Annotated in this window: 55 protein-coding genes, 3 tRNA genes and 2 rRNA genes (2 of these 60 cut by a window edge); 5 read left to right on the top strand and 55 right to left on the bottom strand. The window is 38.9% G+C overall.

The features are described from left to right. The 20 genes from MKY80_RS00555 to MKY80_RS00460 all read right to left on the bottom strand — a co-directional run. Positions 1 to 2,352, bottom strand: a 23S ribosomal RNA gene (locus MKY80_RS00555) (it extends 576 nt beyond the left edge of the window). Between the two features lie 306 nt (positions 2,353 to 2,658). Then, positions 2,659 to 4,210 (bottom strand): 16S ribosomal RNA (locus MKY80_RS00550). Together the 16S and 23S rRNA genes form the textbook arrangement of a ribosomal RNA operon. A 615-nt stretch (positions 4,211 to 4,825) precedes the next feature. Beyond that, entirely contained in the window at positions 4,826 to 5,107 is a 282-nt protein-coding gene (locus MKY80_RS00545) for a hypothetical protein (protein ID WP_008180315.1), read from the bottom strand. Positions 5,108 to 5,303: 196 nt separating this feature from the next. Continuing rightward, the gene (lysS, locus tag MKY80_RS00540) at positions 5,304 to 6,806 is read right to left on the bottom strand and encodes a lysine--tRNA ligase (protein WP_008180313.1); all 1,503 of its coding nucleotides are present in this window, start codon (positions 6,804 to 6,806) and stop codon (positions 5,304 to 5,306) included. Between the two features lie 176 nt (positions 6,807 to 6,982). Further along, the gene (gene dusB, locus MKY80_RS00535) at positions 6,983 to 8,023 is read right to left on the bottom strand and encodes a tRNA dihydrouridine synthase DusB (protein WP_089987423.1); all 1,041 of its coding nucleotides are present in this window, start codon (positions 8,021 to 8,023) and stop codon (positions 6,983 to 6,985) included. A 67-nt stretch (positions 8,024 to 8,090) separates the two neighbouring features. Then, the gene (gene folK, locus MKY80_RS00530) at positions 8,091 to 8,603 is read right to left on the bottom strand and encodes a 2-amino-4-hydroxy-6-hydroxymethyldihydropteridine diphosphokinase (RefSeq protein ID WP_008180310.1); all 513 of its coding nucleotides are present in this window, start codon (positions 8,601 to 8,603) and stop codon (positions 8,091 to 8,093) included. Next, positions 8,603 to 8,968 carry a dihydroneopterin aldolase gene (gene folB / locus MKY80_RS00525; RefSeq protein ID WP_008180308.1) on the bottom strand — a complete coding sequence of 122 codons (366 nt, stop codon included), beginning with the start codon at positions 8,966 to 8,968 and terminating at the stop codon, positions 8,603 to 8,605. Before folB ends, folK begins: the two co-directional genes overlap by 1 nt. Beyond that, positions 8,968 to 9,822 carry a dihydropteroate synthase gene (gene folP, locus MKY80_RS00520; protein ID WP_008180306.1) on the bottom strand — a complete coding sequence of 285 codons (855 nt, stop codon included), beginning with the start codon at positions 9,820 to 9,822 and terminating at the stop codon, positions 8,968 to 8,970. The genes folB and folP overlap by 1 nt, the downstream gene beginning before the upstream one ends. 13 nt (positions 9,823 to 9,835) lie before the next feature. Next, positions 9,836 to 10,675, bottom strand: coding sequence for an aminodeoxychorismate lyase (gene pabC / locus MKY80_RS00515; protein WP_008180304.1), 840 nt, complete (start codon positions 10,673 to 10,675; stop codon positions 9,836 to 9,838). Beyond that, positions 10,676 to 11,257, bottom strand: coding sequence for an aminodeoxychorismate/anthranilate synthase component II (gene pabA / locus MKY80_RS00510; protein WP_008180302.1), 582 nt, complete (start codon positions 11,255 to 11,257; stop codon positions 10,676 to 10,678). It abuts the gene before it with no gap. Further along, positions 11,254 to 12,633 (bottom strand): anthranilate synthase component I family protein, encoded by a 1,380-nt coding sequence (locus MKY80_RS00505; RefSeq protein ID WP_342532982.1) that lies wholly within the window; start codon positions 12,631 to 12,633, stop codon positions 11,254 to 11,256. Before MKY80_RS00505 ends, pabA begins: the two co-directional genes overlap by 4 nt. A gap of 180 nt (positions 12,634 to 12,813) precedes the next feature. Next, positions 12,814 to 13,743 carry a cysteine synthase A gene (gene cysK, locus MKY80_RS00500; RefSeq protein ID WP_008180299.1) on the bottom strand — a complete coding sequence of 310 codons (930 nt, stop codon included), beginning with the start codon at positions 13,741 to 13,743 and terminating at the stop codon, positions 12,814 to 12,816. 274 nt (positions 13,744 to 14,017) lie between these two features. Next, positions 14,018 to 14,989 (bottom strand): peptidyl-prolyl cis-trans isomerase, encoded by a 972-nt coding sequence (locus MKY80_RS00495; protein WP_008180297.1) that lies wholly within the window; start codon positions 14,987 to 14,989, stop codon positions 14,018 to 14,020. Then, the gene (hslO, locus tag MKY80_RS00490) at positions 14,973 to 15,854 is read right to left on the bottom strand and encodes an Hsp33 family molecular chaperone HslO (protein WP_008180295.1); all 882 of its coding nucleotides are present in this window, start codon (positions 15,852 to 15,854) and stop codon (positions 14,973 to 14,975) included. Before hslO ends, MKY80_RS00495 begins: the two co-directional genes overlap by 17 nt. Before the next feature lie 21 nt (positions 15,855 to 15,875). Next, positions 15,876 to 16,643: a type III pantothenate kinase gene (locus MKY80_RS00485; protein WP_025116969.1), complete on the bottom strand. Its 768-nt coding sequence runs from the start codon at positions 16,641 to 16,643 to the stop codon at positions 15,876 to 15,878. Positions 16,644 to 16,821: 178 nt separating this feature from the next. Continuing rightward, positions 16,822 to 17,655: an aldo/keto reductase gene (locus tag MKY80_RS00480; protein ID WP_008180292.1), complete on the bottom strand. Its 834-nt coding sequence runs from the start codon at positions 17,653 to 17,655 to the stop codon at positions 16,822 to 16,824. Positions 17,656 to 17,817: 162 nt separating this feature from the next. Further along, on the bottom strand, positions 17,818 to 19,848 hold the full coding sequence (ftsH, locus tag MKY80_RS00475; protein ID WP_239355393.1) for an ATP-dependent zinc metalloprotease FtsH: 2,031 nt from the start codon (positions 19,846 to 19,848) through the stop codon (positions 17,818 to 17,820). 281 nt (positions 19,849 to 20,129) lie between these two features. Further along, positions 20,130 to 20,672 carry a hypoxanthine phosphoribosyltransferase gene (gene hpt / locus MKY80_RS00470; protein ID WP_008180288.1) on the bottom strand — a complete coding sequence of 181 codons (543 nt, stop codon included), beginning with the start codon at positions 20,670 to 20,672 and terminating at the stop codon, positions 20,130 to 20,132. 67 nt (positions 20,673 to 20,739) lie between these two features. Next, positions 20,740 to 22,146, bottom strand: coding sequence for a tRNA lysidine(34) synthetase TilS (tilS, locus tag MKY80_RS00465; RefSeq protein ID WP_090003276.1), 1,407 nt, complete (start codon positions 22,144 to 22,146; stop codon positions 20,740 to 20,742). Positions 22,147 to 22,182: 36 nt separating this feature from the next. Then, positions 22,183 to 24,567: a SpoIIE family protein phosphatase gene (locus tag MKY80_RS00460; RefSeq protein ID WP_089987302.1), complete on the bottom strand. Its 2,385-nt coding sequence runs from the start codon at positions 24,565 to 24,567 to the stop codon at positions 22,183 to 22,185. 448 nt (positions 24,568 to 25,015) lie between these two features. Here MKY80_RS00460 and MKY80_RS00455 point away from each other — a divergent pair. The 4 genes from MKY80_RS00455 (at position 25,016) to MKY80_RS00440 (ending at position 25,648) form a co-directional block, all read left to right on the top strand. After that, a tRNA-Gly gene (locus MKY80_RS00455) sits at positions 25,016 to 25,090 on the top strand. A 9-nt stretch (positions 25,091 to 25,099) separates the two neighbouring features. Beyond that, a tRNA-Met gene (locus tag MKY80_RS00450) sits at positions 25,100 to 25,176 on the top strand. A 5-nt stretch (positions 25,177 to 25,181) separates the two neighbouring features. Continuing rightward, a tRNA-Glu gene (locus MKY80_RS00445) sits at positions 25,182 to 25,253 on the top strand. 143 nt (positions 25,254 to 25,396) lie between these two features. Further along, a complete protein-coding gene (locus MKY80_RS00440; RefSeq protein WP_043990716.1) occupies positions 25,397 to 25,648 on the top strand; it encodes a hypothetical protein in 252 nt (83 codons plus the stop codon). An 89-nt stretch (positions 25,649 to 25,737) separates the two neighbouring features. On the opposite strand, the gene MKY80_RS00435 is transcribed toward MKY80_RS00440, so the two are convergent. The 25 genes from MKY80_RS00435 to metG all read right to left on the bottom strand — a co-directional run bounded on the left by MKY80_RS00435 (position 25,738) and on the right by metG (position 49,841). Then, positions 25,738 to 26,175: a S1 domain-containing RNA-binding protein gene (locus MKY80_RS00435; RefSeq protein WP_008180281.1), complete on the bottom strand. Its 438-nt coding sequence runs from the start codon at positions 26,173 to 26,175 to the stop codon at positions 25,738 to 25,740. 133 nt (positions 26,176 to 26,308) lie between these two features. Beyond that, positions 26,309 to 26,713, bottom strand: a complete 405-nt coding sequence (locus MKY80_RS00430) for a septum formation initiator family protein (RefSeq protein WP_008180279.1) — start codon at positions 26,711 to 26,713, stop codon at positions 26,309 to 26,311. A gap of 17 nt (positions 26,714 to 26,730) precedes the next feature. Further along, positions 26,731 to 27,222, bottom strand: coding sequence for a spore cortex biosynthesis protein YabQ (yabQ, locus tag MKY80_RS00425; RefSeq protein WP_342531450.1), 492 nt, complete (start codon positions 27,220 to 27,222; stop codon positions 26,731 to 26,733). Next, on the bottom strand, positions 27,219 to 27,518 hold the full coding sequence (gene yabP / locus MKY80_RS00420) for a sporulation protein YabP (RefSeq protein WP_004229167.1): 300 nt from the start codon (positions 27,516 to 27,518) through the stop codon (positions 27,219 to 27,221). The genes yabQ and yabP overlap by 4 nt, the downstream gene beginning before the upstream one ends. A 139-nt stretch (positions 27,519 to 27,657) precedes the next feature. Next, positions 27,658 to 27,948: an RNA-binding S4 domain-containing protein gene (locus MKY80_RS00415; RefSeq protein ID WP_008180273.1), complete on the bottom strand. Its 291-nt coding sequence runs from the start codon at positions 27,946 to 27,948 to the stop codon at positions 27,658 to 27,660. Next, positions 27,945 to 29,414: a nucleoside triphosphate pyrophosphohydrolase gene (gene mazG, locus MKY80_RS00410; protein ID WP_342531447.1), complete on the bottom strand. Its 1,470-nt coding sequence runs from the start codon at positions 29,412 to 29,414 to the stop codon at positions 27,945 to 27,947. The genes MKY80_RS00415 and mazG overlap by 4 nt, the downstream gene beginning before the upstream one ends. A gap of 9 nt (positions 29,415 to 29,423) precedes the next feature. Further along, on the bottom strand, positions 29,424 to 31,046 hold the full coding sequence (locus MKY80_RS00405; protein WP_008180269.1) for a polysaccharide biosynthesis protein: 1,623 nt from the start codon (positions 31,044 to 31,046) through the stop codon (positions 29,424 to 29,426). Between the two features lie 159 nt (positions 31,047 to 31,205). Next, positions 31,206 to 31,742, bottom strand: coding sequence for a stage V sporulation protein T (gene spoVT / locus MKY80_RS00400; RefSeq protein ID WP_008180268.1), 537 nt, complete (start codon positions 31,740 to 31,742; stop codon positions 31,206 to 31,208). 248 nt (positions 31,743 to 31,990) lie between these two features. Then, positions 31,991 to 35,500 (bottom strand): transcription-repair coupling factor, encoded by a 3,510-nt coding sequence (gene mfd, locus MKY80_RS00395; protein WP_342531444.1) that lies wholly within the window; start codon positions 35,498 to 35,500, stop codon positions 31,991 to 31,993. A 138-nt stretch (positions 35,501 to 35,638) separates the two neighbouring features. Then, a complete protein-coding gene (locus MKY80_RS00390; protein WP_008180264.1) occupies positions 35,639 to 35,866 on the bottom strand; it encodes an anti-sigma-F factor Fin in 228 nt (75 codons plus the stop codon). Positions 35,867 to 36,068: 202 nt separating this feature from the next. Further along, a complete protein-coding gene (gene pth, locus MKY80_RS00385; RefSeq protein WP_008180262.1) occupies positions 36,069 to 36,629 on the bottom strand; it encodes an aminoacyl-tRNA hydrolase in 561 nt (186 codons plus the stop codon). A gap of 155 nt (positions 36,630 to 36,784) precedes the next feature. Continuing rightward, on the bottom strand, positions 36,785 to 37,381 hold the full coding sequence (locus tag MKY80_RS00380) for a 50S ribosomal protein L25/general stress protein Ctc (protein ID WP_090003279.1): 597 nt from the start codon (positions 37,379 to 37,381) through the stop codon (positions 36,785 to 36,787). A gap of 265 nt (positions 37,382 to 37,646) precedes the next feature. Next, positions 37,647 to 38,606 carry a ribose-phosphate diphosphokinase gene (locus MKY80_RS00375; protein WP_008180258.1) on the bottom strand — a complete coding sequence of 320 codons (960 nt, stop codon included), beginning with the start codon at positions 38,604 to 38,606 and terminating at the stop codon, positions 37,647 to 37,649. 24 nt (positions 38,607 to 38,630) lie between these two features. Continuing rightward, positions 38,631 to 40,001: a bifunctional UDP-N-acetylglucosamine diphosphorylase/glucosamine-1-phosphate N-acetyltransferase GlmU gene (glmU, locus tag MKY80_RS00370; protein ID WP_043990714.1), complete on the bottom strand. Its 1,371-nt coding sequence runs from the start codon at positions 39,999 to 40,001 to the stop codon at positions 38,631 to 38,633. 271 nt (positions 40,002 to 40,272) lie between these two features. After that, positions 40,273 to 40,575, bottom strand: a complete 303-nt coding sequence (gene spoVG / locus MKY80_RS00365) for a septation regulator SpoVG (RefSeq protein WP_025116955.1) — start codon at positions 40,573 to 40,575, stop codon at positions 40,273 to 40,275. Between the two features lie 223 nt (positions 40,576 to 40,798). Beyond that, the gene (locus tag MKY80_RS00360; protein ID WP_008181603.1) at positions 40,799 to 41,173 is read right to left on the bottom strand and encodes a RidA family protein; all 375 of its coding nucleotides are present in this window, start codon (positions 41,171 to 41,173) and stop codon (positions 40,799 to 40,801) included. After that, positions 41,170 to 42,003: a pur operon repressor gene (purR, locus tag MKY80_RS00355; protein WP_008181605.1), complete on the bottom strand. Its 834-nt coding sequence runs from the start codon at positions 42,001 to 42,003 to the stop codon at positions 41,170 to 41,172. The genes MKY80_RS00360 and purR overlap by 4 nt, the downstream gene beginning before the upstream one ends. Positions 42,004 to 42,059: 56 nt before the next feature. Beyond that, entirely contained in the window at positions 42,060 to 42,926 is an 867-nt protein-coding gene (gene ispE / locus MKY80_RS00350; protein ID WP_089987305.1) for a 4-(cytidine 5'-diphospho)-2-C-methyl-D-erythritol kinase, read from the bottom strand. A gap of 220 nt (positions 42,927 to 43,146) precedes the next feature. After that, positions 43,147 to 43,326 carry a small, acid-soluble spore protein, alpha/beta type gene (locus MKY80_RS00345; RefSeq protein WP_025116349.1) on the bottom strand — a complete coding sequence of 60 codons (180 nt, stop codon included), beginning with the start codon at positions 43,324 to 43,326 and terminating at the stop codon, positions 43,147 to 43,149. A gap of 115 nt (positions 43,327 to 43,441) precedes the next feature. Continuing rightward, positions 43,442 to 43,702 carry a Veg family protein gene (locus tag MKY80_RS00340; RefSeq protein WP_004229199.1) on the bottom strand — a complete coding sequence of 87 codons (261 nt, stop codon included), beginning with the start codon at positions 43,700 to 43,702 and terminating at the stop codon, positions 43,442 to 43,444. Between the two features lie 156 nt (positions 43,703 to 43,858). Continuing rightward, complete coding sequence (rsmA, locus tag MKY80_RS00335) at positions 43,859 to 44,740, bottom strand: 16S rRNA (adenine(1518)-N(6)/adenine(1519)-N(6))-dimethyltransferase RsmA (protein ID WP_107922839.1); 882 nt, start codon at positions 44,738 to 44,740, stop codon at positions 43,859 to 43,861. Next, the gene (gene rnmV / locus MKY80_RS00330) at positions 44,733 to 45,299 is read right to left on the bottom strand and encodes a ribonuclease M5 (protein ID WP_090003281.1); all 567 of its coding nucleotides are present in this window, start codon (positions 45,297 to 45,299) and stop codon (positions 44,733 to 44,735) included. The genes rsmA and rnmV overlap by 8 nt, the downstream gene beginning before the upstream one ends. A 194-nt stretch (positions 45,300 to 45,493) precedes the next feature. Then, entirely contained in the window at positions 45,494 to 46,705 is a 1,212-nt protein-coding gene (locus tag MKY80_RS00325; RefSeq protein WP_008181616.1) for a G5 and 3D domain-containing protein, read from the bottom strand. A gap of 135 nt (positions 46,706 to 46,840) precedes the next feature. After that, complete coding sequence (locus MKY80_RS00320; protein ID WP_008181618.1) at positions 46,841 to 47,611, bottom strand: TatD family hydrolase; 771 nt, start codon at positions 47,609 to 47,611, stop codon at positions 46,841 to 46,843. 253 nt (positions 47,612 to 47,864) lie between these two features. Continuing rightward, entirely contained in the window at positions 47,865 to 49,841 is a 1,977-nt protein-coding gene (gene metG / locus MKY80_RS00315; RefSeq protein WP_089987309.1) for a methionine--tRNA ligase, read from the bottom strand. Positions 49,842 to 50,190: 349 nt separating this feature from the next. Between metG and MKY80_RS00310 the strand changes: the two genes are divergently transcribed. Then, complete coding sequence (locus MKY80_RS00310; protein ID WP_004229214.1) at positions 50,191 to 50,469, top strand: AbrB/MazE/SpoVT family DNA-binding domain-containing protein; 279 nt, start codon at positions 50,191 to 50,193, stop codon at positions 50,467 to 50,469. Positions 50,470 to 50,653: 184 nt separating this feature from the next. On the opposite strand, the gene rsmI is transcribed toward MKY80_RS00310, so the two are convergent. From rsmI to MKY80_RS00260, 10 genes are all read right to left on the bottom strand, one after another. Further along, complete coding sequence (gene rsmI / locus MKY80_RS00305; protein WP_089987310.1) at positions 50,654 to 51,529, bottom strand: 16S rRNA (cytidine(1402)-2'-O)-methyltransferase; 876 nt, start codon at positions 51,527 to 51,529, stop codon at positions 50,654 to 50,656. After that, positions 51,526 to 51,789 (bottom strand): GIY-YIG nuclease family protein, encoded by a 264-nt coding sequence (locus tag MKY80_RS00300; RefSeq protein ID WP_008179720.1) that lies wholly within the window; start codon positions 51,787 to 51,789, stop codon positions 51,526 to 51,528. The genes rsmI and MKY80_RS00300 overlap by 4 nt, the downstream gene beginning before the upstream one ends. Then, complete coding sequence (locus tag MKY80_RS00295) at positions 51,773 to 52,522, bottom strand: tRNA1(Val) (adenine(37)-N6)-methyltransferase (protein WP_239355390.1); 750 nt, start codon at positions 52,520 to 52,522, stop codon at positions 51,773 to 51,775. Before MKY80_RS00295 ends, MKY80_RS00300 begins: the two co-directional genes overlap by 17 nt. A 63-nt stretch (positions 52,523 to 52,585) precedes the next feature. After that, positions 52,586 to 52,942: a DNA replication initiation control protein YabA gene (gene yabA / locus MKY80_RS00290; protein ID WP_043990641.1), complete on the bottom strand. Its 357-nt coding sequence runs from the start codon at positions 52,940 to 52,942 to the stop codon at positions 52,586 to 52,588. A 27-nt stretch (positions 52,943 to 52,969) separates the two neighbouring features. After that, positions 52,970 to 53,785, bottom strand: a complete 816-nt coding sequence (locus MKY80_RS00285; RefSeq protein WP_008179715.1) for a stage 0 sporulation family protein — start codon at positions 53,783 to 53,785, stop codon at positions 52,970 to 52,972. Next, positions 53,778 to 54,782, bottom strand: a complete 1,005-nt coding sequence (holB, locus tag MKY80_RS00280) for a DNA polymerase III subunit delta' (protein ID WP_008179713.1) — start codon at positions 54,780 to 54,782, stop codon at positions 53,778 to 53,780. Before holB ends, MKY80_RS00285 begins: the two co-directional genes overlap by 8 nt. A gap of 297 nt (positions 54,783 to 55,079) precedes the next feature. Next, complete coding sequence (locus MKY80_RS00275; RefSeq protein ID WP_008179711.1) at positions 55,080 to 55,520, bottom strand: YaaR family protein; 441 nt, start codon at positions 55,518 to 55,520, stop codon at positions 55,080 to 55,082. 131 nt (positions 55,521 to 55,651) lie between these two features. Then, positions 55,652 to 55,981, bottom strand: coding sequence for a cyclic-di-AMP receptor (locus tag MKY80_RS00270; protein WP_004229230.1), 330 nt, complete (start codon positions 55,979 to 55,981; stop codon positions 55,652 to 55,654). Positions 55,982 to 56,127: 146 nt separating this feature from the next. Then, on the bottom strand, positions 56,128 to 56,757 hold the full coding sequence (tmk, locus tag MKY80_RS00265) for a dTMP kinase (protein WP_043990640.1): 630 nt from the start codon (positions 56,755 to 56,757) through the stop codon (positions 56,128 to 56,130). An 18-nt stretch (positions 56,758 to 56,775) separates the two neighbouring features. Then, on the bottom strand, positions 56,776 to 57,671 hold the 3' portion of the coding sequence (locus MKY80_RS00260; RefSeq protein ID WP_008179703.1) for an aminotransferase class I/II-fold pyridoxal phosphate-dependent enzyme. 538 nt of this gene lie beyond the right edge of the window; 896 of the gene's 1,434 nt are visible here — the last part of the coding sequence; its start codon lies beyond the right edge, outside the window; it ends in the stop codon at positions 56,776 to 56,778.

Below are 57,671 nucleotides of genomic sequence, written 5' to 3'. Positions count from 1 at the left end.
CTCTACGAATGATTTCCAACCATTCTGAGGGAACCTTTGGGCGCCTCCGTTACCTTTTAGGAGGCGACCGCCCCAGTCAAACTGTCCGCCTGACACTGTCTCCTGCCCCGCTAAGGGGCATGGGTTAGAATTTCAATACAACCAGGGTAGTATCCCACCGACGCCTCCTTCGAAGCTGGCGCTCCGAGATCTCTGGCTCCTACCTATCCTGTACAAGTTGTACCAAAATTCAATATCAGGCTACAGTAAAGCTCCACGGGGTCTTTCCGTCCTGTCGCGGGTAACCTGCATCTTCACAGGTACTATAATTTCACCGAGTCTCTCGTTGAGACAGTGCCCAGATCGTTACGCCTTTCGTGCGGGTCGGAACTTACCCGACAAGGAATTTCGCTACCTTAGGACCGTTATAGTTACGGCCGCCGTTTACTGGGGCTTCAATTCGCAGCTTCGCTTGCGCTAACCACTCCTCTTAACCTTCCAGCACCGGGCAGGCGTCAGCCCCTATACGTCACCTTACGGTTTTGCAGAGACCTGTGTTTTTGCTAAACAGTCGCCTGGGCCTATTCACTGCGGCTCTCATGCGCTTGCACGCTCAAGAGCACCCCTTCTCCCGAAGTTACGGGGTCATTTTGCCGAGTTCCTTAACGAGAGTTCTCTCGCACACCTTAGGATTCTCTCCTCGACTACCTGTGTCGGTTTGCGGTACGGGCACCTCTCACCTCGATAGAGGCTTTTCTTGGCAGTGTGAAATCAGGAACTTCGTCCATACGGACTCGCCATCACAGCTCAACGTTACAGTGTGCGGATTTGCCTACACACACGCCTTACTGCTTGGACGCGCATAACCAACAGCGCGCTTGCCCTATCCTACTGCGTCCCCCCATTTCTCAAACGGTGAGGAGGTGGTACAGGAATATCAACCTGTTGTCCATCGCCTACGCCTATCGGCCTCGGCTTAGGTCCCGACTAACCCTGAGCGGACGAGCCTTCCTCAGGAAACCTTAGTCATACGGTGGACGGGATTCTCACCCGTCTTTCGCTACTCATACCGGCATTCTCACTTCTAAGCGCTCCACCAGTCCTTCCGGTCTGACTTCAACGCACTTAGAACGCTCTCCTACCACTGACATCGTAGATGTCAATCCACAGCTTCGGTGAATCGTTTAGCCCCGATACATTTTCGGCGCAGCGTCACTCGACCAGTGAGCTATTACGCACTCTTTAAATGATGGCTGCTTCTAAGCCAACATCCTGGTTGTCTGTGCAACGCCACATCCTTTTCCACTTAACGATTACTTTGGGACCTTAGCTGGTGGTCTGGGCTGTTTCCCTTTTGACTACGGATCTTATCACTCGCAGTCTGACTCCCGTGTATAAATATCTGGCATTCGGAGTTTGTCTGAATTCGGTAAACCGGGATGGCCCCCTAGTCCAAACAGTGCTCTACCTCCAGTATTCTCATCACGAGGCTAGCCCTAAAGCTATTTCGGAGAGAACCAGCTATCTCCAAGTTCGATTGGAATTTCTCCGCTACCCACACCTCATCCCCGCACTTTTCAACGTGCGTGGGTTCGGGCCTCCAGTAAGTGTTACCTTACCTTCACCCTGGACATGGGTAGATCACCTGGTTTCGGGTCTACGACCACGTACTATTTCGCCCTATTCAGACTCGCTTTCGCTGCGGCTCCGCCTTCTAAAGCTTAACCTCGCACGTAATCGTAACTCGCCGGTTCATTCTACAAAAGGCACGCTATCACCCATTAACGGGCTCTAACTACTTGTAGGCACACGGTTTCAGGATCTCTTTCACTCCCCTTCCGGGGTGCTTTTCACCTTTCCCTCACGGTACTGGTTCACTATCGGTCACTAGGTAGTATTTAGCCTTGGGAGATGGTCCTCCCGGATTCCGACGGAATTTCACGTGTTCCGCCGTACTCAGGATCCACTCAGGAGGGAACGAACTTTCGACTACAGGGCTTTTACCTGCTCTGGCGGACCTTTCCAAGTCGCTTCATCTAACTCGCTCTTTTGTAACTCCGTATTGAGTGTCCTACAACCCCAAGAGGCAAGCCTCTTGGTTTGGGCTCTTCCCGTTTCGCTCGCCGCTACTCAGGGAATCGATTTTTCTTTCTCTTCCTCCAGGTACTTAGATGTTTCAGTTCCCTGGGTCTGCCTTCAAGACGCTATGTATTCACGTCAAGATACTACGCGATTAAACGTAGTGGGTTCCCCCATTCGGAAATCTCCGGATCAAAGCTCACTTACAGCTCCCCGAAGCATATCGGTGTTAGTGCCGTCCTTCTTCGGCTCCTAGTGCCAAGGCATTCGCCGTGCGCCCTTAATAACTTAACCTATCAGCTTTCAATACACATCGCATTTCGTTGTCAGCTTCACTCGTTCAATCAGTCACGTACTGAAGTACGCTCCTTCATTCACTCGATTGCTTCCTAGAACTGCTCGTGTCTTGAAACCTTTTAATGTTATTAAGCCTATAAAAAAACTTAAAAAATAAATGTGTTTGTTACTATTTCAATGTCGTTTTATCCAGTTTTCAAAGAACAAGTTTTGAAGTATTTCATTCAGAAGAATGAACCTTCAAAACTGAACGCAAAACGTAATCTTACAAACCCAAGGTTTGTATTCCGAAAATATCCTTAGAAAGGAGGTGATCCAGCCGCACCTTCCGATACGGCTACCTTGTTACGACTTCACCCCAATCATCTATCCCACCTTCGGCGGCTGGCTCCAAAAGGTTACCTCACCGACTTCGGGTGTTACAAACTCTCGTGGTGTGACGGGCGGTGTGTACAAGGCCCGGGAACGTATTCACCGCGGCATGCTGATCCGCGATTACTAGCGATTCCGGCTTCATGTAGGCGAGTTGCAGCCTACAATCCGAACTGAGAACGACTTTATCGGATTAGCTCCCTCTCGCGAGTTGGCAACCGTTTGTATCGTCCATTGTAGCACGTGTGTAGCCCAGGTCATAAGGGGCATGATGATTTGACGTCATCCCCACCTTCCTCCGGTTTGTCACCGGCAGTCACCTTAGAGTGCCCAACTAAATGATGGCAACTAAGATCAAGGGTTGCGCTCGTTGCGGGACTTAACCCAACATCTCACGACACGAGCTGACGACAACCATGCACCACCTGTCACCGTTGCCCCCGAAGGGGAAACTATATCTCTACAGTGGTCAACGGGATGTCAAGACCTGGTAAGGTTCTTCGCGTTGCTTCGAATTAAACCACATGCTCCACCGCTTGTGCGGGCCCCCGTCAATTCCTTTGAGTTTCAGTCTTGCGACCGTACTCCCCAGGCGGAGTGCTTAATGCGTTAGCTGCAGCACTAAGGGGCGGAAACCCCCTAACACTTAGCACTCATCGTTTACGGCGTGGACTACCAGGGTATCTAATCCTGTTTGCTCCCCACGCTTTCGCGCCTCAGTGTCAGTTACAGACCAGATAGTCGCCTTCGCCACTGGTGTTCCTCCAAATCTCTACGCATTTCACCGCTACACTTGGAATTCCACTATCCTCTTCTGCACTCAAGTCTCCCAGTTTCCAATGACCCTCCACGGTTGAGCCGTGGGCTTTCACATCAGACTTAAGAAACCACCTGCGCGCGCTTTACGCCCAATAATTCCGGACAACGCTTGCCACCTACGTATTACCGCGGCTGCTGGCACGTAGTTAGCCGTGGCTTTCTAATAAGGTACCGTCAAGGTACAGCCAGTTACTACTGTACTTGTTCTTCCCTTACAACAGAGTTTTACGAACCGAAATCCTTCTTCACTCACGCGGCGTTGCTCCATCAGGCTTTCGCCCATTGTGGAAGATTCCCTACTGCTGCCTCCCGTAGGAGTCTGGGCCGTGTCTCAGTCCCAGTGTGGCCGATCACCCTCTCAGGTCGGCTACGCATCGTCGCCTTGGTGAGCCGTTACCTCACCAACTAGCTAATGCGCCGCGGGCCCATCCTATAGCGACAGCCGAAACCGTCTTTCAGTGTTTCACCATGAGGTGAAACAGATTATTCGGTATTAGCCCCGGTTTCCCGGAGTTATCCCAAACTATAAGGTAGGTTGCCCACGTGTTACTCACCCGTCCGCCGCTAACGTCGAAGGAGCAAGCTCCTTCTCTGTTCGCTCGACTTGCATGTATTAGGCACGCCGCCAGCGTTCGTCCTGAGCCAGGATCAAACTCTCCATAAAAGAAATTTGATTAGCTCAAATTGTTTTGCTGGCATCAATTTTGATGTCCAAAATTTTGCTTCGTTCACTAGCTAAGCTAGTTACTGAAAACTTTATTGATTACGTTTTACTTGTTCAGTTTTCAAGGTTCATTTAGTTGCTACGTTTTTGATAGCAACTCTTAAATTATAATATACTCAGTTATCATTGTCAACAACTTTTTTCAAAAAGTTTTTCGTTTACAAGAGACAACTTTTAAATCTTACCACAACCACATTTCAGTGTCAACAACTTTTTCGTTTGTTGAATTTTTATGATGGTGTTGTTCTTACGTCGTTTTAACGACAAGTAATAATTTATCATGTTCGTAATTACTTCGCAAGTATTTTTTTCATAGAAAATGATATTATTGAAAAAACATGCATTAGTAAGCTATTTTCTACACTTATGAGAATGTAGATTTTATATCATTCTCTGTTCTAACTTAAATGATTTGTTTTACTATACATTGCTTTCTTTTAAAACTCAACAAATTAAAGACTAAAACATAGAAGCAGGAGTTAAAAGCATCTGCTTCATTTTCTCCTGCTTACTCAACTAAAAAACCTCATCGTTTGTTATTCAAGCTTCGCGCTACTACTTTAAGCCATCATCTTGTGGATCAACTATATTTAAACACCACAGGAAATTATCCCACGCGGAATACCAGCCACTAAAAATTTCAGAAGAATCATCCCAGCGAACATCAAACTTCTTATGTCCGTCTATCTCTACTAAATATAAAGTAAGATTCTCGTCTTTTTTGGCAACTACTAATTTCATTCCATGCTCAAGTTCTTCTTCTGTAAATGGAACATCCGATACAGAACGTAATTGAGCCTGTTCAAATACTTGTTTGTTAATAATTTTGTAATTCATTATATGCCCCCAATAAAAATACTTCTTTTTTATCTACTGTCGTTTATAAAAACATAGAACTATAAAAGTATAACCTAAATATAATCCACGTTTAAACAACTTAATTTTTTTAATACAAAAAAGAGGAGAATTGCCTTATCCAGCAAATTCTCCTCTTCATTCTATTCTTATCTTACTGTTAGAAAAGATGCTACGACTATTTAGTAATATGACGCATTGTCGGGAATAATAATACATCACGAATGGAAGGTGAGTTTGTTAATAGCATGATTAATCGGTCAATACCAATGCCTAGTCCACCTGTTGGAGGCATACCATATTCCAAAGCTTCAATGAAATCATTGTCCATTTCATGTGCCTCATCATTACCAGCTGCTTTCTCTGCTAATTGTGCTTCAAAGCGCTGACGTTGATCGATTGGGTCATTTAATTCTGTGAAGGCATTTGCATGCTCACGACGAACAATAAATAGCTCAAAGCGATCTGTGAAACGCTCGTCCTCTGGATTTTTCTTTGCAAGAGGCGAGATTTCCACTGGGTGCCCATATACAAATGTAGGTTGTACAAGTGTTTCTTCTATTTTTTGCTCAAAGAATTCATTAATAATATGACCTACTTCATGAACATCTTTCACTTCTACTCCATGTTCTTTAGCAAGAGCCTGAGCTTGCTCTTTTGTCATCGGCTGCCAGAAGTCTACACCAGTTGCTTCTTTTACGGCATCAACCATGTGAACTCGTCTCCAGCCCACTGCAAGGTTAATTTCATCTTCTCCATATTGAACTGTAGTCGTTCCAAGAACTTCTTGAGCAACGTGTGCTATAAGGTTTTCAGTAAGAGACATGATATCTTGATAGTCAGCGTATGCTTCATAGAGCTCAATCATTGTAAATTCAGGGTTATGTCGTGTCGAGATCCCTTCGTTTCGGAATACACGTCCAATCTCATAAACCTTTTCTAAACCACCCACAATTAAGCGTTTTAAATGCAGTTCGATTGCGATTCGCATATATAATTCCATATCAAGTGCATTATGATGAGTAATAAATGGACGAGCAGCCGCACCACCAGCAATTGTATGAAGCATTGGTGTTTCTACTTCTAAATATCCAGAGTTATCAAGATAGTTGCGGATAGCACGGATAATTTTAGAACGTGCTATAAATGTTAATTTGCTTTCTTCATTCGTCATAAGATCTAAGTAGCGTTGACGATAACGTTGCTCAACATCCTGTAAACCATGGAACTTCTCTGGCATAGGACGTAGCGCCTTTGTAAGGAATGTGAATTCCTCTGCCTTTACTGAGAGCTCGCCAACCTGTGTGCGGAATACATTCCCTCGGATACCTACGATATCTCCCAAATCAGCTTGTTTAAATAATTCATACGCTTCTTCACCTACATGGTCTTGACGAACGTAGATTTGAATTTGGCCACCCAAATCTTGAATATGTGCAAAGCCAGCTTTTCCTTTACCGCGCTTCGTCATTATACGACCCGCAATAATAACCTCTTGCAGATTTTCTTCTAGTTGCTCTTTTGTTTGATCTGCAAATTGTTCCTTTACTTCTGTTGACAAATGCGTACGTTCAAAACGGCTACCAAATGGATCTTGTCCGTTCTCTAATATAGTCGTCATTTTTTGGCGTCTCACCAAAAGCTGGTCATTTAATTCTTCTATGTTTGACACTTGTTTCACTCCTTAAATAAATAGCGTTTACGTCCATAATATTTCTATTGTACACAATTTTAATGCTGTAATCATCTGTTTCAGTTTATTTTCAATACAAGATAAGATAATTAATAATTCTAAAAATTAAAGCGCGCAAAAAAAGCGTCTCTGTCAAAACTTGAGACGCTCACGGTATCTTTATCTTAAATAATTAATTCTTTTGCTTCAGGGATCATGAGATTGGACTCGGATTCTGCATACTCTTGAACAAGGCCATTTAATAACGCGCGAAGCTCTGCTGCCGTTTCTGTTTGGTTAATAGCGTTACGTGCTTTACCATTACCTCTAATTCCCTTCAAATACCAAGATGCATGCTTACGCATTTCACGAACTGCTATACCTTCTCCTTTTAATTGGAGCAGACGTTCAAAGTGAAGTAGACAGACGTCCATTTTTTCACGTACACTCGGTTCTTCCTTTAATTCACCAGTTTCTAGGTATTGAACTGTACGATAAATCATCCATGGGTTACCCAAAGCGGCACGACCAATCATCACTGCATCTACACCTGTAGTTTCTAGCATACGTTTAGCGTCCTGCGGCGTTTCTACATCACCATTACCAAGAACAGGGATTTTCACATTTTCCTTTACCTGACGAATGATATCCCAATTCGCCTTCCCTTCGTACATTTGTACACGTGTACGACCATGAACCGCTACCGCTGACGCACCAGCACGTTCAACAGCCTGGGCATTTTCAATAGCGAAGATATGCTCATCATCCCAACCAATTCGCATTTTTACGCTAATAGGCTTTTTCACTGCATCCACCACAGCGGCTACCATTTCATACACTTTATTAGGATCTAAAAGCAAGCGAGCTCCCGCTTCACATTTAATGATTTTATTAACAGGGCACCCCATATTGATATCTATAATATCAGCGGATGTATTTTGATCTACATACTTAGCGGCCTCTACTAATGTTTCTTTATCTCCACCAAAAATTTGTAGTGACAGAGGATTTTCACGTTCATCGATATAAAGCATACCTAATGTTTTTTCGTTTTTTTGAACAATGCCCTTATCACTAATCATTTCAGCATATACAAGCCCTGCTCCGAACTCCTTAACGGTTAATCGGAAAGCAGAATTACAAATCCCTGCCATTGGAGCTAATACAACACGGTTGTCCATGACAATATCGCCAATTTGAAAGGGCTTCTCTGTTGTTTGACTCAACGTTGTCTTCCTCCTATATAGGCATGTACCTATTTATCCTTAATTTAAAATTATATAAAGCGCCTACCTAACTCACTATAAGAGGTTCGTTAGTTGGCTGCCACAAGTTTATACCTTCACGCTCACAGTCCATCTGTTGCAATAAATGATGTGCTTGTTGTAGCTGATCTCCGAAAGGTGCTGGAGTAATCTCTACCAGTGGCACTAAGACGAAAGCTCGCTCATACATTCTTGGATGAGGAACAAGTAGGTTCTCTGTTTCAATATTTTCTTGATTGTAAAGTAAAATGTCAAGGTCGATGATTCGTGGACCCCAACGAAATTCTCGCACACGCCCTAACTCTTGCTCAATCGATTGGCAAATCTTCAGCATTTCAGTAGATGATGCATCGGTTTTGAGATGAACAGCAATATTCAAAAAGTCTGCCTGATCTGTATAGCCTACAGCTGCCGTTTCATAAACAGATGAAACACGAACAACCTCAATGTTCTCCTTCTCTCTTAAAAGAGCAACAGCTTGTTGAAGGTTTTCATATCTCTCACCCATATTTGTTCCTATTGATAAATAGACATCCTTCATTAAAAATCACCTCTCGTTACCTCAACAGACACTTCTTTGTAATAGCCGTGGATTGGTGGGTCTGGCTTGATCAGCTCTACACGAACGCCCTTTATTTTTTCAGGGTATGTTGTTAAAATCACGTTTGCCATTTTCACAACAAGTGCCTCAATAAGCTTAAAAGGTTCTCCTTCTACAATATCACGACACAAAGCATAGACCTCTGCATAATTTACCGTATAAGCGAGGTCATCCGTTTCTCCAGCCTTTGTCATATCTACAGCCAGCGAAACATTTGCTCGAAAACGTTGACCAAGAGTTGTTTCTGCCGCTAATACACCGTGGTAACCATAAAACTGCATATCTTTTAAATGAATATAATCCATTATGCCTCCTCCTTATACAGTCGTTTCCCTACTAGTACATCAGCCATATGCGCTGCACGTGCCATTTCCTTTACATCATGAACGCGTATCATATGACAGCCCTTTTCAATTCCATAAACTACCGTTGCTCCCGTACCTTCAAGACGTTCATTAACTGGTAGCTTCAAGACATTGCCGATCATGGATTTACGTGATGTTGCTAAAAGCACAGGATAGCCCATCTCCACTAAATCCTTTAAGTGTTGCATCATGGCTATATTCTGCTCAGTGTTTTTAGCAAAGCCGATACCAGGATCTAGGATAATATGATGATCAGGAACCCCCGCTTGATGTACGATAGCAATACTTTCATCTAAATCCGCTTTCGCCGTTGACCAAAAATCAACACCATAATCCATATTTTCACGATTGTGCATTAAAATTATTGGAACATGTAAATCAGCTGCAACCTGTGCAATTTCCGGTTCAGCTTTTGCTCCCCAAATATCATTTATCACATGCGCCCCCGCCTCAATGGCAGCTCGCGCTACGTTTGCTTTATACGTATCAACCGAAATAATGGCATCTACTTCTTTCAATAATGCTTGTATAACAGGTACAATACGTGTAATTTCATCTTCATCTGAAATACGCTCATAACCAGGACGTGTAGACTCTCCGCCTACATCAATAATTTTAGCACCATCCGCCACCATTTTTTTCGCTTGAGCTACCGCAGCTTCGACACTGTTGAACTTTCCTCCATCAGAGAAGGAGTCTGGTGTAACATTTAAAATACCCATTACAAACGTTTCTTTTGTAAAGTCTAATGTAATACCATTAATGGTTAATGGTTTTATATATTTATCTAGCATACAAACGCTCCCTCTATCGTTGCTCCACTTCTTGAGCAAATGCATCATGTAAACACGAATAAACAGGTCCTTTATTACCTAATAATTGCTGGTTCTCTATATGAATGATCGGTACAAGCTCCTGCACGGAATTGGTAATAAAGCATTCCGTACTTTGTTGTAAGTCTTCCTTCATATAAAAGCCTTCTCTTACTTCAATACCAAGAGCATCGGCTTTTTTTATAACCCAAGCTCGAACAATGCCAGGTAGTATGCCTGTTTCCAAAGAAGGCGTATATAGTATATCATTTTTTACCCAAAAAACATTTGAGGTTACACCTTCTGCAACGTAGCCGGCTTCCGTTAAAAAGAAACCTTCTTGCTGTGCCAAAGACGGCAGCTCGAAACGGCCAAGCACATTGTTGCCATAATGATGTGATTTGACGCGCACCCCTTGTTCAGGCGAATTACGTGGTGTAGTAAGCCACTGAGCTGTCTTTTCAGTTCCACGAGGTGTATCCAGTAATTCTTTACGAAAGATAATGACATTGGGTTGCATGTATTCTGTTGGCTGCAAACCAATATTATGTTCACCTGCTGAAACATTAAGACGGAAATAGCCATCCTGACCACCAGCTTGCTGATTTAATTGTTGCACAACTTCAAATAAAACACTTTCAGGATAGGTTAAATGAATGCGATATTGTGATAAAGCCTGCTGTAATCTTTTCATATGTGCATCCCATTCAAATATCTGCCCTTCATATGTTCGGAACGTTTCAAAGAAGCCCAAACCATATAAAAAACCATGGTCAAAAGGGGAAATTCGCAAATCCTCGGCTGCCATATAGCTTCCATTCATCCAGCACTGCATCTATTTAACTCCTTCTACGTACATTTCTATAAATTGACGAAGGAGTTGTTTACCTTGCTCAGTCATAATAGATTCTGGGTGATATTGTACACCCTCTATTGGATACTCCTTGTGACGAAGCCCCATAATTTCTCCCTCTTCTGTCCAAGCGGTTACTTCTAGACAAGTCGGTAGTGTCTCTTTTTCTACAATGAGAGAATGATAGCGAGTAGCTTGAAATGGGTTTGGCATAGCTCTATGTAAACCAACTTCAGCATGTAATACAGGGGATATCTTCCCATGCATAAGGCGCTCAGCCCGTATTACCTGACCACCGAACACTTGCGCAATAGCCTGATGTCCAAGACAAACACCTAAAATTGGAATATTTCCCGCGAAATATCGGATAATATTCAGACTTTCACCCGCTTCATTTGGACTACACGGCCCCGGTGAAATAACTATCATATCTGGTGCAAGTTGCTCTATGTCCTCTATTGTTAATACATCATTTCGTTTTACTATTACTTCATGACCAAACTCACCCAAATATTGTACGATGTTATAAATAAATGAATCATAGTTATCGATCATTAAAATCATTTTGCTCGCCCCTCCGCCATGGCCTTTGCCTGCCACATGGCCTTCGCCTTATTTAAAGATTCCTGATATTCTCTTTCTGGAACAGAATCAATGACAATACCTGCTCCTGCCTGAATATGCGCGATCCCATCTTTTATAAATGCTGTACGAATCACAATATTAAACTCCATGTCCCCAGTATAGCCGAGCCAGCCAATAGAACCCGTGTATAAGCCACGTCTTACAGGCTCTAATTCTTCGATAATCTCCATTGTTCGTATCTTTGGTGCACCAGTAATAGTACCGCCTGGGAACATTGCACGGATAACATCAGCGTTTGTTTTGCCTTCCGCTATTTCTCCCCGAACATTAGATACAATGTGCATAACATGCGAATAGCGTTCAATGACCATGAACTCATCTACTTCTACTGTTCCATAGGTTGATACTCGCCCTAAATCATTACGCTCTAAATCTACTAACATCACATGCTCTGCGCGTTCTTTATCATTGTCAATTAATTCTTGAGCTAATGCTAAATCTTCCTCTTCAGATTTCCCTCTTGGACGCGTTCCCGCAATGGGTCTTGTTGATAATTCTTGACCCTGGCGTTTAACTAAAAGCTCAGGTGATCCAGAAACAACCGCAAAATCAGGGGCTTCCATATAAGCCATGTAAGGTGACGGATTAAAGGCTCTTAATGCCTCATATACATCCATCGCTGTCGTATTTAAGTTTTTAGATTGACGAACTGATAAATTCACCTGAAACACATCACCTTGTGCGATATAGGTTTGAATTTTCTGCACCGCCGCCTCAAAGTCAGTCCCTGCGAATGACACAAGCAATTCACTCTCGTCATTGACTACTTCTATAGCATTGGTCTTTTCAAATTTACGCGTAGCAAGTCCATCACGGGCTGCAACTTGCCAATTAGTAGCCCATTCTTCTAAGTCAACAACATAATCTTCTAGCTTCATTAACGTGACCGTATTGTGTTTCACATCATGTACTGCCCAGCTATCAAACAAATAAAAATAAATATCTGGTATTTGTAGATCGTCATTAGCTGTATTAGGAAGCACTTCAATATTGCGCGCATAATCATATGTTACAAATCCAATAGCTCCCCCCTGAAAAACTGGAAGTTCCGCATTATGGGGAACCTGGTATTCCGCCACGAGTTCTTCCAACAATGCAAGAGATTCACCTGGTAAAACTTCGCTTCTGCCATTTCTCCAATTTACTAAAAGTCCGTCCTCTACCGATTGTGCGGTTGCTAATGGATTCCAAGCAGCTATTGTAAAATGACCACCACGTCCACTTTCTAAAAAGACATGCGAATCTTGTGTCTCAGTTTGCTTTTTATAACTATAAAAAAATGAATCTGCATCCATCTCTACTGTTTTCGTCAAAATTGTCTTCAAGTTAGCTTTCCCCTTTTAAATCATTTGATGTGATTCCATCTTAACGTGAATATTACATAGATGCGAATATTTTTATAAGGCTCTATGAAATTCTAAGCGCACTAAAAAAGACTCCTTATCAGGAAGGAGTCTTTTTTCTATTAACTTAAATTAGTCTTCAAATTGATAGAGAGGTGTTGATAGATAACGTTCACCATTCGAAGGAACAATAGCAAGGACATTTGAACCCTTACCTAAACGTTTTGCGGCTTCAATTGCAGCATAGATCGCAGCGCCTGACGATATACCACATAAAATACCTTCTTCACGAGCTACTTTACGAGCTACTTCAAAAGCTACCTCGTTTTCAACAGGGAATACAGACGAATAAATCTCTGTATCTAAAACTGTTGGCACAAACCCTGCTCCAATCCCTTGAATTTTATGAGGGCCAGGCTGACCACCAGAAAGAACAGGCGAATCTTTTGGCTCTACAGCGATAATTTCAACATTGGGATACTTTTCTTTTAATACGGCACCTGCACCTGTAATAGTACCACCAGTACCAACTCCAGCTACAAATGCATCTAGTGTTAAGCCATCGAATGCTTCAACAATTTCAGGGCCTGTAGTTAGGCGGTGAATAACAGCATTCGCTGGGTTCGTGAATTGTTGTGGTAGGAAATAGCCATGCTCTGCAGATAATTCTTCTGCTTTAGCAATAGCGCCTTTCATACCCGCTGGTCCAGGAGTCAATACAAGCTCCGCACCATAAGCACGAAGTAAGTTTCGTCGCTCTAAGCTCATTGTTTCTGGCATCACTAAAATTGCTTTATAGCCTTTAGCAGCAGCAATCATAGCAAGACCAATACCTGTATTACCAGATGTCGGCTCGATAATCGTACCACCTGGTTGTAATGTTCCATCTTTTTCTGCCGCTTCAATCATGGCTAACGCTAAACGGTCTTTCACTGAGCTTCCCGGATTAAAATATTCTAATTTTACATAAACAGTACCTTCATTTTCACTTGTTGCATGATTTAATTTAACGATTGGTGTTTTACCAACTAATTCAGCTATCGAGTTCGCTAATCTACTCATTTAATAATCCACTCCCAATCCCTACTATTTTTATAGGTTTTACTTATTTTGTATTTTATCAATTTTTCCATTCGATTGTCAATAAATAAAACTTGTATTTTCAGAATATTTATCTACTGTCAATGGATGGCGCCTTTGCTAGTCCATCAAACATCGCATAAAGACAAAAAGAATCTGCACCATTTGTCGGGTAAGTCCATTCTGATGACATCCACTGTCTGCAAGTTTTTTAGACTTATGCTACCCGCAAAGAACTTGCAGATTCTTTCATTTATTATTTTTCTTTTTTAGATTCTCCATAATACCATGTAGCATTAAATTCAGACCAAAACGCTTCAGGTGTAACAGATTGTGGCAACTGCTCTAAAGCTAATTCACGCTCGATATGTTCTTTCACATCGTCATATGTAAAGGATTGTCCCTCTAAAACCTCTTGCACCTGTACAATGCCATAATGACCATTATCTAACTTAAAGGCTTTACTTACCTCATTTGCCTTTGTAGATTTCACAGCATTAATAATGGCAGGATCCACGTTTTCCTGATTTTCCGTCAGGAAGCCAACGTCTCCCCCTAAACTCGCCGAAGCACTATCTAAGGAAATCTCACGGGCTAGCACTGAAAAATCAGAGCCATTTTTTAACTCACCCAGCGCCTCATCAGCCGCTTTCTTGGCGTCAACCTCAATAAAATTGGTACGATAGCTTGTTTTTGTATTGTATAGTCCTTGATTTTCCTCATAGTACTTTTCAATACTCTCTTCACTTATCACTACATCTTTTGTGAGTACCTTATCTAAAATAAGTTGTGAACGAATTTTTTGGCGTAGTTGCTCCGCTGAGAGATTTTGCATTGCTGTATCAAATTTATCTTGAGCAGAACGCATTAAGGCTAATTCGAGATCAATTTCTTGATCAGTAACTTTAATTTTATATGTCTTTGCTGCCTTTTCCATTACAGATTCATTGACTAAATTTTGTAGTGTTTCTTTGCCATATCGCTCTTCCATAGCAATCATCCACTCTTGGCGCGTGATAACATCCCCGTCAATGGCAGCGACTTGTTCATCGCTACCAATTTCCTGACTTTTATTTGGGATAGCCCATGCAATGAACCATAAAATATTACCTAATAACAATACCGCAATGACAGACAGAGCTGGTTTTGTTTTTAAACGGCGCTGTAGTAAAGGGGTTTGGTTTGGTGTTGTAGTGGCAGAAGGTCGTCTATTACGATTTGAGCTCATCAATAAACCCTTCTAACTCTTCTTTTGAAAAATGATAGGTCTCTAAGCAGAAATGACATTGTGCATCTGCACTGTCATCCTCTTCAATCATTTCTTTAATTTCAGCTATTCCTAGACCTAAAATTGCTGCACCAAACCGCTCTTTTGAACATTGACATTTAAATTCAACAGGCATGGAATCTAAAATTTGTAGATGGCCATTTCCTAATACAGCTTCTAAAATTTGCTCAGGTGTAAAGCCTTTTTCAATCATTTTCGAAACTGGCTCTATTGTAGCAAGATGCTGTTCGATTTCATTGATTGTTTCCTCTTCACAGCCTGGCATTAATTGCAGAATAAATCCTCCTGCAGCAAGAATTGTGTTGTCCGGATTAACTAATACGCCTAAACCAACTGATGAAGGTACTTGCTCAGACGTAGCGAAATAATAAGTAAAATCTTCAGCAATTTCACCTGAAACAATTGGTGTTTGGCCTGAAAACATATCTCGCAAACCAAGATCCTTAACAATTGTTAGAGCTCCTTCAGTCCCAACCCCTGCTCGCACATCTAGCTTACCTTGCTCGTTTAAATCGAAATGAACATGAGGATTCGTGACAAATCCACGTACTTCTCCACGTGCATTACTATCGATTACCATTGGACCAATCGGACCATTACCCTCAATCTTGATTGTAATCTTCTCTTCACCTTTTAACATAGCACCCATCATTACAGCCGCTGTCATAGAGCGCCCTAGAGCAGCTGATACAACTGGCCATGTATCGTGACGACGTTGTGCTTCTCCAACTGTTGCTGTTGTACGGGCTGCAAATACACGTACCTGTCCATTAAATCCTAAACCTCTAACTAAATAATCATTCATAAATGAAATGTCCCTCATTTCTTATTGGTTACGTTTATACAGTTTATATAAACCCTTTAACGTTAAAAACGGATCCACAACATCAATAATTTGCGTTTCCCCTGCAATTAGATTTGCTAATCCACCTGTAGCAATTACTAATGGCTCCTCTTTACTTTGTCCCTTCATCCGATTAACAATGCCCTCAACTTGTCCTACGAAGCCATAAAAAATTCCGGCCTGCATGGCGGAAACGGTTGTTTTTCCTACAATATGTGTAGGTCTTAATATTTCAATACGCGGCAATCTAGCAGCCTGAGTATAAAGAGCCTCTGTCGAAATGGTTATACCTGGCGCAATCGCACCACCCATATAGTCGCCTTTTTCATTTAAATAACAATAAGTTGTTGCTGTACCAAAATCAACTATAATACAAGGTGCTTTATATAAGTCTAAAGCTGCTATAGCGTTAACAATACGGTCTGAACCAACCTCTCGAGGATTTTCGTATTTAATATTCAAACCCGTTTTAACACCAGGACCCACTACTAGAGGTTTTTTTCGAAAATACTTCTGACACATTGCCTCTAATGAATACATAATTGGTGGCACAACTGAGGATATAATAATGCCCGTAATTTGTTCAAATGAAATGCCTGCATGATTAAAAAACGAAAGAACTTGCATAGCATATTCATCTTCTGTTTTATAAAGGTCTGTCACCATACGCCAATGGAAGGCTAATTGTTCGTTGTCATCATAAACCCCTAACACAATATTAGAATTCCCTGCATCTAAAACTAAAATCATGGTTGACACCCCCATATCATCATTGTAACTTTCGCCAACCTACTGTTACAACTTACATTATCCATCTAACTTAAAGTTAAAACACTTTAGAAAATGATACCATACTTTTTATGCTAGGAAATAGTATTCCAACCTTCTAAAAAAAGAGCATCCTCAGCTAGGACGCTCCTTAAAAAAATTATTTGAAATTAAATTTTTCCGGATCTGGACCACAGCGTAGACCATCATTTAAAGCATCCAGTTGAGCCATTTCACCATCTGTTAATGTAAAGTCAAAAACATCAAGATTCTCCACCATACGAGTGGCTGTCATCGTTTTTGGGATAGTTACAACGTTGTGCTGTACATCGTAGCGTAATACGATTTGAGCAGGCGTTTTGCCATATTTAGATGCTAACTCTTGAATCAATGCTTCCTCCAATAAGGCGCCGTTCATTAAAGGAGACCAAGCCTCTACTTGGATGTCCTTGTCTGTACAATAAGCACGTACTTCCACTTGCGTTAAATGTGGATGGAATTCGATTTGATTAATAACAGGAATAACCGTAGTTTCATTCAAAAGTTTTTCTAAATGTTGTACATGGAAGTTACTAACACCAATTGAACGCACACGACCATCTTGATAAATCTTTTCCAGTGCCTTATAGACATCTACATAATTTGTATCAATGCCTGGCCAATGTACTAAATATAGATCCAAATAGTCTAATCCTATTTTCTCTAAACTACTATCATAAGCGGCAAGTGTTTCTTCATAGGAAAGTCCATCGTTCCAAACTTTAGATGTTATAAATAGTTCTTCACGCGTAACCAAACCTTCTTCTATGGCTGCTCGTATCCCTCGTCCAACACTTTCTTCATTACGATATACTTGTGCCGTATCGATGCTTCGATAACCTTTCGCAATAGCCATTTTTACGGCTTCAGCTAGGTCTTCTCCTTCTGGAACACGAAATACACCGTAACCAACCAAAGGCATTTTAAGTCCATTATTCAACGTTACAGTTCCCATGCGAAAACACTCCTATCCATTTGTCTTTACAAATACATCTTGTCTCCACCATTTGTGCGAAGTCATATGTAGCTGTCTTCCACTAATATCCTAATGCTTTTTCATAATAAAAGGCAAAGAAAAAGACTGTTTACTCATTTTGCAGTAAACAGTCTTTCCAATTTATTCACGTTTTTCGTCGATACCCTTAGGTGGTTCATTTGATTCCTTGCCTTCTTTTGCAAGGTCTAAAGTTGTTGGGTTTGGCTCTTTACTTAATAGCTCTTTTTCAACAACTGGCTCACCAATCGTATCTAATGTTGGCTTCGTTTCCACTTTCAGAGTGTTATTCCCCTCAATTTTTTCGACAGCCTCTGGTGCTGGTAAAACACCATGATCACGTAAATGCTCGATTTCCTGCGCATTTAATGTTTCTTTCTCCATTAACGTGTTAGCAATTAAATCAAGTAACTCACGATTCTCTGTTAGGATACGTTTCGTACGCTCATATTGCGTATCAATAATTTTTTGCATTTCTTTATCAATTTCATAAGCTATAGAATCAGAGTAATTTTGGTCCGAATTAAAGTCGCGGCCAAGGAATACATTTCCACCCTGACTTGAACCGAATTGCATTGCACCAAGATTTTCACTCATTCCATATTCAGTAACCATAGCTCGTGCGATACTTGTAACCTTTTGGAAGTCGTTATGTGCCCCCGTAGAGACTTCACCAAGAACGATTTCTTCAGCTACGCGACCACCAAGCAGTCCAGCAATACGGTCTAAAAGCTCTTGTCTTGTTGTAAAGAAACGTTCTTCCTTCGGTAACATAATAGCATATCCACCCGCTTGACCACGTGGAACAATTGTTACTTTGTGAACTGTATCCGCTTCATCAAGTTCTAGACCAACAACTACGTGACCAGCTTCGTGGAAGGATACAAGTTTTTTCTCTTTGGCTGAATATACTCGGCTCGCTTTAGCTGGACCAGCGATTACACGGTCAGAAGCTTCATCGATATCTGCCATATTGATGGTACGTTTACTTTTACGAGCGGCTACAAGAGCAGCTTCATTTAGTAAATTTTCTAAATCGGCACCTGAGAAACCTGGCGTACGTTGTGCAACTGCTGCTAAATCAACTGTATCTGCTAAAGGCTTGTTACGTGCATGTACCTTAAGAATCGCCTCACGTCCTTTTACATCAGGATGTCCTACTGTAATTTGACGGTCAAAACGACCTGGACGTAATAATGCTTTATCTAAAATATCTGGTCTGTTTGTTGCAGCGATGATAATAATACCCTCGTTTGCCCCGAAACCATCCATTTCAACTAGCAACTGGTTCAGTGTTTGTTCACGCTCGTCATGACCCCCGCCTAGACCAGCGCCACGTTGACGACCAACTGCATCAATCTCATCTATAAAGATAATACATGGTGCGTTTTTCTTTGCATTTTCGAATAGATCTCGGACACGTGATGCACCGACACCGACAAACATTTCTACAAAGTCAGAACCTGAAATTGAGAAGAATGGAACGCCTGCTTCGCCTGCCACAGCACGTGCAAGTAATGTTTTACCTGTACCTGGAGGACCTACAAGTAAGATACCTTTTGGAATACGTGCACCAATCTCTGTGAATTTACGATGGTCTTTTAAGAAGTCTACAACTTCTACAAGCTCTGCTTTCTCTTCATCAGCACCCGCTACATCTGTAAAACGAACCTTTTTCTTTTGGTCATCATAAAGTTTAGCTTTACTCTTACCAAAGCTCATCACTTTATTACCGCCACCTTGAGATTGGCTCATTAGGAAGAAGAACAAGAAAATGATGATAATGAAAGGGATGATTCCTGTAAAGAATTGAATCCATCCACTCGTTTCTGGCGCTGCTAAATATTTAATATTACTATTTTTTTCCTTAGCAGCCTCATCGATGCGATCCATTAATGATTGGTTATCTCGAGGGATGTTCACTGTAAAGCTTTGACCCTTTTCATAACCTTTTAATGTACCTTCTACGACATAAACTGATTTATCAGGTTGAATTGTAGCACTTGTTATTTCTTTCTTATCTAGAGCTTGTTGGAACTCATGATAAGTTAACTCTTTCGTTGGTGAATTGCCACCGTTGAAAGTACCAAAAATACCGATAATCACTAGGAAAATCAGTAGATAGAATATGGTATATCGAAATATTCGATTCATCTCCAGCCTCCTCATTACAAACAGAAAAATTATAAGTAAAATCTTAACATATCATGATTTCATCATACAACGAAAAGCCCTACTTAAAAAATGTTTCGTTCATTTTTTGCTATTATCAAAACAGTTTTTAGGCCATCTTAATACATCCCAGCGTAATTGTACCTGTTCCATGGGCTCGAAATAGCTGAACATTGTGTCAAGATTTCGAATTATGTTAACCATAATGAAAAACACTTGACTGCGCTGGAGGCCATAACTTTTAAAGCTGGTCGTTTTATATCTTAAAATGAATAAACTTCAGGTTTCAAGATACCAATATAAGGTAGGTTACGATATTTTTCAGCGTAATCTAAACCATATCCAACCACAAAGCCGTCTGGAACTTTAAAACCAACATAATCAGCCGATAGGTTCACTTTTCGACCTGATGGTTTATCAAGTAATGTAACAATTTTAATGGATTTGGCTTTACGATATTTAAATAAGTCTACTAAATAGCTTAACGTTAAACCACTATCGATGATGTCCTCGATAATTAATACGTCACGTCCTTCAACGCTCGTATTTAAATCCTTTAAAATCTTTACTTCTCCAGATGACACGGTAGCATTGCCATAGCTAGAAACATCCATAAAATCTAGCTCAATGAAAGAATCGAAACGTTTCATGAGATCTGTCATAAATGGCATTGCTCCTTTAAGAACACCAACAGCTAATGGGAATGCATCTTTGTATTCCTCTGTTAATTGTGCACCTAGATCTGCAATTCTTTCTTGCAATTGTTCTTCTGTAATCATTACTTTTTCGATGTCATTTTGTAACATATCGATTCCTCCTCGTGATGTATCAACAAATCTTCAACCAATTACGGTGAAATATTTTACAAAGACCTTAGTCTACGATGAGCACTGTATCATCGTTTGGTTGCGGAGTGGTTGAAAAAAACATTCCCATACGCACACCAATTACCGCTACCACCTCATCAGACTGAGAAATCAGTAACGGCCAGCTATTCCGCTCATTTAAAGGAATCTTTTCATCTATAAAAAGGCGAGATAAGCGTTTTGGCTGATCCATTCCTTTTAACAGCATTCTGTCTCCATCCTTGCGTGCTCGAATAGAGAGCGGAAGGTGGAGTTTGCTAGCGTTAAAATAAAAAAGTTGTGCAGTATCCGTCATCAATTCGGACGATAAATCGTGCAACTTGACTACGCATAAGCGTTTACCATTCGTCAGTGTTGTCCACCCATTAGCAGCCGAAATAATTATTTTTTCAGAAGAAGGGTAGTCCTCTGTTGAACTATTCTTCTGAATCATTAATTTTCCGTAACGGCGAACTGCAAGGAAATCTTCAGGCAAGTGAATTTCAGCATACCCTGCTGTCGTATCACAAAGCTTTAAAATTGAAGTCAATAAAGCATAACTTTGTATCGTATTTGAATCTTTGTAAAGATAGTTTAATAGTATTAAAATGAGCCTCCTTTGTAAAGCAAGTGGTACCAATTGAAAAGCCTCAATTTCCATGCTATATGTATTTTCATTACTTCTTTTAATGGTTTTGGAAAATACATCTTCGGCTAATGTCATTAAAAAGGTATTGTCTTCTTGCAATTGCGATGTAAAATGGGTCACTTGTTCGGTCACTCTCGGATTTTCAGCCTCCAGTAAAGGCACGACATGATGTCTGAAACGATTTCGTACATAAGTGTCTTTGGAGTTACTGACATCCTCCCGATAATTTAAACCTTTTCTAAGTAAATATTCCCCTATTTCAGTCTTTGTAACCGTTAAAAACGGACGAATTAATGATTTTCCTTCAAAATATCGCTGAGGGCGTATGCCTTGCATGCTATTCATCGTCGCATTTTTTGTCAGGGCCATTAATACTGACTCCAGTTGGTCATCCGCATGATGTGCAGTTACAAGCTTATTCGCATTCGTTTTGTACAAAACCTCTTTAAAATATCGATACCTTTCTCTACGACATATTAGCTGGGTATTTCCATTCTCCTGTGCCAGTATTGTTGGTATGGAGATCGCTGTGGCATGTAAATAAACGTCATTTTCATCACAATACTTTTGTACAAATGCCCTATCTTCAGCAGAAGCTTCTCCCCTAAGCATATGGTCGACATGTACTGCTTCCACCCGAATGTTCCAGTGCTCTTGTGTTTGAACAAAATAATGGAGTAAAGCCATAGAATCTACTCCACCCGAAACGGCGATGAGAAGATGGTCGTCTTGCTGTAATAATTGCTCTTTTTCAATAAATGTCTTAACCTTTAATTCAAATGACAAACGCTTCTCCTCCCCTTTCGATAATACAAAAAATGATTAGCTCATAGAATATTGTGCTGGTCTAAATACAGCCCATGTCGGAACAACATGTGTCACTTCTAACATGAGTACAGTACAATCATCTTCTATTTCAAAGTAATCTTGGAATGACTGCATTATCGTTGTTAGCTTTTCTTGGATAGTATTATTTGTACTGGCTACCTGCTGTGCATAAGCTAAAAACGTCTCCTCTTGCTCATCCCAATCGGCAACACTAGAAAACAGTCCATCTGAATGCATTAAAATGACATCCCCTGCTTTCAGCTTTCTTTTTTCAGCCTCTACCGCAGAAATCGATAGGAAACCTACAGGTGCTGCATTACTCTCAACCTTTATGACTTCCTTTCCACGCAAAATATAGGTCGACATTCCCCCAGCCTTCCATGACCATAAATCACCATGCTGTAAATCCACTAGTGCGAAATCAAGGGTTGCATACATATCATCCTGTTGTTTTAATGACATGACATAATGCAATGTATGCATTGCAGTTTCAGGATTCATATTATAATTAAGGCACTCTCGCATTAAATGTATTAATTTTCTACTTTCATGTTGCGCTTCTTTACTTTGCCCCATACCATCCGATAATAAAATGGCAAATAGACCTGGATGTAATTGGAAAAGTGCGTGTGAATCCCCAGAATACAATGTCGCATCTTTAGACATGCTATATATATCATACTCTACTTCAAAGCTAATAGCTGATCTAAAGCATATTTGTATATGACGAAACGGCATTTCACAGGCCACTACTTTTTCAATTTCAAATGGCTCATTAAAAATTTCGTAAAGAATAGGCAAAATCATCCGTTCAGCTAATGTTGTATCTTTCTCCCAGTCGACACGGGCTGGCGCCAAAGCACAAACTATCTTTCTAGCCCCTGGTTTATTGTTAAGTACATCTAGCTGAAAGCATTCAATATGAGCATCCTTTAAACGTTCAATGATATCCTTTTCAACACTTACAAAAGAAATCGTATCCTCCTTCATCTCAGCAATTAATTGGTTTAAATGATTACTCATATCGCGGAGCTGTAGTGCAATCATTTTTTTACCATGAAAGTACTGCCCGTTAATACGTTCCCTGTATAATTCCGTATCCAACTCTTCAAAAATCTTTGTCGATTTTACGCATTTATAGCGGATTTGTTCTTCTACACGATGAATAGCCGATTCTTTACCTACTCCCTTCATATGAAACCAATCTGTCATCAGCTTGTCCATCCCATTATTTTGAGCTCCCCAGCAATGATCATGACGGAAACAGCTTAAACATGTATTCATCGGGGATACTTCCTTCGCCTCTTCAACTGGCGCGGTCATAAAACGATCAAATACCAGCTCCTTCATAAATTGCACGAAATGCTGAAAATGTTCTAATTTGTATGTGACATGTTCAGTTAACCAATTTTGTCTTGCGAGTAAAATTTCCTCCCGTTGTGGGAAGAGCTTGTCCCTCACCTTATCTGAATATTTTCTAGGGATCGTTAGGAAAAGAACGCTTCCAATGGCAATAGAAGTGAAATACACACTATCTAATGGCAATGTTGCATCATAAAATAAAAAAAACACACTAGGCAAGATACTTCCGATTGCAACCCCGAATCTACCACCTTTAGCCCCCATACCTGCACATAGTCCTGTTAAGGTGGCAACAGATAGCATACCGGTAAAGGAGAGCTTAGCAACACCAATGAGCGTTCCTAATACCGCTCCGATTACCGTTGCTAACGGTACACTTCCGACTAATGCACCAAAACAAATAAAAAGCTGCAATAAAAATATAGGGAGCGAAAAATAGCTAAACACAACTGCTTGCATCCCTGTAAGCATAGCAGCAAACACTACTAACCCTGACCCAAGCTTCTCGTAAGTCCAATGACTCGTAAACCATTCATATGAATTGACGAAAAGCACTTGCATAAATAGGGTCATAATTAGAGCTAGTGCCGCTTCACAGCCTACATAAAATTGTACAAGCACTGGTGGTAAGCCTTGATACATCGCCCCTTGCCACATAATTTGCACCAATAAAACAGCTAAAGAGACGGCAATACTTTGAGGAAGTCGCCAGTAACGGAAACGCATAATACATTCATACATGATGATTTGTAATGCTAAAATCACAACTTGTCCAAAGCCTAGGAAAAAACAGCCGACCAAGCTTCCAAATAAAACGAATTTGGCGTACTCCCTATACTTTGTTCGAATAATTGCCCAAAAAGGAACTGAGAACGGTACTGCTGCTTCAAATACAACGGATTGAGCCAAAAAAAAGGATGTTAAAAAAAATAGGGTGCCTATGAAGACTTGCTTCTTTTTTATCCCTAATTTTCGGTCTTCTACATTTGCTGTATTATACCATTCAATACTTGTCATTTAATTATCCCCTTTCCCGCACTTTTGGCTATTATAAAGAATTATGCATGGAAAGATTGTCTGACGTTGGCATTAAAAAATATAAACATTTCGACGAATACGTATACATAAATACGCAAATTGGCAATAATTTCTTTTGTAATTGTTGGTCATTGTGATCCTATATGAAGTTTTCTGTTCCAGACAATATATCAGATATCGCCTACCCTTTAACATGGAATCTTCTAAATTGGCGTGCTATCAACTATCCCCCTCTCTTTTCAATGATTACAGCAAGACAATTCTACTTAAGAACAAAAAATCCGCTAAAATATCTTTATATAGCTGACTCTGTCTCATCTTGTTTAAAGAATTTTATTGTAAAATATATTTTTTGATATTTTTTTATTAATCTTCTTGACACTAAGACCAATGGCTTGTATTATTTAACTTGTTGCTTAAGCGACATGCGGAAGTAGTTCAGTGGTAGAACACCACCTTGCCAAGGTGGGGGTCGCGAGTTCGAACCTCGTCTTCCGCTCCATAAAAAATTGGCGGCCTAGCTCAGCTGGCTAGAGCGTACGGTTCATACCCGTAAGGTCGGGGGTTCGATCCCCTCGGCCGCCACCATAATAGGCCCCTTGGTCAAGTGGTTAAGACACCGCCCTTTCACGGCGGTAACACGGGTTCGAATCCCGTAGGGGTCATCTCAAATAGGCGTCTCAGAATGATATTCTGAGACGCCTATTTTTTATTCTACAATATGATATGTATAAGGTTCGACTATGTGACTACATATAAAATATGGCATACTACATATAAGATTGTATTTTTAGGAGGTTTATTTTCCTTGAGCGCATTAACTAAGGCTGCTTTAATTTGTGGAAGTGGCTCAATGATTATTCTTGTTTCAATACTTATTAATTTACCATTTGTTGTTCAAATAATGTTACTACTTTGCGGGCTTGCTGTAAGCATATATGGCGTCTTTTTACTTGTTAAAATGGTTATTCGTCCAGCAGAAAAAGCACCCATTACTCCTGCTGATGAAAAAGTAGCCACACCTATCAAAAAGAAAAAGGGACCTTCCTCAACTTTATAGGTCAGTCCACAAAAAAGGGATTAGCTTTTTTCAAAGCTAATCCCAGCACTATATCATACACTTTTTCTACGATTAAAACAGTCAGCAAACTACCCTCTTCTAGCTCCGCGACCTCCGCGTTTTGACTCTGTAGCACGTTTAAGTGTTGCTAGACGTTCATCACTATCTTTTAAGAAGCGTGCCATTTTTTGCTCAAAATTTTCTTTTGGCTGGTGGCGGTCGTTACGATCGTTAGAGCGATTATCGCGACGTGGACGCGCTGGACGCTCTGGACGCTCTGGTCTCTCAGCTTGAGGCTTTGCTTTACGGATTGAAAGACCGATCTTTCCGTCCGCTTCAACATTCATCACTTTTACTTCAACTTCATCTCCAACTTTTAGATGCTCATTGATATCTTTTACATAATTGTCAGCAACTTCACTAATGTGAACTAAGCCTGTTTTGCCATCTGGCAGCTCAACGAATGCTCCAAAATTTGTGATTCCTGTTACTTTACCTTGTACCTTGCTGCCTACTTCAATTGACATAAAAAAAATGCTCCTCCTTAAAAATTAAGCGACTCTTTTGAGCCATGTAATCATTTAATTAAACTTTTTACTGCAATAAGCTTCTCTTTTCATTATATATAACTAAAAAAGAGTGTCAACAATACATAGCTTTTCAGTCGTCTTTTTTATCTTCCTTATCTGGAATTATAAAAATAACCTCACCTTTTTCAGACAAGTAATACTCTTTTCTTAATAGTTTTGCGATATATTCATCATCCTGTAATTGTTTGATTTTCAGATTTAGAGAATCCTGTTCCTCTTTCAATTCAGAGAGATGCTGTTTCGCTTCTTCCTTGGATTTCTCTTTAATCGCTAATGTTTCCTGTTGGTTAGATAGCACATTTAAGAGAAGGGCGATAATAATGACTGGTACAATCGCAAAAAAGACGATACGGCGCAATTTACGTTTCCGTGCCTGCTGCTTGCGATTTATAGCTTTATCCGTGTTACGGACATAGTCATTATCAAGCTTTGTAAAGTTCTGTTGTTCATCATTTGATGAATGACGTCTAGTCATGCCCGCACCTCCGAAAATTATTGTTGCTTTTTATTATACTTCAAATATCGTAACTTTTTTAAAAAAGTGTAGGACAAATACGAATAAATTTTGACAAAAGGTCTTATAACAAACATTACTATATTTAATAAAAACTGCAAAATATGTCGAATAACCGAGACGATGAAGCGCACAATGAACCAGAAGGGCCTCCATGTAATATTCACCAAAACTCTAGCTATGAAACGTAAAATAGTTTGAAAAAATAATTGATACAAAAAAATTCCGGCTATTTGCGCAAGCGGGTCGTATGCCCGCCATGCGCCGTCTTTTAGCCAAAATAATAAATAATATGTCAGCCCTCCAAGTAGAATCCATGTTAGTAATTCAAAAACCATCATCCACTTTCGAAGGCTTGACCTTTTTGGAGTTGAGAAAACAATAAGCCTTACACTATCAATAATGAAACCAACTGCTATACCGCTCAAAACCATGACAATTAATTGAAAGAATTGTTCACTAACAATCATCCAAATAACTTATGAAGGAAACCCTTCGAGAAGCCACTTTCCTCCTCGTCGTACTGTAAAGTTTTCACAGTTCCTTCAAGTGTCAATAATCCTTTGTCAACATCTAAATGAACGATATGCAGTTCCTCTCCACGGATTAACAAATGCCCTTGGGACGTCTTAATGAAAAACTCTTCCTGATCAAAGCGTTCAATTGATTTTACAGAAGTCATGTCCATTCTTTTACGATTACGAATCGTTAAAATATGCTCTCCAGATGGAATTGTGTAACGATTACTTTCTTGATGTAGCGTCATTTTTTTCCTCCTTTAGTCGTCCTAGCTTCTGTTCACTTTATGCGGACAACCATCAAAGCATGACAACTTTATTTAAGTTGTCTATTACTTTCATCCATAAATGGAAGCAGGAACAACATTAGGTGGCTAAAAAAGAAATTTATTCTTCATCATCTATAAATTCAGGCTCAATTTTTTCTAGTCTCTCTTCTTTCAAAATGGTAAACATTTTGGCTGCATCTTCTTTTTTCACTGTCTCACGTATTTCTTCTACACGTGCTGTTACTATTTTTTGACCAAATCGGATGGCCAGTTCATCCCCAGCTTTTACTGAGCTACTAGCTTTCGCTACCTTCTCATTGATAGTAATACGACCCTGATCTGCCACCTCTTTAGCTAAAGTACGACGTTTGATTAAACGTGAAACTTTTAAAAATTTATCTAATCTCATAGTTCTTTCTCCCTTTCTAGTTGCTTCGCTTCATTCCAGAACCTATCTAATTGATCTAAAGTAAAGTCAGCAAATAATTTTCCACTTGCCTTTACTTGAGCTTCCACATAGCCAAATCGTCTAGCAAACTTTTCATTGGCATGCAGGATTGCCTCTTCTGGAGATAATTTATAGAAACGTGCTAAGTTCACTAATGTAAATAATACGTCTCCCAATTCATCAAGTCTGGATATACTAGAGCCATTCGTCACCTCATGGCGAAATTCCTGCCACTCCTCCGCAAACTTATCCCATGCACCTTCTACATCCGGCCAGTCAAAACCTACTTTGGCAGCTCTATTTTGATAGTTAAAGGCTGTCTGTAGCGCCGAGGATGCCCTATATTCCCCGTCTAATAGTGGTTTATCAGAATTGCCCTTTTCTTCAGCCTTTATAGCCTCCCAATTGGCTACAACACCATCAGCATCTTCCACTGCGACATCTCCAAAGACATGTGGATGGCGACGAATCATTTTCTCACTAACAGAAGCTAAAACATCTTCAAGCGTAAAGTATCCTTGATCTTCTCCTATTTGTGCATGTAAGAACACTTGTAAAAGCACATCTCCAAGTTCTTCAATCATTGCAAAATCATCTTCAGCATCTACAGCAGCTAAATATTCATGAGCTTCTTCGAGTAAATACTTTTTCAAGGACTCATGAGTTTGCTTTTGATCCCATGGACAGCCATTTGGACCTCTTAATGTTGCAATTATTGTACGGAATGTTGTCCAATCTCTTAAGGCCTCTTCCTGTGAATTTACAGGTGGCACATAGACGGTTGTTAAATTATTAACCTCCACACTTTGATCGAGTTCATAGAGTGGCACAGTAACAATTTTTTCTTGTGAAGATCCCGCAGCCGTAACTACGGTCACTGGGTACTCGTCCTCATATTTTTCCATCAATGTTAGCTTCACTTCTGAAGCACTAAATGTATCGTACACTTGGGCGATTAAGATATGCTGACGCATGTTGATGTCATGCATGGAAAAGTTAGTACCATCCAGCAATTGAAAACCTTCAATCGGATCAATTTTCAATGCACCAAATATCGGATCCAAGAAACTTTGTCCACCTTCTATGACAAGATTGAAAGTTCCCACATCCGCTGCTTTTATAAGCAATTGCACTGTTTGTTCTGCAACCAATGGATGACCTGGTACCGCGTACATACTATCCTCTATAGCGGTAGCTGCTATAAGTGATTCTGCAATTTCTGCATATACTGGCTGAAATGCGTCGTGTTTTTCATAAATTTTGTCAAAGCTTTCGAACGTTATACCTTCTGCCGCTAATTCCTCTAGTACTGGATGATCGATTGTACGAACAAATAATTTTTTAGCAGCTTTCAATTTTTTATAAACGCCCATTTGCAGCTGATTAAAATCCCCTGCGCCTAGACCAATAATAGTTAAAGTATTCATAATTTCCACCTACTTCTTTGAATTTAGCCATAGTTGGTAAACGGCCATTCTACGTCCAAACGGTAATAAATACCACTCTTTTTCTACTAACACTCGTTTCTTCGCAATCATTGTAAGCATAACAAACGCTCCCAAGCCTACTGCAGTGAATCCTGCGATCACCGCTACTGAACGTGATGACAATAAATGGCCTAAAAAGGCAGATACCATCTGTAGCCATACCAATACGACCACTGCCATACTTATTGATGCGAGCCCCACTTTTTTATAAAATTCGGTGGGTGCTAATTGAATACCTGTCATTGTTTTTAAATAAACAATAAGCAAGAATGCTGTTAATAGTAAGCCTATATCATTTGCAATAGCTGCTCCTAATACACCAAGCCAGCCTATCAAACGAACATTTAATATTATTTTTAACACAAACCCTATCATTAAGAATAATGCTGGCTTCTTTAATTTTCCATAGCCTTGTAAAATGGCTGTAAATGTAAGAATAATCGACAAAGGCACGATTTGGAATACATACACAATTAATACTTCGGATAATGTATTGGTTTTAAAAAGCATTTCATTTAAATAGGGCATCACAAGCATTAATCCGAGTGAAGCAGCCCAGCCAAACAAAATAGACGCTTTGTATGTTAATTGGATAAATGGAATGGCACTTCGCCCTTCTTGTTTTTTCGATAAATGAGCAACAAGTGGAACAATTGCAAGGGATAGCGAGGATGCGATAACAACGCCTAGTTGTACGAGCGGCTGTCCACGATCATAAATCCCCTTGGTTTCTTTAGCAACTGTAGAGTCCATACCGTGATCGATTAATAACGAATAGATCGTAAAGGAATCAACTAATTGATAGCCTAGTAACAAAAGGCCACTCATACTTACACTTAAGCTAAGCCATGTAACCTCTTTAATAATCGGTAAGCTTTTAGCCTTGTGTAGACGTAAGTGCACACGGAATAACCCAAAGCGTTTAGAAAAAATATAGGCAAGTAATAATAATGCAGTTATTTCCCCTATGACTGTACCAATAACGGCCATTTTCCCCGCAGCATATAGTGATTTTGTGGTAGTCATAATGACAAAGGTTCCTGTTAAAATAACGGTTACCCTAATCGCTTGTTCAACGACTTGAGCATAAGCAATAGGCTCCATAATCCCTCTAGATTGAAAACCGCCCTTCAAAATAGCAAGCGCTGGCATTACCAATACTACGAGGGAGCCCGTGCGTATCAACGGTGCCAGTTGAATATCACCCATCAACTGGGCTATTTTTTCAGCACCTCCAAATAGGACAGAAAAAAACAATAATGAGAGTATCGTCAAATAACGGAAAACGACACGCATGATCATGCTTCTTTTTTCATTACGTTCTATTGTATCAACTATGCAATCATTATCTGCAAGCATTTTTGAAATGGCTACAGCAAAGCCACTAGATGTCCAAACAACGAAAATTGAAATGACTGGATATACCTGTTGATAAATATAAAAACCTTCATCACCAACTAGATTTTGAAAAGGTACACGGTAAAAGGCACTAAGTACTTTTACGATAAGGGCAGCGATTGTTAATAAGGCCGCTCCCTTCATGTAGCTTTTCATACCAAAACGTTGCGACATAAATTGCCCTCTTTCCTTCTTAACAATGCCAATAGTATAGCATATCTAAAAAGTTTGACGCGCCAGGCGACAATACTGTTCCTAATTTGGCCCATATTTATGTACGCAAAAAAAGTTATTACACGGCCTAAAAGGTCATCGCAATAACTTTTACATGCATCAGCTATTCATTTGTTTCGCTAAGAAGTTTGCAGCCGTTTCCACTACTTTCACTTCTACCTCACCAACAAAATGCACTTTAGACAATACTATAATGCAGCCAATTGGGTCACCGTTCACCATAATAGGTGATGCACAATATGATTTTACTTGCTCATATTGTCCAGGAACAATTTCAATGGATGTCTCCATTTTCTCAATCTTAGTAGAGCGCTCTTCCATGAAGCCTTCTGCAAAGGACGTAATACGACGATTGATATACTCTTTTTTACCAATCCCTGCTACGGCAATTACTTCATCACGGTCTGTAACAAATGCTGGTGTTCCTAATGTTTCATATAATGTTTCAACATATTCTCTTGCAAATTCTCCTAAATCATTAATTGGAGAATATTTTTTTAATATGACTTCACCTTCACGGTCCGTATAAATTTCAAGCGGGTCGCCTTCACGAATACGTAGCGTCCTACGAATTTCTTTTGGAATAACTACACGCCCTAAATCATCAATACGACGAACAATTCCTGTTGCCTTCATTCTAATGCCTCGCTTTCGCTACAATAAAATTTTTTATTCAACTATAGTATGGTTTTTATTTAAGCAATCTATGCAAAAACTGAAGAAAAAGGATTTCACAACCATCAATTTTTTTCAAAAAAATTGCATTACATCAATCAACTCATTATTAGAGTACCCAAGGAATACGTTTCTATAATAAATTGATTAAAATTATCATGAAAAAAGGCAGTCTTATCTTTTCTTCAAAAGATAGGACTGCCTCTTTATTATAGCTTCTTTGCTTGATCAATAATTTGCATCAGCTCTTCCAAAATGTCAAAGGGTTGATGTTTTCCGCACTTCCGCTCATCAATAGTTAGTTTTAATTGCATGCCATCCATACCAAAACCAACAGCACGTTCAAATTTCATAGACTCTTCAATAATTTTACTACCATCAACATTTGCTGTTCCCTGTTCGGATAGCATAATTGTAATAAGTTTCTGCTTATCCTTTACAGAGACTACTCCCGCACCTAATCCCCATACTTTCATTCGTGCTACACGAAGTAGACGCTCTGTTTCAATTGGAAGATCACCAAATCGATCTTCTAATTCCTCCATGATTTCACCATACTCCTCCACCTGATCCATCGCTTTAATGCGTTTATACATTTGAATTTTTTGGTATCCATCAGGGATATACGCATCAGGGATATACGCATCGACACTTAATAAAATTTCAATCTCAGGTTTTTCTTCTTTTTTCACACCTGTTTGACGCTCTTCAATTGCCTCTTGGAGCATCTGTGAATATAAATCAAAACCAACTGAATCAATAAAGCCATGCTGTTGCGCTCCAAGTAAATTTCCGGCGCCTCGAATAGATAAATCTCTCATAGCAATTTTAAAGCCTGAACCCAGCTCCGTAAATTCTTTAATAGCCTGCAATCTTTGCTCAGCAACATCTGTCAATACTTTATCACGCTGGTACATAAAATAGGCATAGGCTACCCGGTTAGAGCGCCCAACGCGTCCACGCAATTGATAAAGCTGAGCTAAGCCCATTCGATCAGCATCGTGGACAATTAAAGTATTAACATTGGGAATATCTACACCGGTCTCAATAATAGTCGTTGTCACAAGTACATCATAGTCTCCTTCTAAAAAGGATAATATGACTGATTCTAATTCAGACTCTGACATTTTCCCATGTGCATGACCTATTCGTGCCTCTGGAACGAGCACTTGAATTTCCTCAACTTTTCTAGCCATATCTTCTACTCGGTTATATAAGTAAAACACTTGTCCGCCACGTGCCATCTCTCTTTCGATTGCCTCTCGAACTAGTGCCCCACTATGTTCCATCACATATGTTTGAACCGGGAATCGATTGGCTGGTGGTGTTTCAATAACAGACAAATCTCGGACCCCTACCATTGACATATGGAGTGTTCTCGGAATAGGGGTGGCTGTTAACGTTAACACATCGACATTTGTTTTTAACTGCTTAATTTTTTCTTTATGCGTTACCCCGAAACGTTGTTCTTCATCAACAATTAATAAGCCAAGGTCTTGGAATAATAAATCCTTCGATAAGATTCTGTGTGTTCCGATAACAATATCGACTTGCCCTTCTTTTAACCCTTTTAATGTAGCTGTTTGCTCTTTCTTTGACCTGAAGCGTGATAGCAACCCTACATTAATAGCAAAGTCCTGAAAGCGTTCACGAATGGTCTCATAATGTTGCTGAGCTAAAATGGTTGTAGGAACAAGGAAGGCAACCTGTTTGCCATCTTGAATAGCTTTAAATGCGGCACGAATAGCCACTTCTGTTTTACCATAGCCTACGTCACCGCAAACTAGGCGATCCATAGGACGTTCACGTTCCATATCTCTTTTTACTTCAACAATAGAACGTAGCTGATCCTCGGTTTCTTCATAGGCGAACATTGCCTCGAAGTTACGCTGATCATCATTATCAGGTGTAAAAGCATGCCCCTTTTCAGCTTCTCGCTTCGCATAAAGCTTAATTAAATCATCTGCAATATCCTGTACAGCTGATGATACCTTAGCTTTAGCTTTTTTCCACTCTGCGCCACCTAATTTATGTAGCTTCGGTTCTCGGTCCTCTGATGCCACATACTTTTGGATTAAGTCTATTTGCTCGACAGGTACATATAATTTATCGTCTGCACGATATCGAATATGCAAGTAATCCTTATGTGTTCCATTTACCTCTAATGTTTCTACACCAATATATTTCCCTATTCCGTGGTGAACATGAACAACATAATCACCAGGTTTAATTTCCGTATAGCTTTTAATGCGTTCAGCATTCGTCATTTTTTGCGTACGTGCTTTTTTCTTAGCCTGCTGCTTAAATAGTTCATCCTCTGTTACAATGGCCAAACGTTGGAGCGGTAATTCGAAACCACTCGACAATACTCCATCGACAATATAAATTCCAGCATCTGTAGGCTCACCTATAGCTGCATGGATATCATACTCTTCTAGCATTTGCTGAACACGTTTCACACGCTCTTTATCTCTAGCTACGATGAGTACTGTAAATTTGCCAAGTAGCCAGCGTTCAATCTCACTTTGTAGCAATGCCATTTGTCCGTGAAATTGTTGCATTGGCTTGCAAGAAAAGTTAGTCGTCTTATTAAACATTATTCCCGAAAATGTACGTGAAAATAATGAAAAGGACAGCTTTTGTTGCGACAACATTGCCACTATTTCCTTTAATGTGAAGGCGGGTTTAACATCATGAACCATTTTCCCTTCTTCAATTAAAGATAAAAACCATTCCTCTTCTTCACGTTCCCAAGCATCCATAACTTCTTGAATACGTCCAAGCTCATCAAATAGAACAATTCCATCTTGCGCAAAATAGTCGCCTAAAAAAGCCGTTTTATCATATAGTAATGACCCATATTTATTGACATAGTCAGGAAGATTTCCTTGTTGTAGCAATTCAATATCATACTGAATATGCTGATAAAGGAGTTCTTTTGTTTCCTGCTTTTTAACTTTCTTTAAACTTGCGGCTAAGGCTTTTTCTAAACGATCTGCCAAGTTCTGTCTTTCTGATTTTGTCAGAATAACCTCAGAAGCAGGAAGTATACGAATTTTTTGTAATTTATCAATAGAACGTTGGTCATCTGCCGAAAATGTTCTTATAGAATCTACTTCTGTATCAAATAATTCAATCCGAATAGGTGATTCTAAATACGGTGGATAAATATCAAGTATGCCTCCACGTAAGGCAAATTCGCCAGGTGTAGTCACCATGGAATTTCGGACATAGCCCATTTCAACTAATGTTTGTAGCCATGCATCTACTTCAATTTCATCGCCCACAGTTGTTTGTAAAAAATAGTGTAGCCAATGTTCCTTCGGCTGCATGATCTTCCTTAAACCTGCAACAGGGATCACGTAAACAGCCTTCTCCCCCCTGGCTAAGCAATCAAGCGTGGCGATTCTCTCCGCTCGTAATTCTGGAGAGGCCACAGAAAGGTCTGCAGCAATAAATTCGTCCGCTGGGTAATAGTGCACATTTTCTTCACCTAATAGCCCAGCAAGCTCATCCACCATTCTTTGTGCCTGCAGTAGATTAGGAGACACAATGTATATCGGCTTCTTTACATATTCAAATAACGCATCGACCATAACGGGACGTGCGCTTCCAGTTAAACCTGTAATAAGCTGTGATGCAGTTTGACCGCTCTGAATCTCCTGTAAAAATGATGTAATATGTTTATCCCTCGACACAAGCTGTCGTAAAACTTCCACAGTCAAAAGCTCCTTTCAGCAAAAAATTCTATTTGTCATTACTAGCATTCTAGTGCTAGTTTGTATATATTTATTAGCCATTTTACAAAATGGAAAAAGCCTTGAACACACATGAAGTGTGTCAAAGCATCCTTCCAATTATTGAATCCATTTATTGAGTGCATGATAATCTGGATATTGTCTCAGCGAATCCTCACATTGCTCACAAATACAGTGTACAGTCGTATGACCATGCTGATCTTTCTCAACATAATCATCGGCTTCTCCCAATTCGAAAATATGTAGTTTTCGAATTGTATCATCTGCATCAAATGGTAGTGTCCCTATTTCTACTTCACAATGCCGACATCGATAGCGAACTGACATCTCCAAATCATCCTCCTTTAAGCAACTTTCTACTTAAAGTATAGACATTTATAAATTAGATTATGCACTATCTTCGTGTCTTCAGTAATGTATGAACGTAAAAATGGGAGAATTAATTCTTGCTTATAGGCAAGACTTATCCATATAAGCATGAGTTTAACTTAGACTTCTGTATCCAAAAATTTCAACTAAATTCACGACTTTACTTGTTAAAATGATTCATCACATCAAGAAATGGCTTTGAAAGAGATACTTCTACAGCATTTACAGACTTTTCAATGGCTTCTTTCATATAAACCTGATCTTCCTTTGAAAACTTTGCTAATACATAGTCTGCAACCTTCATGCCAGCTGGTGGACGACTAATGCCTACTCGGATTCGATTAAATTCCTGCGTACCTAAATGTTGAATTAAGGATTTAATGCCATTATGGCCACCCGCACTTCCTTTTTGGCGCAAGCGTAATTTTCCAGTTTCCAAATCTAGATCATCGTATATAACAATTAGATCTTCCACATCAATATCAAAATAATCCATTAAGGGACCTACACATTCCCCTGATAAATTCATATATGTTAAAGGCTTAACAAGTAGAACCTTCCCCTCAGGTCGATGAACAGTTGTGTACATACCATTAAATTTTGAATTTGTTAAAGGTGCCCCCCATTTTTCTGCTAACGCATCAATTACATCAAAACCAATATTATGTCTAGTGTGCTCATACGGTTTACCCGGGTTTCCTAAACCAACGATAATTTTCATAAGTACCTCTCTTCTTTCAAATCTAATAGTCATTATTTTACCATACCACAGGACTAGAAAGCATTTTGAACAATTGCTAAATGCCATTTTAACGCTACAAAAAAAGCTAGCAAGAAAGTTTTTAGCTTTCTTACTAGCCAGATAAATAATTTATTTTACATTTGCTCTTCTTCTACGCTAGCAGTAACTTCTTCTTGCTCTGCCGAAACAGGAGCAACAATCGTTACTAATAGATAATCATCTTCACTAATAACTTCTACAGGCGTTTGATTTCGAATCTCTGCCACAGTCAGGGATTCCCCTACTTTCAGTGATGAAATATCAACTTCAATGGAATCAGGTAGTTCAGCTGGTTTCACCTTCACTTTTAATTCTAAGTTAGGCTGCATTAAAATGCCGCCCTCACTCACTCCAACTGACTGACCAACTAATTTAATTGGCACATCGACCTCTAATTCCTCCGCCATATTAATCGCTAAAAAGTCTACATGATTAACTTCATCTTTTAATGAACATTGCTGTACTTCTGATACAACTACATTCACTTTTTTCCCCTCTAAATCTAGTGAAAACACACTGTTTTGCCCATTTTTTTGAATGGATTTCTTAAATTCTTTTGCAGAAATAGAAATTGGGGTTGAATCTAACTTATAGCCGTAAATAACTGCAGGAATGGCTCCCCCTTTTCTAAGTTGGGTTAATGTCGAACGATGCCCAGTTTCGCGCTTTGTAACACTTAATACTGTACTCATATCTCTTTATTCCCCTTCCAAGAAAATTATTTACGCCTTATCAACAATCAGCCACTCAGCATTTTAGTGACTATCTTGTTTAAGGCTATAATAATATTTACCTCTATTTTTTAAAGTAGTGTAAATATTATGAAGACACATTTACTATTATACCCCTTTATTAGGAGATTCACACATAATATACTCTTTCCCTTGATTAAATAAAAAGAAAAAGGACAAATCCATCTAAAAAGATAGATTTGCCCTTTATACAACATCTTTATAATTAATCGAATAGAGTACTTACAGATTTGTTTTCGTACACGCGAGAAATTGCATCAGCCATTAATTTAGCTACAGAAAGCTCTGTAATTTTTGGAGATTTTTTATCATCCGCAAGCTGAATTGTATTTGTCACCACTAATTCTTTAATAGAAGAGTTTTCGATACGCTCAATTGCTGGCCCAGATAGTACAGGGTGAGAACAGCAAGCATAAACTTCTTTTGCACCGGCTGCACGTAATGCATCTGCACCGATCGTAATTGTACCTGCAGTGTCAATAATATCATCAATCAAGATTGCCACTTTACCATCAACATTACCCACAATGTTCATAACTTCCGCAACATTTGGTTTTGGACGTCGCTTGTCAATAATTGCAATTGGTGCTTTTAAACGTTCCGCCATTTTACGAGCACGTGTTACCCCACCATGGTCTGGTGAAACAACAACGATTTGATCTTCTGGAATACCTTTAGATTTAAAGTAATCTGATAATAACGGTACTGCCATTAAGTGGTCGATTAAGATATCGAAGAAACCTTGAATTTGAGGTGCATGTAAATCTAATACGATCACTCGTGTTGCACCAGCTGTTTCAAGTAGGTTTGCCACTAATTTAGCTGTAATTGGTTCGCGCGCTTTTGCTTTACGATCTTGGCGTGCATAACCATAATAAGGCATTACGACGTTTACTGTACGAGCAGATGCACGTTTAACTGCATCTACCATAATTAAAAGCTCCATTAAATGTTCGTTTACTGGTGCAGAAGTTGACTGCACGATAAACACATCACAACCACGAATACTTTCTTCAATGCTAATTTGAACTTCTCCATCGCTGAAGTGCTTAACAGAAGATTTCCCTAATTCTACACCCATTTCTTGCGCAATTTCTTGAGCTAACGGGTTATTTGAATTTAGAGAAAATATTTTTAATTGTGAGTTTGCATAATGATACGGCATGATGGCCTCCTGTTTAGTTGATAATTATTTTAAATTTAATTTGCTTACATAATTAGGTTTGTTTTCTTGTCTTGCACGAGCAATTGCAAGTGCATCTTCAGGTACTTCTTTTGTAATTGTAGAACCTGCTGCAATAAATGAACCTTTTCCAACTTTCACTGGCGCTACTAAGTTAGTATTACATCCTACAAATACATCATCTTCAATAATTGTTTTGTACTTATTTTTTCCATCATAGTTAACTGTAATGGAACCGCAGCCAACATTGACGTTACTGCCAATTTCAGCGTCACCAATATAGCTTAAATGCGATACTTTTGTGTCATTACCTAGCTTGCTTTTCTTCACTTCTACAAAGTTACCAATTTTCACATGGCTACCGATGTCTGAAAGTGGTCGAATATGAGCAAATGGTCCAACGGCTACATCTTCCGCAATAGCGCTTTCACGCACAACTGAAGAATGCACCGTTGTACGATCTCCAATTCGGCTATCTGCAATTTGAGTATTTGGGCCAATATTGCAATCTTCTCCGATTACAGTGGCTCCTTCTATCATACAACCAGGTTGAATGACAGTATCACTTCCAATAACAGATTCCGCGCTAATATATGTCGTTTCAGGGTGAATAATTGTCACACCGTTACGCATATGCTTTTCATTAATTCTCGCACGCATTAATGTCTCTGCCTGTGATAAAGCAACACGGTCATTGACACCAAGCGTTTCTTCAAAATCATCTGTCACATATGCTTCTACAATATCACCTTGCTTTTGTAGAATTTCAATAACATCTGGTAAATAGTATTCACCTTGAGCGTTGTCATTTTTCACTAATTTTAATGTTTCAAATAACAACTTGTTATCAAAGCAATATGTGCCCGTGTTTATTTCTTTTACTAATTGCTGTGCTGCTGAAGCATCCTTTTGTTCAACAATTTGCTCTACTTGCCCGTTCTCGCTACGTAAAATACGACCATAGCCAGTTGGATTTTCCGCAATGGCAGTTAAAATTGTTGCTTTAGCATTCTTTGCCTGATGATGCTCAAATAGAGCCTGCATAGTTTCGGGACGAATTAGCGGTGTGTCACCACAAACAACTAAAGTTGTTCCTTCTTCATTCCCTAGAATTCCCTCAGCTTGTTGAACAGCATGTGCTGTCCCTAACTGTTCGGCTTGAAGAACATACTCACTTTTATCTCCCAGCTGATGTTGCACTTTTTCTGCACCGTGTCCAACAACCGTTACAATGCGATTCACATCTAACGTTTGAATATGATCCACCACATGTTGTACCATCGGTTTCCCACAAACTGGATGGAGCACTTTATATAATTTGGACTTCATACGTGTACCTTGACCTGCAGCCAAAATGACAGCAAAAATATTGCTCATCTGTAAGTCCTCCAATACGCTCATTTTCTCTTATGACTATATAGCATAATTCATCTATTTTCAAGGCATGTAGAGTTGACAAAAAGATGAATTCCAAAAACCACTGCACCTTCTGCTCGAATGTCATAAAGTATATCCTAAAACTGCTGGTTTTCTCTTTTTATCAAAATAAAAAGAACTCTTCAAATTTGAAGAGTTCTTAAAATTTTTGACTAATAAAATCAACTTTAAATTGTAACTACTTCTTGAATAGTTAGTTATTACCTTTTAACTATACACCAATGCCCTCTAATTCTACTTCTTCGCCCGTTTCTTCTAATTCACTAGAGTTGTGATAGGCGTTTAAAATAATCTCTTGAATTTTATTACGAGTGTCCGAATTGATTGGATGAGCGATATCCCTAAATTCGCCATCTGGTGTTCGTTTACTTGGCATTGCTACGAACAATCCAGTATTTCCATCAATTACACGAATATCGTGAACAACAAACTCATTGTCAAGTGTAATGGAAGCAATCGCACGCATGCGACCATCCGTCTGTACCCGACGTAATCTCACATCAGTAACTTCCATTTTCTCACCACCTCTCTCTTAGATGCCTAAATAAAATTATCATATTCTTAATTACCGAATATTTTCCTTTTTATAGTCTATCAAATTTTCTAAAAAATTTGAATACTTTCGAGAATAATATTTTTTCTTATTTACGGAATTTTTGACAATTGTTTGTCAACAATAAAAAAAGCCCCCTAAACAGAACGAATGCTCTTAATAGTGGGCTTCATTAATCGATTCTTTATTTAACAATAGCAATAACTTCGATTTCTACTTTTACGTCTTTAGGAAGTCGAGCTACCTCTACAGCAGAACGTGCAGGCTTATGCTCCCCAAAGTGGCTTGCATAGACTTCATTCATTGCGACAAAGTCGTTCATATCCTTCATAAACACTGTAGTCTTTACAACATTTTCTAAAGATGATCCCGCTGCCTCTAATACTGCTTTTACATTGGCGAATACCTGATTTGTTTGCACAGTAATATCGCCTTCCACTAATTCACCTGTAGCTGTTAATGGAATTTGTCCTGAGCTATAAAATATACCATTCACAATAATCCCTTGTGAATATGGTCCAATTGCTGCTGGTGCATTTGATGTTGCTACTACTTTCATTTGTCATGTCCCCTTTTAGAAAAATAGTTACCTTCACTTAATGCAATTGTTCGATCTTTTTCATTCACTTCATGAAGCTTTACAAGTGAATAGTAATCGTCTACTAACGTTTCGTCCGCATGTTCAGCCTCAACAAGAACTGCAATGCCAGCTAATTTACAATCAAATTCTTCTAATAAATTTTTCATGCCATTCATAGTACCGCCAACTTTCATAAAATCATCGGTAATCAAGACACGTTGTCCGCTCTTCATGCTTCTTTTTGATAATACCATTGTCTGAATTCTTCTGGAAGAACCAGACACATAATTAATACTTACTGTAGAACCTTCTGTTACCTTACTATCTCTTCGCACAACAACTACTGGCACATTTAAATGTCTAGCAATAGCATGTGCTATAGATATACCCTTCGTTGCTACTGTCATTATGACATCGATCTGTTGATCTGCAAAAGCAGAAGCAAAAACCTTCCCTACGCGGTTAATTAAATCTGGGTTCCCTAGTAAATCTGTCATAAACAAGTAACCACCAGGCAATAAGCGATCTGAATGCTCCAGCTCTGCCTTTAAATCCTGAATAACTGAACGCACCTCTGGCTCGGACATTTTAGGAATATATTTCACTCCTCCTGCAGCACCCGGCACTGTCATCAATAACCCGATTCCTTTTTCTTCGAAAGTTTCTTTTACAATCGTTAAATCCTCACTAATGGATGACTTCGCAGATTGATATAGTTCTGAAAAATAAGTTAGCGGGATCAGCTGATGTGGATGTTCTAGTAAATAGTACGTCATATCAACTAGTCGTTCACTACGTTTCCATTTCATGCGACCCTCTCCTATACACGAATATTTATAGGTAAAATTAACACAAATTTGCGTTTCTAAGCAAGCGTATTTCGCTCACCTAATATTCTTACTGCATAAACTTCCTCACAAAACCCACGTAAACCATTATAAATACGACTGACACGAGCTTCACTATCCACTAGCCCAAAAACAGTCGGACCGCTTCCGCTCATTAACGTAGCATCTGCTCCAAAGCGTTTCATTTGTTCCTTTAACATGACGACCTCTGGATGTAGCTTAAATGTTACAGTTTCCAAAACATTTCCTAATGAAGAACATAATAGCTCATAATCCTTCGTTTCAATAGCCTTTATCATCTGCTTCGTATTGGGATGCTCCAGTCCTTTAACTTTGAGACCACCATATACTTCAGCAGTGGATACGCCGATTTTAGGTTTTGCTAATACTACCCAGCAGTTAGGCGGGGCAGGGATTTCCTTTATTATTTCTCCGCGTCCTGTGGCAAGTGCTGTGCCACCATAGACACAAAATGATACATCTGAACCTATTTTAGCACCTAGTTCAGCCAATTCATCTATCGATAACCCTAAATTCCAAAGTTCATTAAGGCCCTTAAGTGTAGCAGCTGCATCACTACTACCTCCAGCAAGGCCGGCAGCAATAGGGATTTCTTTTTCAATAGTAATGGATACACCTTGTTTAATGCCATATGTATCTTTAATGAGACGCGCTGCCTGATAAGCAAAATTACGATGATCGTTCGGTACAAAATTATCCGTTGAAATTATTTGGATCACACCATCTTCTCGAGATTCAAGACTGATACGATCAGCTAAATCGACGGTTGTCATAACCATCTCTACTTCGTGAAAATTATCAGGTCTTTTATAAAGTACATCTAAAGTTAAATTAATTTTTGCAGGCGCCTTTACATAAAGCATTTTTCTTCCTCCCTTATAGCAACACATATAAACAATTCCTTTTTCGCACAAGATTATTCATTTTATTTTACCATACTGAGATTACGAAAATGGAAAAAAAGAACCGTATACCCTGTTCGGAGTAACGGTTCTCTCTCGTCAGCTGTATTTGTTGTGTCAGTAAGGATTTTCATCCTTACTGAATGAAACTTAATAAGTCGTCTATTTTATTAGAAATAGTCTACTTACGCTCTTGCTCATTACTTGCTCGTTCAGCCATTTCAATGGCACGTTTGACCATATTACCAGCATCTCGAGCTTTTATGCCGCCCCAGCCTTCCTTTTGCACAACATCATAAAATCCAAGTTCTTTTGCGATCTCTTCTTTTAATCGAGGTGACATGATACCCTTTCTAGGCATATAAACTCCTCCTTTAACAACTGACCACATTAGTATGCCCCGGGAAAACGCAAAACACTCATGTAGTTTTTAACATACATGAGTGTTTCAAAAATATAGAAATAAGTACTAGAAACTATTTTGCGACAGCAGCCTTTGCTTCGTCTAAAAATGTAATCTCTACTGCTTCAGTTAAAATATCTGTGTAACTATACGATACGCGCTTACACGTATTGTCTTCTTGGTCAAGTTCAACTACAAAGATGGCGCGATATGTCTCGCGTAATATCCCTGCACACTCAACCGTTTTCTTGCGACCACCGTTTGCTTTTAATTGCAAACGTTTACCCAAATGACAATCCAACGACTTTTTAATGTCCGCTAAAGTTTTTGGCATTTTCGCTTACACCTCACTAATAACTAGTATAAGCGAATCGCCCAAAAATGTCAACAAAATATAATATTTTATCAGCACCTCATAAATCTTGTCAACTTATTTTTTATAAAAAACATATATTTTTTTACATCTAAGAAAAAATGTTAACAAAATTTTTTACTTTGCAAATACAGGATATAGCGCATCGGCTAATTTTCCAAACTCTTGAATCGTTAAAGTTTCACCACGACGGGTTGGTTCGATACTAGCAGCAGTTAAAGCCTCTAGAATGAAGTCCTTTTGTGCTTTACCATTCGGCAAACCAGATTGTAGGTTATTATATATCGTTTTTCTACGCTGTACGAAAGAGGCACGCGTCACGACAAAAAGGAAATCCTCATTAATAACCTTTACTGGAGGCTCATCGTACTTAATAAGGCGAATGACTGCTGAGTCGACGTTAGGCTGTGGCATGAAAACCGTCTTAGGGACTGTCATAGCAATTTCTGCCTTTACGTAATACTGGATGGCAATCGACAATGAACCATATTCCTTTGTCCCTGGTTTAGCCGTTATACGATCTGCCACTTCTTTTTGCATCATGACAACAAAGCCACGAATTGGTAATCGATCATTCAATAATTTCATTAAAATTGGTGTAGTTACGTAATACGGTAAATTGGCCACAACCATTATATCTTCAATTCCTGGCATTTCCTCTGCAATCACTTTAGCAACATCAGCCTTTAGAATGTCAGAGTGGACAATAGACACATTATTGTAGGGGCTAAGTGTATCCTCTAATACAGGTAATAGTCGTTGGTCAATTTCAAAGGAAACGACCTTTTTAGCACTTCTCGCTAAATGTTCGGTTAATGCCCCAATGCCTGGGCCAACTTCAATCGCCCCACTATTTTCTGTTAAGTCGGCATGACTAACTATATTTCTTAATATATTTGGATCAATCAAAAAGTTCTGTCCTAAGCTTTTTTTAAATGAGAATCCGTATTTTTTTAAAATTTCCTGCGTTCGAATTGGTGTTGCAATATCCTTATGCATCATTTTCCTCCTGATCTAGCTGTGCAACTGCGGCACCAAATTGTTTTTCTGTAATTTGAAACATTTTCAATCTTTTATGGAGCTGCTTACCATTTGTAGCACCTATATTTAATAATTCACCAAGACGATCACGACGATGCTTTGCCTGCGGATGACCAATTAAACGAGCTGTCATTAAATCCTCTAGTGTTATATCATCTTCTTTTGGTACATCAAAATTGGGGGTATAGACAAGTCGTAGCGCTTCACGAATATCGTCGTCTGCTGCATGCTCAATCCCTAATCCCTTGCCATTCTTCGCAATTGTCTTTGCTTTCGGTAAAAAAGCGTGCTTGACCCCTTGAACGCGCTCCTCAATAATGGCACGTATGCGGCGTCCTGGATAATCAGGATCGGTAAATACAATAACTCCACGCTTCTCCTGCGCATGCTGAATTCGTTTCAACGTCTCTTCAGATATAGCAGATCCATTTGTTTCTATAGTATCTGCTTGTACGGCACGCTTAATAGCTGTCGTATCATCTTTTCCTTCAACCACGATAATTTCTTTTATTTGCAAAAAGGCTCCTCTTTTCTACCTTATCTTCTGACCATTTTACAACTGCATGATACTGTTTGTACAGGAATACAAGACTTATACGTACCTATACATATACTATTGCTTGGCCGCTAAAAATAAAAAAAGAAGCTTTCCTGCCAGTCAAAACAGGAAAGCCCTTAGTGAAAAACATTTTGATTTATTTTACAATTTTTTTAATTTAATACTTTAATACGCACTTTCTTACGTCCCCAGTTGCGTGCTTGGGTATCTGTTTGTACAAGTATATCGATCTTATTACCCTTAATTGCGCCACCAGTATCTCCAGCAATAGCTGTACCATACCCTTCAACCCAAACTTTTGAGCCTAGCTTAATAACAGAAGGGTCTACTGCTACAACCTTCAAGTTGGAATTTGAACGCAAGTTTATACCAGTTGCCGATGTACCTGAGCAACCGTTGCAATATGGCGTATAGGCTGTTGCTGTTACATAGAACTCTTTACCGCTTGATGGCTCTGCTGAACCACGCGATACAGTCGCTGCACTTGCAACTACAGTTTTAGTTCCGACTGCAACTACTTGCTTTTTCGGCTCTTTTAAAACTGCCTCAGATTGTAGATTCTTTGCTACAACCTTCCCATTTTCTTTGACAACTTCATACGTACGAGAAACAGAACCCTTCTGTCCTGTTGCTACTACCTTTTCTTTCCCCTTTTGCAATGAAGCATCTTGCTTCTTTTCAACTGCGAAATCTAAAGAGTCTTCCACTACATCGATAACCTTTTCTACGCGAACTACTGTGATTTTACTCGCCGGAGTAAGAACGTCCTCCAGGTTATTTTCGACACGATCGAATTCATTTAACTGAATTCCTTGTTGTTTTAAAAAGTTAGCGACCGTAGTCGAAGTGGACCATACTTGTCTTTTGTTTACGCCATCGACAAGCGTTAATTGAAACGCTCTTTGAATATCGATTTTGTTTTCTGCGCCTAGCTCAGTATCTAGACCTTGTGCTAAAGAGTCATGTTCAGATACTTTAATATTCGCTTCCTTCAAAATGTCTTTCACTAGTGTTTCAGTTGTCCATACTTTTGACTGATTTCCATCAACTGAAATTGTTACTTCTTTTGCCTGTTCCCATTGAATTGCTAAGCCATTAACAATTTTGGTGTTCAGAGAGGGTGATATTTTATCATGCGCTGCTACATCTATATTTTGATCTTGTAATAATTGTTCTACAGTTTTGGCATGTGTGGATACTTCGATTGTTTCTCCATTTGCTTCAAGCTTTACGGCTTTTTTCGTACCTTGATAAAGCACGAAAGAGATTACAGATACAAACAGGACAAGTGAAATAATTCTTATCACTGTTTGCTTACTCCTCAATGATCCTAAGAACAAGTTTTTCATGGAATTATTTGACATGAAAAAACGCCTCCTTAATACAAGGTTGGATTATACGGACTAGTTTTGACACTGTCAACCCGAAAGTATTTCTTTGAAAATTGACTTCTTTGTTTTTGCCAACCGTAAACCCTGTATTGGAGGCATCTTAGCTAGTTAACTGTCAATCCCAAAAAATTTTTTCGCATTGTCGGTAGTTGCTTGTGCAATTTCCTCGATTGTCAACCCTTTCAAACGTGCAATTTCTTCCGCCACTAATGGCACAAAAGCGGGTTCATTGCGCTTTCCACGGTAAGGATGTGGCGCTAAATAAGGGGCATCAGTTTCAATCATTAAGTGCTCAAGAGGGATATCCGTAGCCACTTCTTTTGGCAAACGTGCATTTTTGAATGTCACAGGTCCCCCAAGACTAATCATAAAATTCATAGCAATACATTCACGTGCTGTCTCTACACTCCCACTAAAGCAGTGCATAACACCCCCTACAGATGCTGCATTTTCTTCACGTAAAATATTTACAACATCCCCTGTTGCATCCCTATTATGAATGATAATTGGTAAATCAATCTTTTGCGCTAACTGTATTTGTTTGCGGAAAAGTGCCTGCTGAACATCCTTTGGTGATTTATCCCAATAGTAGTCCAACCCAGTTTCACCAATACCGACTATTTTTGGATGTGCTGCTAATTCCTCAATCCACTCTAAATCTTCCTGCGTGCAATCAATGGCGTCGACCGGATGCCATCCAATAACACCGTAAACAAAATCATATTGCTCTATTAGCTCCATAGTTCTTTCAATGGTTTTACGATCAAAACCTATAACCACCATTTTTTCTACTTTAGCTTCTAAAGCTCTATTGATTACATCTTGAAGGTCTTCCTCGTATTGATCTGCGTTTAAATGTACATGTGTATCAATAAACATCTTCATTCTCCTAACATAGATTTTATTAAAATTTATTATTTCATATTTTTCGTAAGCATTACAAATTTGTTACAAACGATTCGAGTTTGTGACAATCCACTTAATCGACAAAGCTCGAGTTGGTCCTATATACCTAAAAATCCATTAATTTTACAGTATATAAATTATTTCAAAATAACAATAAGACTAATTCTACTAGCAGATTTGAAAAGCCTGCTGAATAATATCTATTCAGCAGGCCATTCTTCGTTTGTTACTTTACTTTTGCACCATTTTCAAGTTTTGAATCTACAGATGCTAATTTTAAAATCCCATCTTTTTCCCCAGCTAGGATCATACCTTGTGATAATTCACCACGTAATTTAACTGGTTTTAAGTTTGCTACGACAATCACTTTTTGACCAACTAATTCATCTGGAGAATAGAATTTTGCAATGCCTGAAACTACTTGGCGTTGCTCGTATCCTAGGTCGACTTGAAGCTTTAATAATTTATCAGCTTTAGGCACCGTTTCACATGCGGTTACAGTCGCAACACGCAAATCAATTTTCATGAAATCATCAATAGTAATTTCAGGAATTTCTGGGTTCCCATCACTCTTTGTCTCACTTTTAACTTCTTCTTCTTGTGAAGTTTTTACTGAACCACGCATTTCTTCACGGATATAAGCAATTTCAACTTCATTTTCCAAACGAGGGAAAATAGGTATCCCTTTTTCTACCACTTTAATGTTTGCTGGAATAGTATTGCCGAATGTTTCAATTGTATCCCATGCTAAGAATTTGTCATCCAAACCAAGCTGTTCCATCATACGTTTAGGTATTGTTGTCATAAATGGTTGTAACATGACAGCAATTTGATGTAAGCTTTCTGCCAAATTTCGCATTACTGAACCTAATTTTGGTTTATCCGCTTCTTCTTTTGCTAATACCCATGGTTGTGTTTCATCTATATACTTATTCGTGCGTGATACTAATGTCCATAAGTCTGCCAATACCACACTGAATTGCATTTTTTCCATACTTTCTTCATATTTAATACGTACCGACTCAGCCTGCTCTTTTAATGCTGCATCAAATTCTGTCGATTGAAGATTCTCTGAAGGAATTATGCCATCGTAATATTTGTTAATCATGGAAATAGTACGGTTTAATAAATTACCTAAATCATTTGCAAGATCAAAGTTTGTGCGTTCAATAAATGATTCTGGAGAGAATACTCCATCTGAACCAAAAGGTAATTCGCGTAAAAGGAAATAACGAGTCGCATCAAGGCCATAACGTTCGATTAACATTTCTGGATAAATGACATTACCTTTTGATTTAGACATTTTCCCGTCTTTCATCATAATAAAGCCGTGTGCAAAAACCTTTTTCGGTAATGGTAAATCTAAAGCCATTAAGAAAATTGGCCAATATATTGTATGGAAGCGAACGATATCTTTCCCTACTACATGCACATCTGCTGGCCAATATTTGTTGAATAATGTTTCATCATCTGAAAGATATCCTAATGATGTAATATAATTCGTTAATGCATCTACCCATACATAGATAACATGTTTGGGATCCCCAGGTACTTTAATACCCCAGTCAAAGGAAGTTCTCGATACTGATAAATCTTCTAACCCCGGTTTAATAAAGTTATTAATCATTTCATTTTTTCGAGACTCCGGTTCAATAAACCCAAGGTTTTCCTCATAATAAGATAATAAACGATCCGCGTATTTCTTCATATTAAAGAAGTACGATTCCTCTTTTACTTTATGGACGGGGCGACCACAGTCTGGACAATTGCCATCAACTAGTTGAGTCTCTGTAAAGAATGATTCACAAGGCGTACAATACCAGCCTTCATACTCACCTTTATATATATCTCCATTATCTAAAAACTTTTGGAAAATCTTTTCGACAGCTTTTGTATGTCGTTCTTGCGTTGTTTGAATAAAATCATCGTAAGAAATATCCATTAACGCCCAAAGCTTTTTCGCAGCCTCTGCAATTTCATTGACATAATCCTGAGGATGTTTGCCCGCTTCTGCTGCCTTCTCTTGAATTTTTTGTCCATGCTCGTCCATACCTGTCAAAAAACGAACATCATAACCACGTAAACGTTTATAACGTGCTATCGCATCTGATGCAACTGTTGTATATGCCGTACCAATATGAAACTTCCCACTTGGATAGTAAATGGGTGTTGTTATATAGAATGTTTTCTTTTGTTCACTCACAAGAACTGCCTCCATTGTTTTACAATATACTTTCTATTCTAACGAAGTCCGAAATTCGTTTCAATGAAAGTTTATTATTTGCGAAAATTGTCGAATAATATATTTAATCCATTTACTGACTTAAATAAGAACCTTTTATACTATAATCAAAAATATTTATTAAAAACCTTTTAAAAAAACAGAAAAAACAGCATTCTTCTCAAAAAAATTTTTAAAAAACCATAATATTAGTGCATTAATTAATTGACGTTTATGGCATTACTTGGTATGATAACTATCAGACAAAGAAATGATGTCGAAATTTGACGAAATGCCAATATAACTTTTATAAATTAGGAGGAAAACTATTATGAAATCAACAGGAATTGTTCGTAAAGTCGATGAGTTAGGTCGTGTAGTAATACCTATCGAATTACGCCGTACACTAGGTATCGCTGAAAAGGATGCTTTAGAAATCTATGTGGATGATGATAAAATCATCTTAAAAAAATATATGCCTAATATGACATGTGCTGTTACTGGCGAAGTTTCAGATGATAACTTCCGTCTAGTTGGAGGCAAATTAATTTTAAGTCCAGAAGGCGCTGAAATGTTAGTAAAAGAAATTCAATCAAACTTAAAAAAATAATGCTTACACACCTAAATCAAGACAGTGATTTAGGTGTTTTTAATATAAACGTATACTATCTACTATACCCAAATTGTGAACCCCTTATAATGTCCATGTCAGACCTTTATATGTAAGGTTACTATTATTTACATTTGTATTCAATCCAAAAAATTAAGAGCTACCCTAAGGTAACTCTTAATCGTCATTGATTATGATATTCGTTATAGACATCTCTCTTCGCTAGTTGTCGTTCCTTGGCTACTTCTTTAATGGCTTCTTTAGAACTTACATCGTTTTGTTGAAGGATATAATCCACGTGCTCGATAATAGACAGTGTATGCCAATAAGCCTTTTCAGAATCTTCCACTTCAACTTCCTGATTCCCCTCAAGGACTATACAAAATTCACCACGTATTTCTTCTGTTTGTGACCATTCTATAGCTTCTGCTAGGGTGCCACGCAAAAATTCCTCAAATTTTTTAGTCAGCTCTCGTGCTAAAACAATACGACGATTTCCGAGAATAGCTTCCATATCTTTTAATGTTTCCTTTAAGCGATGAGGTGCTTCATATAATAAAATCGTTTCTTGTCGTTTTTTTAATTGTTCTAATTGTTGGCGACGATCTTTTTTTCCACGATTTAAAAAACCATAAAAGAAAAATGGCTGAGGTGTTAATCCTGAAGCGATTAATGCAGTTATTGCTGCATTTGGACCTGGTATAGGCACAACCGGAAAGTTTTGAGCAATTGCTTTTTCAACTATATCTGCACCAGGATCAGAAATACAAGGTAAACCTGCATCACTCACTAATGCGATGGTCTTCCCTTCCTGTAGAAAAGTTAATAATTTTTCTCCACCTACAGCTAGATTATGTTCATGGTAACTCATTAAAGGTGTGTCAATTTCAAAGTAGTTACATAATTTCTTTGTATTTCTAGTATCCTCTGCTGCAATAATATCAGCTTCTTTTAAAATACGGAGCGCCCGTACACTAATATCCTCTAGATTTCCGATAGGTGTCCCTACAAGATATAAACAGCCTGTCTGATCGTGTATTGTACTTTTTTGTGATTTCACGATTCACCCCTCCTTATATACATTATTTTTTGAGTTCTTGTTAGTTGCTTAAAAGCATATTCTGCGCGCATTGCCTCTTCCTTTGTTTCAAATTCTTCCTTATAAATACACTTTACTGGCCCTCTAGCTCTTGTATATTTTGCCCCTTTGCCAGCATTATGTACAGCTACACGCTTTTCTAAATTATTTGTATAGCCTGCGTAAAGTGATTGATCCGCACACTCTAGCACGTAAAAATAGTGACTATTGCTCTTTTCCATAAAGAATCTCTCTCACTTCTGCTGTGTATTCATTATTCTCATTATAGACATACAATGGTGGTAATATTTTTAAATCAGGCTTCCCATCCTTTATTCCTTCTATTAATAATGTATTGGCCTCTTTTCCTTCTTTCGGATAAATAAGCTGCATTCGTTTTGGCTCTAAACGATTTGCACGCATTGCCGTAACTATATCTAATAATCGACCTGGTCGATGTACAAATGCTGCTTTCCCACCTTGCTTTAATAATTTGCTTGCTGATTGAATGGCCTCTTCTAATGTTAAATAGAGTTCATGTCGTGCAATAGCATGATGCTCACTAAGATTTTTATCACTAGCTTCATGCGCTAAAAAATAAGGGGGATTGCACGTAACAACATCATATTTTTCAATGCCCAGTTGTTTCGGTATTTCTTTTACATCTCCAAGAATCATTTGAATTTGATTTTCTAATTGGTTATAGCGAACACTTCTCTCTGCCATATCTAGCAAGCGTGGTTGAAGCTCAACTCCTGTTATTTGCCCCTTCGTTCGTGCACTTAAAAAGAGAGGGATTACACCATTTCCCGAGCATAAATCTACAATACTTCCTTTATGAGAGGGAATATTGACAAACTTTGAAAGCAATACCGCATCCAATGAGAATGAAAAGACAGATGGACTTTGAATAATACGTAAATTCTCAGCCAATAAATAGTCTAGACGTTCATCACCTTTTAGCCATTTTTCCATGCTAATTCCTCCTATGCTACAAAAGAAAAGACTGATACCACCATGGTGGGAATCAGCCTTCTATTATACATTTTGTTTATTTAAAAATGATAGACAAAACAGACAATCTTCACCTTTTCGAGAGCTTCCAAAATGAACATGACAAACATGGAAACCTTCCTGGTATAGACGAGCTAGGTTATCATAGCCTTCACCTATATCTAGCGGACTCTCTTTCTTTACTTCAGCAGCTTGTACGGAGTGTGTATTTGAAAGTAGTTCTTCTAGACGTGTGCGAAGATGATGATTTTCTGTTTCGAGTGCCTTATGCTCTTCCATCATTAACGCTACAAATTGTTTCAATGCACTAAATTGCTCCTGCATTGCTTCGAGCTGTTGTTCGAACTCCATAACGGTATCTAAGAAATTACGGTCCTTCACCCAAGCCACCTCGTTAAATTCTCTATCTTATATAAGATTTTTTTCGCATGCTAGCAGTTCTTCTAGTGTATACTCAACTGTGCGCTCCTGCTCTTGTAAATATACTTGAATAAGTCTTTCCAGCACATTTAAACCTACAACTTTACCGCGGCCATCTGGTGTCATAGCTACTTCACCTAAATCTGGCATACCTTCTTTTGCCTCTTCATACTCATCATTCTCATACTTTAAGCAACACATTAAACGTCCGCAAAGTCCTGATATTTTTGAAGGATTTAAAGATAAGTTTTGATCTTTAGCCATTTTTATAGAAACTGGCTCAAAATCTCCTAAAAATGTAGAGCAACATAGCATACGACCACAAGGCCCAATGCCTCCTAATAATTTTGCTTCATCACGAACACCGATTTGGCGAAGTTCGATACGTGTTCTAAATACCGAAGCTAAATCTTTTACAAGATCCCTGAAGTCAACTCGTCCTTCAGCTGTAAAATAAAAAATGATTTTATTACGATCAAATGTATACTCAACATCTACAAGCTTCATTTCTAGATTATGTTCTATAATTTTAGTACTCGCAAGTTCAAATGCTCGTTTTGACTCAGCAGCGTTTTCTTCTACTTGTATACGATCACGATCATCCGCCGGTCGAAGTACTTGTTTAAGTGGTAATACAACATCATTATCACCTACTACTTTTTGAGGGACAACCACTTTACCATATTCGACGCCGCGCGCTGTCTCAACAATAACATATTGACTATCTTCTAATAGAAATGATGCTGGATCAAAATAATATATTTTACCCGCTTTTTTAAAGCGGACTCCTACTACATTATACAAATGTATATCCCTCCTGCAGATTTAGCATTAACTGCTCCATCAATAACGTCCTATTCATGTTACGCTGTAAAGATGCACGCGCCTGTAAAATAGATTCCATTTGCTTAGACAATTGCTCATAAGTGGAATATAACGCGACTTCTTTGAATAGTGGTAACATGTCTGGATAAGTACAAGCTGCCTCGGGATTAGCTTTTATTGACACTATATCACGGTAAGCAAATAGTAGTAAATCCATTGCTTGCTCTATTTCGCTTTTTTCTTTAAAGTGTGGTAGCCACTCCTCGTGCACAATAAGCATGGCCTCATGTACATTTTGCCGAATAGCTTCTACTAATTTTAACACTGTTTTTCGAGCAAGTGCAAACTGCTCATCACTTGCTAAAAATATCGCCATTTCGAGCTCGTTCGTCATCATACTTACGGTTGAAGCCATCGAATGCGAAATATTATTTTCCTGTAAATGCTGTAATAAAACATGACGGGGCATTTTTTGGAATTTTATGTGTTGGCAACGCGAGCGGATCGTTGGTAGTATCGATTGCATTTGCTCTGTTAATAAAATAGCAGTAACCTCACCATCCGGCTCCTCTAAAAATTTAAGTATCATATTGGCAGAAGCAGTGTTGAGACGATCTGCATGATGAAGAACATAGATTTTGCGTCCCTCTTCTACGCCCATCATTTTCATTTCACCAATTAATTCACGCATTTGATCAATCTTAATAAATTGACCCTCTGGATAAATTTGATGAATATTTGGATGATTTCCCGAATCCACACGTCTGCAATTTCGACATGTTTCACATGGAACATTTTCATTTGGGTGCTCACATAGCATTAGTTTGACAAAAAAATGCATAATATCTGCTTTGCCTGTCCCTTTTTCACCGTCAAAAATGTACGCATGTGCTAATCTATTTTTGTCAAAAATCGTTTGAAGTTGCTTCATTACAACTGGTTGTAGCGCGAATAGCTCTTCAACATTCTTGGCCATATATTTAAAATTCCTTCCTGTTTCTATTGTAAAGATGGGACTGTTCCACTCTTAACTTTCCATAGAAACATTGCAGTAGTTCTTTATTGGCGATTGCGTTTTGCGTAAAATTGCCACTGTCACCTCACACATTTGGGAAGATAATCACAGCGTTCTTTATTAACAGATATTCTTGATTCAAAAATGAAATGATAAGTATTTAAACGCTATTGGTTTTCAATTGATCATGGGTCTACTATTGAATGAAGGTAAATATTCGAAAAAAGCCCGCGCCTATAGGAGAATGAGACACGGGTTTTACATATATAAGTTAATTAGTAAGCCTTTAATCTCACCGATTTTATCAAGGAGGTCAATCGCTTCTTTCTCTTCGTCTAAAAGATCTTGCGCAAGTTCAACCAGACGTGTATCAATAGTATCAATGATTTTTAAACGTCTTCCTTCACCAAAACGATTCCAAGTATGAGATTGCTTTAATTCCATACCATGTTCTACTGTCTCTTGTAGAAATCGTTTAACTAGCATTTTAAACCTAGCAAGTTCTCGTAAATTACGCGATCTCGCAACTCGGTCACCTGCAGTAGATATATCCCCTAACAACCTTGTCAATTGCTCAGTTTGCAACTTTGTTCCTTGCTTGACGACCATATCCCCAAATCGGTTATTTTGATTATTATTTTGTAGTGGCTCTTTACGATTTGTATTTAACCCGACGCGTATATCTTGATTAATTTTCAAGCTTGTTTCGCCCCCACGATCTTTATCTATTTCTCCTCAGCATGATTGCTTTAGGATAACAATAGGCTAAATCCTAGTCATGATTCTGCCTTTCAAACAGTGAACCCTAATGTTTATGAGGAGGCTCTTTTTTAAAAATGATGGAATTGTTCAATTGGTAAAACAAAGACAGTGGCTCCTCCTACCTCAACCTCTACAGGATAAGGAATATAGGAATCAGCATTTCCCCCTAGTGGAGAAACTGGCGCAACCATCTGCTCCCGAGCACGACAATTATCCCGAATAATATCTAAAAGTTTGGGTATGAGAGAGTCTTCAGTTCCTATAAGAAACGTCGTATTTCCTGAACGTAAAAATCCTCCTGTGCTCGCTAATTTAGTTGCGCGAAACTGATTTTTCGTTAAAGCATTTGATAAGCGGCTGCTATCCTGATCCTGCACTACAGCTACGACTAACTTCATTCGCACTCACCCCTTTTATAAAATTAACCTAAATAGGTTTCAATATTATTCCTAAACTTTTAATACTCCCACTATTAATAATCTAATTGAAGATAAAATAATGGATAGTATCATTATATCACATTGTTATAGACAACTTCATGTATTTACTGTATTGCGTCCAATAATAATGACCATACATCTTCAACAACGCTATCAATATCTTGGTCAGCATTCACAATACGTATACGTTCTGGATAACGCTCAACTAGTAGTAAATACCCTTCATGCACCTTTTGATGAAACGGTAAACTTTCAACATCTAAACGATTTACTTCGCGATTTCCCGTTGCATAAATACGTGCTAACCCTACTTCTGGTGCAATATCAAATAATATCGTCATATCAGGTAATTTCTTTCCGATAGCGAATTCATTAATGGAAAGCACCTCATCAATACCTATACCTCTTGCATAACCTTGATAGGCTAAAGATGAATCGATAAAACGATCACATATTACCAACTTCCCAGCATCTAAAGCAGGTTGAACCTTTTCAAAATAATGCTGGCTTCTTGCTGCGGCATATAACAATGCTTCAGTTCGTTCATCCATTGCTGTATGTGCAGGATTTAAAATAATCGTTCTTATTTTTTCTGCAATTTCAATTCCACCAGGTTCTCTTGTTGCTAGAACATCAATATTTATTTCTGCTAACCGCTCTGCAATCTTTTGAATGACTGTTGTTTTCCCTGCTCCTTCTGGACCTTCAAATGTTATAAATAAATTGCTTTTCATGCTGTTAATTGCCTCCAACTATTTAATGACCTGAATCAATTTTTCTGTTAAACGATGATTTCCTTGAAATGTTGCACCTGCTGCTAGTAATTCTTCTAATTGACTTAGTTTTGCTACTGTTATTCTTTCTCCTGGCACTAGTAATGGAATGCCGGGTGGATAAGGAATAATCATACTTGCTGATATTCGTCCCATTGTTCGCATATATGGTAACCATTCTTTATTTAAAGATGCAATCTCATTGAAAGTATAAATAGGCTCAGTTATCTGAACAAACTTATAAGCTGCTTGAGAAGCCTGGCTGCTATCAGTTTTTGCTGTTTCTAATAGCAATGTCACAGCTTCCTTTATTCGGACTCTTATTTCAGCAAACGGATAGGTATGTCCTTGCTTGAGTAATGGTAATATGAATAAAACTTGATTCCTATCAGCTAACTCCCCATAGACATGCACTGCCTCTAGCGCCTCCTGTAATTGAAAGCCACTATAACCTTTGACACGTAAAAGTAATTTGAGAGGGTCATCTACTTCAATAACTTCCAAAGAGCCAATTGATCGTAATGCTTCAACCCATTGATTCCTTTTTTCTATTATATATGCCCCATCACTCTCCATATATGTCTGTACATAATAACGAGCATCATCTAATGAAGCTAATAGCACATAAGATGGGCTACTAGATTGTAGCATACGTAAATAGTGATGGATTTTGTCAGCTTCTATTAACTCCGATCTCACATGCATAAAGGATGCCATCGTCATCGCAGGTAGAGTTTTATGCGCTGATTGTACAACAACATCTGCCCCAAGAGACAAAGCTGATGGTTGAAATAATGAACATGCATGAAAGTGAGCGCCATGTGCTTCATCCACCAATACAGGGATCCCCTTTTCATGGCAATAAGCAATTTGTT

It is taken from the genome of Lysinibacillus sp. FSL R5-0849 (assembly GCF_038595075.1).
In the GTDB taxonomy this organism is placed as follows: Bacteria; Bacillota; Bacilli; order Bacillales_A; family Planococcaceae; genus Lysinibacillus; species Lysinibacillus fusiformis.
The sequence above is the reverse complement of the archived record's forward strand: the minus strand, read 5'-3'. Positions and strand labels throughout refer to the sequence as shown.

Excerpts from the sequence above, each read along its gene's own strand:
- pabC (WP_008180304.1), bottom strand. The coding sequence starts at position 10,675 with ATGCAGTGCTGGATGAATGGAAGCTATATGGCAGCCGAGGATTTGCGA.
- MKY80_RS00460 (WP_089987302.1), bottom strand. The coding sequence starts at position 24,567 with ATGACAAGTATTGAATGGTATAATACAGCAAATGTAGAAGACCGAAAA.
- MKY80_RS00495 (WP_008180297.1), bottom strand. The coding sequence starts at position 14,989 with ATGAGCTCAAATCGTAATAGACGACCTTCTGCCACTACAACACCAAAC.
- holB (WP_008179713.1), bottom strand. The coding sequence starts at position 54,782 with ATGGCCAAGAATGTTGAAGAGCTATTCGCGCTACAACCAGTTGTAATG.
- MKY80_RS00360 (WP_008181603.1), bottom strand. The coding sequence starts at position 41,173 with ATGAAAGTAGTAGCAACATCAAATGCACCAGCAGCAATTGGACCATAT.
- yabP (WP_004229167.1), bottom strand. The coding sequence starts at position 27,518 with ATGACGCTACATCAAGAAAGTAATCGTTACACAATTCCATCTGGAGAG.
- MKY80_RS00310 (WP_004229214.1), top strand. The coding sequence starts at position 50,191 with ATGAAATCAACAGGAATTGTTCGTAAAGTCGATGAGTTAGGTCGTGTA.
- MKY80_RS00320 (WP_008181618.1), bottom strand. The coding sequence starts at position 47,611 with ATGTTTATTGATACACATGTACATTTAAACGCAGATCAATACGAGGAA.
- MKY80_RS00325 (WP_008181616.1), bottom strand. The coding sequence starts at position 46,705 with ATGTCAAATAATTCCATGAAAAACTTGTTCTTAGGATCATTGAGGAGT.
- MKY80_RS00270 (WP_004229230.1), bottom strand. The coding sequence starts at position 55,981 with ATGAAGTTAGTCGTAGCTGTAGTGCAGGATCAGGATAGCAGCCGCTTA.
- ispE (WP_089987305.1), bottom strand. The coding sequence starts at position 42,926 with ATGCTTTATGTAAAGGCGCCTGCAAAAATTAATTTAACTTTAGATGTA.
- hslO (WP_008180295.1), bottom strand. The coding sequence starts at position 15,854 with ATGAATGATTATTTAGTTAGAGGTTTAGGATTTAATGGACAGGTACGT.
- rsmA (WP_107922839.1), bottom strand. The coding sequence starts at position 44,740 with ATGCATAAGGATATTGCAACACCAATTCGAACGCAGGAAATTTTAAAA.
- cysK (WP_008180299.1), bottom strand. The coding sequence starts at position 13,743 with ATGAGTAGATTAGCGAACTCGATAGCTGAATTAGTTGGTAAAACACCA.
- MKY80_RS00505 (WP_342532982.1), bottom strand. The coding sequence starts at position 12,633 with ATGGATGCAGATTCATTTTTTTATAGTTATAAAAAGCAAACTGAGACA.
- MKY80_RS00545 (WP_008180315.1), bottom strand. The coding sequence starts at position 5,107 with ATGAATTACAAAATTATTAACAAACAAGTATTTGAACAGGCTCAATTA.
- MKY80_RS00375 (WP_008180258.1), bottom strand. The coding sequence starts at position 38,606 with ATGCCGTATCATTATGCAAACTCACAATTAAAAATATTTTCTCTAAAT.
- mazG (WP_342531447.1), bottom strand. The coding sequence starts at position 29,414 with ATGAATACTTTAACTATTATTGGTCTAGGCGCAGGGGATTTTAATCAG.
- MKY80_RS00415 (WP_008180273.1), bottom strand. The coding sequence starts at position 27,948 with ATGAGATTAGATAAATTTTTAAAAGTTTCACGTTTAATCAAACGTCGT.
- MKY80_RS00405 (WP_008180269.1), bottom strand. The coding sequence starts at position 31,046 with ATGTCGCAACGTTTTGGTATGAAAAGCTACATGAAGGGAGCGGCCTTA.
- pth (WP_008180262.1), bottom strand. The coding sequence starts at position 36,629 with ATGAAAATTATCGTTGGTTTAGGAAACCCGGGTAAACCGTATGAGCAC.
- MKY80_RS00480 (WP_008180292.1), bottom strand. The coding sequence starts at position 17,655 with ATGGGAACTGTAACGTTGAATAATGGACTTAAAATGCCTTTGGTTGGT.
- MKY80_RS00435 (WP_008180281.1), bottom strand. The coding sequence starts at position 26,175 with ATGTCAATTGAAGTAGGCAGCAAGGTACAAGGTAAAGTAACAGGAATC.
- glmU (WP_043990714.1), bottom strand. The coding sequence starts at position 40,001 with ATGAGCAATATTTTTGCTGTCATTTTGGCTGCAGGTCAAGGTACACGT.
- MKY80_RS00485 (WP_025116969.1), bottom strand. The coding sequence starts at position 16,643 with ATGATTTTAGTTTTAGATGCAGGGAATTCTAATATTGTGTTAGGGGTT.
- MKY80_RS00430 (WP_008180279.1), bottom strand. The coding sequence starts at position 26,713 with ATGACTAGACGTCATTCATCAAATGATGAACAACAGAACTTTACAAAG.
- hpt (WP_008180288.1), bottom strand. The coding sequence starts at position 20,672 with ATGTTACAAAATGACATCGAAAAAGTAATGATTACAGAAGAACAATTG.
- purR (WP_008181605.1), bottom strand. The coding sequence starts at position 42,003 with ATGAAATGGAAACGTAGTGAACGACTAGTTGATATGACGTACTATTTA.
- MKY80_RS00390 (WP_008180264.1), bottom strand. The coding sequence starts at position 35,866 with ATGTCAGTTCGCTATCGATGTCGGCATTGTGAAGTAGAAATAGGGACA.
- folK (WP_008180310.1), bottom strand. The coding sequence starts at position 8,603 with ATGAAGGATGTCTATTTATCAATAGGAACAAATATGGGTGAGAGATAT.
- MKY80_RS00345 (WP_025116349.1), bottom strand. The coding sequence starts at position 43,326 with ATGCCTAGAAAGGGTATCATGTCACCTCGATTAAAAGAAGAGATCGCA.
- yabQ (WP_342531450.1), bottom strand. The coding sequence starts at position 27,222 with ATGATTGTTAGTGAACAATTCTTTCAATTAATTGTCATGGTTTTGAGC.
- MKY80_RS00300 (WP_008179720.1), bottom strand. The coding sequence starts at position 51,789 with ATGGAAAAGAGCAATAGTCACTATTTTTACGTGCTAGAGTGTGCGGAT.
- MKY80_RS00295 (WP_239355390.1), bottom strand. The coding sequence starts at position 52,522 with ATGGAAAAATGGCTAAAAGGTGATGAACGTCTAGACTATTTATTGGCT.
- pabA (WP_008180302.1), bottom strand. The coding sequence starts at position 11,257 with ATGATTTTAATGATCGATAACTATGATTCATTTATTTATAACATCGTA.
- folB (WP_008180308.1), bottom strand. The coding sequence starts at position 8,968 with ATGGATTATATTCATTTAAAAGATATGCAGTTTTATGGTTACCACGGT.
- MKY80_RS00340 (WP_004229199.1), bottom strand. The coding sequence starts at position 43,702 with ATGCCAAAAACTTTAGCGGACATTAAAAAGTCGTTGGATTGTCATTTG.
- tmk (WP_043990640.1), bottom strand. The coding sequence starts at position 56,757 with ATGAAAAGCAATTTATTTATAACATTTGAAGGTCCAGAAGGAGCAGGG.
- MKY80_RS00380 (WP_090003279.1), bottom strand. The coding sequence starts at position 37,381 with ATGAGTACAGTATTAAGTGTTACAAAGCGCGAAACTGGGCATCGTTCG.
- folP (WP_008180306.1), bottom strand. The coding sequence starts at position 9,822 with ATGCTAGATAAATATATAAAACCATTAACCATTAATGGTATTACATTA.
- spoVG (WP_025116955.1), bottom strand. The coding sequence starts at position 40,575 with ATGGAAGTTACTGATGTGAGATTACGTCGGGTACAGACGGATGGTCGC.
- ftsH (WP_239355393.1), bottom strand. The coding sequence starts at position 19,848 with ATGAATCGAATATTTCGATATACCATATTCTATCTACTGATTTTCCTA.
- spoVT (WP_008180268.1), bottom strand. The coding sequence starts at position 31,742 with ATGAAGGCAACAGGAATTGTTCGTCGTATTGATGATTTAGGGCGTGTA.